54 protein-coding genes, 4 tRNA genes and 1 riboswitch (1 of these 59 only partly in view) are annotated in these 55,833 nt (G+C 62.0%); of the genes, 19 read left to right on the top strand and 39 right to left on the bottom strand.

Translation table 11 applies throughout. The features are described 5' to 3' along the window. From ACM6IP_RS10995 to ACM6IP_RS10975, 5 genes are all read right to left on the bottom strand, one after another. Positions 1-1,255: the 5' portion of a c-type cytochrome gene (locus tag ACM6IP_RS10995; protein ID WP_320332831.1), read on the bottom strand. 788 nt of this gene lie to the left of the window's left edge; 1,255 of the gene's 2,043 nt are visible here — the first part of the coding sequence; it begins with the start codon at positions 1,253-1,255; the stop codon falls past the left edge of the window. A gap of 309 nt (positions 1,256-1,564) precedes the next feature. After that, positions 1,565-1,641: transfer RNA gene (locus ACM6IP_RS10990), tRNA-Asp, on the bottom strand. A gap of 19 nt (positions 1,642-1,660) precedes the next feature. Next, positions 1,661-1,736, bottom strand: a tRNA-Val gene (locus ACM6IP_RS10985). A 187-nt stretch (positions 1,737-1,923) separates the two neighbouring features. After that, positions 1,924-2,000 (bottom strand) — tRNA-Asp (locus ACM6IP_RS10980). Positions 2,001-2,019: 19 nt separating this feature from the next. Then, a tRNA-Val gene (locus ACM6IP_RS10975) sits at positions 2,020-2,095 on the bottom strand. A gap of 159 nt (positions 2,096-2,254) precedes the next feature. Between ACM6IP_RS10975 and rdgC the strand changes: the two genes are divergently transcribed. The 3 genes from rdgC (at position 2,255) to sugE (ending at position 4,715) form a co-directional block, all read left to right on the top strand. Next, on the top strand, positions 2,255-3,175 hold the full coding sequence (gene rdgC, locus ACM6IP_RS10970) for a recombination-associated protein RdgC (RefSeq protein ID WP_095170314.1): 921 nt from the start codon (positions 2,255-2,257) through the stop codon (positions 3,173-3,175). 138 nt (positions 3,176-3,313) lie between these two features. Then, on the top strand, positions 3,314-4,279 hold the full coding sequence (locus ACM6IP_RS10965; RefSeq protein ID WP_414861480.1) for a bile acid:sodium symporter family protein: 966 nt from the start codon (positions 3,314-3,316) through the stop codon (positions 4,277-4,279). Positions 4,280-4,397: 118 nt separating this feature from the next. Next, the gene (gene sugE / locus ACM6IP_RS10960; protein ID WP_027620002.1) at positions 4,398-4,715 is read left to right on the top strand and encodes a quaternary ammonium compound efflux SMR transporter SugE; all 318 of its coding nucleotides are present in this window, start codon (positions 4,398-4,400) and stop codon (positions 4,713-4,715) included. Positions 4,716-4,769: 54 nt separating this feature from the next. On the opposite strand, the gene ACM6IP_RS10955 is transcribed toward sugE, so the two are convergent. The 3 genes from ACM6IP_RS10955 to ACM6IP_RS10945 all read right to left on the bottom strand — a co-directional run bounded on the left by ACM6IP_RS10955 (position 4,770) and on the right by ACM6IP_RS10945 (position 8,286). After that, a complete protein-coding gene (locus ACM6IP_RS10955; RefSeq protein WP_414861479.1) occupies positions 4,770-6,644 on the bottom strand; it encodes an MFS transporter in 1,875 nt (624 codons plus the stop codon). A 72-nt stretch (positions 6,645-6,716) separates the two neighbouring features. After that, complete coding sequence (locus tag ACM6IP_RS10950; RefSeq protein WP_401130042.1) at positions 6,717-7,868, bottom strand: TDT family transporter; 1,152 nt, start codon at positions 7,866-7,868, stop codon at positions 6,717-6,719. Positions 7,869-7,974: 106 nt separating this feature from the next. Further along, positions 7,975-8,286: a cupin domain-containing protein gene (locus ACM6IP_RS10945; protein ID WP_095170319.1), complete on the bottom strand. Its 312-nt coding sequence runs from the start codon at positions 8,284-8,286 to the stop codon at positions 7,975-7,977. Positions 8,287-8,485: 199 nt separating this feature from the next. Here ACM6IP_RS10945 and ACM6IP_RS10940 point away from each other — a divergent pair, with 199 nt between their 5' ends. Continuing rightward, a complete protein-coding gene (locus ACM6IP_RS10940) occupies positions 8,486-11,956 on the top strand; it encodes a PAS domain-containing hybrid sensor histidine kinase/response regulator (protein WP_095170320.1) in 3,471 nt (1,156 codons plus the stop codon). Between the two features lie 78 nt (positions 11,957-12,034). Here ACM6IP_RS10940 and rmuC read toward each other — a convergent pair whose 3' ends face one another. After that, positions 12,035-13,399 carry a DNA recombination protein RmuC gene (gene rmuC, locus ACM6IP_RS10935; protein WP_162530235.1) on the bottom strand — a complete coding sequence of 455 codons (1,365 nt, stop codon included), beginning with the start codon at positions 13,397-13,399 and terminating at the stop codon, positions 12,035-12,037. Between the two features lie 175 nt (positions 13,400-13,574). Continuing rightward, positions 13,575-13,898, bottom strand: coding sequence for a hypothetical protein (locus ACM6IP_RS10930; RefSeq protein WP_095170322.1), 324 nt, complete (start codon positions 13,896-13,898; stop codon positions 13,575-13,577). A gap of 870 nt (positions 13,899-14,768) precedes the next feature. Between ACM6IP_RS10930 and ACM6IP_RS10925 the strand changes: the two genes are divergently transcribed. The 3 genes from ACM6IP_RS10925 (at position 14,769) to ACM6IP_RS10915 (ending at position 17,171) form a co-directional block, all read left to right on the top strand. Beyond that, entirely contained in the window at positions 14,769-14,993 is a 225-nt protein-coding gene (locus ACM6IP_RS10925) for a hypothetical protein (protein WP_007898912.1), read from the top strand. A gap of 278 nt (positions 14,994-15,271) precedes the next feature. Beyond that, positions 15,272-15,754, top strand: a complete 483-nt coding sequence (locus tag ACM6IP_RS10920; RefSeq protein WP_095170323.1) for a hypothetical protein — start codon at positions 15,272-15,274, stop codon at positions 15,752-15,754. Positions 15,755-15,899: 145 nt separating this feature from the next. Beyond that, the gene (locus tag ACM6IP_RS10915) at positions 15,900-17,171 is read left to right on the top strand and encodes an OmpP1/FadL family transporter (protein WP_159997458.1); all 1,272 of its coding nucleotides are present in this window, start codon (positions 15,900-15,902) and stop codon (positions 17,169-17,171) included. 87 nt (positions 17,172-17,258) lie between these two features. On the opposite strand, the gene ACM6IP_RS10910 is transcribed toward ACM6IP_RS10915, so the two are convergent. From ACM6IP_RS10910 to cobO, 14 genes are all read right to left on the bottom strand, one after another. Further along, positions 17,259-17,810 carry a glutathione peroxidase gene (locus tag ACM6IP_RS10910; protein ID WP_414861478.1) on the bottom strand — a complete coding sequence of 184 codons (552 nt, stop codon included), beginning with the start codon at positions 17,808-17,810 and terminating at the stop codon, positions 17,259-17,261. Positions 17,811-17,880: 70 nt separating this feature from the next. Beyond that, a complete protein-coding gene (locus ACM6IP_RS10905) occupies positions 17,881-18,003 on the bottom strand; it encodes a hypothetical protein (RefSeq protein WP_256585528.1) in 123 nt (40 codons plus the stop codon). Further along, a complete protein-coding gene (locus ACM6IP_RS10900) occupies positions 18,000-19,199 on the bottom strand; it encodes an MFS transporter (RefSeq protein WP_414861488.1) in 1,200 nt (399 codons plus the stop codon). Before ACM6IP_RS10900 ends, ACM6IP_RS10905 begins: the two co-directional genes overlap by 4 nt. Positions 19,200-19,260: 61 nt before the next feature. Further along, entirely contained in the window at positions 19,261-19,665 is a 405-nt protein-coding gene (locus ACM6IP_RS10895) for a MarR family winged helix-turn-helix transcriptional regulator (protein ID WP_095170327.1), read from the bottom strand. 61 nt (positions 19,666-19,726) lie between these two features. Continuing rightward, positions 19,727-20,458, bottom strand: a complete 732-nt coding sequence (locus tag ACM6IP_RS10890; RefSeq protein WP_401130035.1) for an adenosylcobinamide-GDP ribazoletransferase — start codon at positions 20,456-20,458, stop codon at positions 19,727-19,729. A 2-nt stretch (positions 20,459-20,460) separates the two neighbouring features. Continuing rightward, positions 20,461-21,036, bottom strand: a complete 576-nt coding sequence (cobC, locus tag ACM6IP_RS10885) for an alpha-ribazole phosphatase family protein (protein WP_095170329.1) — start codon at positions 21,034-21,036, stop codon at positions 20,461-20,463. Further along, on the bottom strand, positions 21,033-22,088 hold the full coding sequence (cobT, locus tag ACM6IP_RS10880; RefSeq protein ID WP_414861477.1) for a nicotinate-nucleotide--dimethylbenzimidazole phosphoribosyltransferase: 1,056 nt from the start codon (positions 22,086-22,088) through the stop codon (positions 21,033-21,035). The genes cobC and cobT overlap by 4 nt, the downstream gene beginning before the upstream one ends. Next, positions 22,085-22,606 (bottom strand): bifunctional adenosylcobinamide kinase/adenosylcobinamide-phosphate guanylyltransferase, encoded by a 522-nt coding sequence (cobU, locus tag ACM6IP_RS10875; RefSeq protein ID WP_414861476.1) that lies wholly within the window; start codon positions 22,604-22,606, stop codon positions 22,085-22,087. The genes cobT and cobU overlap by 4 nt, the downstream gene beginning before the upstream one ends. Positions 22,607-22,690: 84 nt before the next feature. After that, a complete protein-coding gene (locus tag ACM6IP_RS10870; RefSeq protein WP_414861475.1) occupies positions 22,691-24,142 on the bottom strand; it encodes a cobyric acid synthase in 1,452 nt (483 codons plus the stop codon). Further along, positions 24,130-25,131, bottom strand: a complete 1,002-nt coding sequence (gene cobD, locus ACM6IP_RS10865; protein WP_320332841.1) for a threonine-phosphate decarboxylase CobD — start codon at positions 25,129-25,131, stop codon at positions 24,130-24,132. The genes ACM6IP_RS10870 and cobD overlap by 13 nt, the downstream gene beginning before the upstream one ends. Beyond that, entirely contained in the window at positions 25,124-26,032 is a 909-nt protein-coding gene (gene cbiB, locus ACM6IP_RS10860; RefSeq protein WP_095170334.1) for an adenosylcobinamide-phosphate synthase CbiB, read from the bottom strand. Before cbiB ends, cobD begins: the two co-directional genes overlap by 8 nt. Continuing rightward, positions 26,029-26,679: a 5,6-dimethylbenzimidazole synthase gene (gene bluB / locus ACM6IP_RS10855; RefSeq protein WP_414861474.1), complete on the bottom strand. Its 651-nt coding sequence runs from the start codon at positions 26,677-26,679 to the stop codon at positions 26,029-26,031. Before bluB ends, cbiB begins: the two co-directional genes overlap by 4 nt. Beyond that, positions 26,676-28,007, bottom strand: a complete 1,332-nt coding sequence (locus ACM6IP_RS10850) for a cobyrinate a,c-diamide synthase (protein ID WP_414861473.1) — start codon at positions 28,005-28,007, stop codon at positions 26,676-26,678. The genes bluB and ACM6IP_RS10850 overlap by 4 nt, the downstream gene beginning before the upstream one ends. A 10-nt stretch (positions 28,008-28,017) precedes the next feature. After that, the gene (cobO, locus tag ACM6IP_RS10845) at positions 28,018-28,629 is read right to left on the bottom strand and encodes a cob(I)yrinic acid a,c-diamide adenosyltransferase (RefSeq protein ID WP_414861472.1); all 612 of its coding nucleotides are present in this window, start codon (positions 28,627-28,629) and stop codon (positions 28,018-28,020) included. A gap of 80 nt (positions 28,630-28,709) precedes the next feature. After that, positions 28,710-28,947: riboswitch (cobalamin riboswitch) on the bottom strand. A 137-nt stretch (positions 28,948-29,084) separates the two neighbouring features. Between cobO and ACM6IP_RS10840 the strand changes: the two genes are divergently transcribed. Further along, entirely contained in the window at positions 29,085-30,398 is a 1,314-nt protein-coding gene (locus ACM6IP_RS10840; protein ID WP_414861471.1) for a PQQ-dependent sugar dehydrogenase, read from the top strand. A 9-nt stretch (positions 30,399-30,407) separates the two neighbouring features. Here the strand turns inward: ACM6IP_RS10840 and ACM6IP_RS10835 are convergent, their stop codons facing one another. The 6 genes from ACM6IP_RS10835 to ACM6IP_RS10810 all read right to left on the bottom strand — a co-directional run bounded on the left by ACM6IP_RS10835 (position 30,408) and on the right by ACM6IP_RS10810 (position 35,699). Continuing rightward, positions 30,408-31,070 carry a class I SAM-dependent methyltransferase gene (locus tag ACM6IP_RS10835; protein WP_414861470.1) on the bottom strand — a complete coding sequence of 221 codons (663 nt, stop codon included), beginning with the start codon at positions 31,068-31,070 and terminating at the stop codon, positions 30,408-30,410. Positions 31,071-31,096: 26 nt separating this feature from the next. Continuing rightward, complete coding sequence (locus tag ACM6IP_RS10830; RefSeq protein ID WP_095170340.1) at positions 31,097-31,630, bottom strand: C40 family peptidase; 534 nt, start codon at positions 31,628-31,630, stop codon at positions 31,097-31,099. A 232-nt stretch (positions 31,631-31,862) separates the two neighbouring features. Next, on the bottom strand, positions 31,863-32,486 hold the full coding sequence (locus tag ACM6IP_RS10825; protein ID WP_159997476.1) for a C40 family peptidase: 624 nt from the start codon (positions 32,484-32,486) through the stop codon (positions 31,863-31,865). A gap of 213 nt (positions 32,487-32,699) precedes the next feature. Next, a complete protein-coding gene (hda, locus tag ACM6IP_RS10820; RefSeq protein WP_008033543.1) occupies positions 32,700-33,404 on the bottom strand; it encodes a DnaA regulatory inactivator Hda in 705 nt (234 codons plus the stop codon). A gap of 146 nt (positions 33,405-33,550) precedes the next feature. Continuing rightward, positions 33,551-34,624, bottom strand: coding sequence for an AI-2E family transporter (locus tag ACM6IP_RS10815; RefSeq protein WP_095170342.1), 1,074 nt, complete (start codon positions 34,622-34,624; stop codon positions 33,551-33,553). 34 nt (positions 34,625-34,658) lie between these two features. Further along, positions 34,659-35,699 carry a DUF2066 domain-containing protein gene (locus tag ACM6IP_RS10810; protein ID WP_414861469.1) on the bottom strand — a complete coding sequence of 347 codons (1,041 nt, stop codon included), beginning with the start codon at positions 35,697-35,699 and terminating at the stop codon, positions 34,659-34,661. A gap of 386 nt (positions 35,700-36,085) precedes the next feature. On the opposite strand from ACM6IP_RS10810, the gene purM reads away from it, so the two are divergent. The 4 genes from purM (at position 36,086) to ACM6IP_RS10790 (ending at position 38,979) form a co-directional block, all read left to right on the top strand. Beyond that, positions 36,086-37,144, top strand: a complete 1,059-nt coding sequence (purM, locus tag ACM6IP_RS10805) for a phosphoribosylformylglycinamidine cyclo-ligase (protein WP_095170344.1) — start codon at positions 36,086-36,088, stop codon at positions 37,142-37,144. Beyond that, positions 37,144-37,794, top strand: coding sequence for a phosphoribosylglycinamide formyltransferase (gene purN, locus ACM6IP_RS10800; protein ID WP_095170345.1), 651 nt, complete (start codon positions 37,144-37,146; stop codon positions 37,792-37,794). The genes purM and purN overlap by 1 nt, the downstream gene beginning before the upstream one ends. Before the next feature lie 8 nt (positions 37,795-37,802). Then, positions 37,803-38,516 (top strand): DUF3108 domain-containing protein, encoded by a 714-nt coding sequence (locus ACM6IP_RS10795; protein ID WP_095170346.1) that lies wholly within the window; start codon positions 37,803-37,805, stop codon positions 38,514-38,516. Between the two features lie 274 nt (positions 38,517-38,790). Further along, complete coding sequence (locus tag ACM6IP_RS10790) at positions 38,791-38,979, top strand: hypothetical protein (RefSeq protein WP_095170347.1); 189 nt, start codon at positions 38,791-38,793, stop codon at positions 38,977-38,979. Between the two features lie 56 nt (positions 38,980-39,035). On the opposite strand, the gene ACM6IP_RS10785 is transcribed toward ACM6IP_RS10790, so the two are convergent. The 8 genes from ACM6IP_RS10785 to ACM6IP_RS10750 all read right to left on the bottom strand — a co-directional run bounded on the left by ACM6IP_RS10785 (position 39,036) and on the right by ACM6IP_RS10750 (position 48,585). Beyond that, a complete protein-coding gene (locus tag ACM6IP_RS10785) occupies positions 39,036-39,980 on the bottom strand; it encodes a hypothetical protein (RefSeq protein ID WP_414861468.1) in 945 nt (314 codons plus the stop codon). A gap of 237 nt (positions 39,981-40,217) precedes the next feature. After that, entirely contained in the window at positions 40,218-40,760 is a 543-nt protein-coding gene (locus ACM6IP_RS10780) for a DUF2058 domain-containing protein (RefSeq protein WP_095170349.1), read from the bottom strand. A gap of 24 nt (positions 40,761-40,784) precedes the next feature. Continuing rightward, positions 40,785-41,618 (bottom strand): nucleoside triphosphate pyrophosphohydrolase, encoded by an 834-nt coding sequence (gene mazG / locus ACM6IP_RS10775; RefSeq protein ID WP_095170366.1) that lies wholly within the window; start codon positions 41,616-41,618, stop codon positions 40,785-40,787. A 149-nt stretch (positions 41,619-41,767) separates the two neighbouring features. Continuing rightward, positions 41,768-44,011, bottom strand: a complete 2,244-nt coding sequence (gene relA / locus ACM6IP_RS10770; RefSeq protein WP_095170350.1) for a GTP diphosphokinase — start codon at positions 44,009-44,011, stop codon at positions 41,768-41,770. Between the two features lie 122 nt (positions 44,012-44,133). Further along, entirely contained in the window at positions 44,134-45,486 is a 1,353-nt protein-coding gene (gene rlmD / locus ACM6IP_RS10765) for a 23S rRNA (uracil(1939)-C(5))-methyltransferase RlmD (protein ID WP_095170351.1), read from the bottom strand. After that, positions 45,486-46,388: a cysteine synthase CysM gene (gene cysM / locus ACM6IP_RS10760; protein ID WP_095170352.1), complete on the bottom strand. Its 903-nt coding sequence runs from the start codon at positions 46,386-46,388 to the stop codon at positions 45,486-45,488. Before cysM ends, rlmD begins: the two co-directional genes overlap by 1 nt. 126 nt (positions 46,389-46,514) lie before the next feature. Next, positions 46,515-47,876, bottom strand: coding sequence for a histidine kinase sensor domain-containing protein (locus ACM6IP_RS10755; RefSeq protein ID WP_414861467.1), 1,362 nt, complete (start codon positions 47,874-47,876; stop codon positions 46,515-46,517). Beyond that, complete coding sequence (locus ACM6IP_RS10750) at positions 47,863-48,585, bottom strand: response regulator transcription factor (protein ID WP_095170354.1); 723 nt, start codon at positions 48,583-48,585, stop codon at positions 47,863-47,865. Before ACM6IP_RS10750 ends, ACM6IP_RS10755 begins: the two co-directional genes overlap by 14 nt. A 207-nt stretch (positions 48,586-48,792) precedes the next feature. Here ACM6IP_RS10750 and ACM6IP_RS10745 point away from each other — a divergent pair, with 207 nt between their 5' ends. From ACM6IP_RS10745 to ACM6IP_RS10730, 4 genes are all read left to right on the top strand, one after another. After that, entirely contained in the window at positions 48,793-51,543 is a 2,751-nt protein-coding gene (locus ACM6IP_RS10745; RefSeq protein ID WP_095170355.1) for a response regulator, read from the top strand. Positions 51,544-51,614: 71 nt separating this feature from the next. After that, positions 51,615-52,604, top strand: coding sequence for a 2-hydroxyacid dehydrogenase (locus ACM6IP_RS10740; RefSeq protein ID WP_159997490.1), 990 nt, complete (start codon positions 51,615-51,617; stop codon positions 52,602-52,604). An 81-nt stretch (positions 52,605-52,685) separates the two neighbouring features. After that, positions 52,686-53,120 (top strand): hypothetical protein, encoded by a 435-nt coding sequence (locus tag ACM6IP_RS10735; protein WP_159997492.1) that lies wholly within the window; start codon positions 52,686-52,688, stop codon positions 53,118-53,120. Next, positions 53,120-53,524, top strand: coding sequence for an META domain-containing protein (locus ACM6IP_RS10730; protein WP_095170358.1), 405 nt, complete (start codon positions 53,120-53,122; stop codon positions 53,522-53,524). Before ACM6IP_RS10735 ends, ACM6IP_RS10730 begins: the two co-directional genes overlap by 1 nt. 58 nt (positions 53,525-53,582) lie before the next feature. Here ACM6IP_RS10730 and ACM6IP_RS10725 read toward each other — a convergent pair whose 3' ends face one another. Beyond that, entirely contained in the window at positions 53,583-54,050 is a 468-nt protein-coding gene (locus tag ACM6IP_RS10725; protein ID WP_159997494.1) for a TlpA disulfide reductase family protein, read from the bottom strand. A gap of 116 nt (positions 54,051-54,166) precedes the next feature. On the opposite strand from ACM6IP_RS10725, the gene arsC reads away from it, so the two are divergent. The 3 genes from arsC to ACM6IP_RS10710 are packed head-to-tail and all read left to right on the top strand — an operon-like array spanning position 54,167 to position 55,558. Further along, positions 54,167-54,520 carry an arsenate reductase (glutaredoxin) gene (arsC, locus tag ACM6IP_RS10720; protein WP_159997496.1) on the top strand — a complete coding sequence of 118 codons (354 nt, stop codon included), beginning with the start codon at positions 54,167-54,169 and terminating at the stop codon, positions 54,518-54,520. Continuing rightward, on the top strand, positions 54,517-55,140 hold the full coding sequence (gene wrbA / locus ACM6IP_RS10715; protein WP_320332854.1) for an NAD(P)H:quinone oxidoreductase: 624 nt from the start codon (positions 54,517-54,519) through the stop codon (positions 55,138-55,140). The genes arsC and wrbA overlap by 4 nt, the downstream gene beginning before the upstream one ends. After that, entirely contained in the window at positions 55,133-55,558 is a 426-nt protein-coding gene (locus ACM6IP_RS10710) for a DUF2069 domain-containing protein (RefSeq protein ID WP_414861466.1), read from the top strand. The genes wrbA and ACM6IP_RS10710 overlap by 8 nt, the downstream gene beginning before the upstream one ends. Positions 55,559-55,833: the final 275 nt, after the last annotated feature.

Below are 55,833 nucleotides of genomic sequence, written 5' to 3'. Positions count from 1 at the left end.
CACGCAGCTGTTTGACCTGGGCAGCGCTGATCACTGAGCCGCTATTGCCCCAACTGGTGCGCACGAAGCTGAGGATTTCGGCGATCTCGTCATCGGCCAGCCGGGCGAATCCGGGCATGGTGTAGACCCGTGGGTGGGTCTGGGTCTCGGCGGTTTTCCAGCCCGTCAGGGTGATGTGCAGCAACGAAGTCGGATCGGCCGAGGCCACGCTCGGGTTGCCCGCCAGCGGCGGGAACATCGCCGGTACACCACCGCCATCCGCACGGTGGCAGTCGGCACAGAACTGCGTGTAGCCCAGGCCACCACGGCTGCTGAACAGCGTCGCCGGAGCCGCCGCCGGGGCCAGTGGCAAGGACGGTGGCGGCAGGTCATCCGGGCCGGCTGGCAGCGACTTGAGGTAGGTCGCGATGGCGTTCAGGTCATCATCGGTAAAATGCTGGGTGCTGTGATGGATCACCTCCGCCATGTTGCCGGACACCGTGGCAAATCGGTTCTGCCCGGTCTTGAGCAACTGCACGGTGTCTTCCACCGTCCACAGGTTGCGCAAGCTGAGTGCGCGCCAATGCTCGACGGTCTCCCCGGCCAGGTAATGCTTGCCACTGGCACCGGCATCACTCATGGCCTTTTCCTGGAAGGCGATACCCCGTGGGGTATGGCAAGCGCCGCAGTGACCCAAGCCCTGCACCAGGTAGGCGCCACGGTTCACCTGTGGGTCCTTGGCCGGGTCCGCAGCGAAGGGAGCGTCATCGACGAACACCTTGTTCCAGAACCACAGCCCCCAGCGCTGGTTGAACGGCCAGCTCATGTCTGCCTGCAGATTGGCCTGCTTGACCGGGCTGACCCCCTGCAGCAGGTAGGCATACAAGGCCCGCATATCTGTTTCGCTCATCTTGGCGTAGGACGGGTACGGCATCGCCGGGTACAGGTTGTCGCCCGCTGGCGTCACGCCCTGGCGCATGGCACGGTCAAACTGTTCGAAGGTGTAGCGGCCAATGCCCGTTTCTGGATCGGGGGTGATGTTGCTGGAATACAGGGTGCCCATGGGCGTTGTCAGTTCCAGGCCGCCGGCCATCACCGCACCGTCCTTGGCGGTGTGGCAGGCAATACAGTCGCCGAGCTGGGCCACGTACTTGCCTTGGGCGATCAACGGGTCAGCCTCGGTGGCCGCTGCCGACGGCGGCTCACTGGCGTTGAGGTGGTGCACAAACAATAACGACGAAACCAACACGGCCAGTCGCGGCAAATTCAGATCCATTGAAAACACCCCTTATGGCGCCTGCGTCGGGTTTTCCCGTTGGCCAGGCACCACTTCGTTTTTATAGGTTCAGCAAACGGCAACCGCGATGTGCAGGTCCCAGGTACTTTCTATAGGAATTGGCCGGTGTGGTCGTTGACATGTATCAGGCGCAGTCCGAATGGCTGGCGACAAAGAGGTTTGGCGCGGACGGCCAAGGTGTTGCGAGGAGGGGCGAAGGGAAGTTTGCCAAATCCCAGACAGCAAAAAGCCCGCACTAGGCGGGCTTTCTGTGGTGACCTGGCGTTCAGTGGTCCAGGTTACCGAATATGGCGCAGCGGACGGGACTCGAACCCGCGACCCCCGGCGTGACAGGCCGGTATTCTAACCGACTGAACTACCGCTGCGCTAAGCGTTGAAAGTAAATGGTGGGTGATGACGGGATCGAACCGCCGACATTCTGCTTGTAAGGCAGACGCTCTCCCAGCTGAGCTAATCACCCTTTACCTTCGTTGCGGGACACATTATGCCACAGGTTTTTATAAAGTGTTGATTTAATTGAAGTATTTTTCAAATAAATCTAAAAACCGGTGAAACATGCTTCCTGCAGGAACTTCGGACAGAAAAAAACCCGCCTAAGCGGGCTTTTCCGTGGTGACCTGGCGTTCAGCGATCCAGGTTACCGAATATGGCGCAGCGGACGGGACTCGAACCCGCGACCCCCGGCGTGACAGGCCGGTATTCTAACCGACTGAACTACCGCTGCGCATAACACTGAAAACGAATGGTGGGTGATGACGGGATCGAACCGCCGACATTCTGCTTGTAAGGCAGACGCTCTCCCAGCTGAGCTAATCACCCTTCGCTTCGGTGTGGCGCGCATTCTACGGAGCGACCCCACCTCTGGCAAGCACTTTTTTAAATAATTTTTTCAGGCCTTCCAAAGGCTTAGCGAAGGGTTGGCCTATTGAGCTGCGCGGAGAATAATGCCCCCCTTTGTATAAAGGAGAGACTCACCCCATGTGGTTCAAAAACCTGCTTATCTATCGCCTGACCCAAGATCTGCCTGTTGATGCCGAGGCGTTGGAAACTGCACTGGCCACCAAGCTGGCGCGTCCATGTGCAAGCCAGGAGTTGACCACCTACGGTTTCGTCGCGCCGTTCGGCAAAGGCGAAGATGCACCATTGGTGCATGTCAGCGGTGACTTCCTGCTGATCAGCGCACGCAAGGAAGAGCGCATCCTGCCAGGCAGCGTCGTGCGTGACGCGCTCAAGGAAAAGGTCGAAGAGATCGAAGCCGAGCAAATGCGCAAGGTCTATAAGAAGGAACGCGACCAGCTCAAGGATGAAATCATCCAGGCGTTCCTGCCGCGCGCCTTTATCCGCCGCTCGTCGACCTTCGCTGCCATCGCGCCGAAGCAGGGCCTGATCCTCGTCAACTCGGCCAGCCCGAAACGTGCCGAAGACCTGCTGTCGACCCTGCGTGAAGTGATCGGCACCCTGCCGGTGCGTCCGCTGACAGTGAAAATGTCGCCGACCGCAACCATGACCGAATGGGTCACTACCCAGAAAGCCGCGGACGACTTCTTTGTGCTGGACGAGTGCGAACTGCGCGACACCCACGAAGACGGCGGCATCGTGCGCTGCAAACGCCAGGACCTGACCAGCGAAGAAATCCAGCTGCACCTGAGCACCGGCAAAGTGGTGACCCAGCTGTCCCTGGCCTGGCAAGACAAACTGTCGTTTGTCCTCGACGACAAGATGGTGGTCAAGCGCCTGAAGTTCGAAGACCTGCTGCAAGACCAGGCTGAACAGGACGGTGGCGACGAAGCCCTGGGCCAACTGGACGCCAGCTTCACCCTGATGATGCTGACCTTCGGCGAATTCCTCCCGGCACTGGTGGAAGCGCTGGGCGGCGAAGAGATTCCGCAAGGCATCTAACGCCTGGCGATCTCTCTTGTAGGAGCGAGCTTGCTCGCGATGGTGTGTCAGGTAAATGAGTGATGTCTGATACACCATCGCGAGCAAGCTCGCTCCTACAAGTGTTTGTATGGTGTAACCAATAATAAGGAACAGGTCATGCGCGCATTGGCAGCACTGAGTCGTTTTGTCGGCAACACCTTTGCTTACTGGGTACTGATTTTTGCGGTCGCGGCATTCCTGCAACCGTCTTGGTTCATCGACCTGAAAAGCTTCATCGTGCCGCTGCTGGGGCTGGTGATGTTCGGCATGGGCCTGACCCTCAAACTCGAAGACTTCGCCGAAGTCGTACGTCATCCGTGGCGCGTGGCGTTGGGTGTGGTCGCACAGTTCGTGATCATGCCGGGAATGGCCTGGTTGCTCTGCCAGGTTTTCAGCCTGCCGCCGGAAATCGCCGTCGGGGTAATCCTGGTGGGTTGCTGCCCAAGTGGCACCTCCTCCAACGTCATGACCTGGTTGGCCCGGGGCGACCTCGCTCTCGCGGTAGCCATCTCCGCTATCACCACACTGCTTGCCCCACTGCTGACCCCGACGCTGATCTGGTTGCTGGCTTCGGCCTGGCTGCCTGTCTCGTTCATGGAGTTGTTCTGGTCGATCCTGCAAATCGTCCTGCTGCCTATCGTTCTTGGCGTGATCGCACAGCGCGTGCTGGGTGCACGGGCGCGTTATGCGGTCGAGGTCTTGCCCCTGATTTCGGTGGTGAGCATCGTCATCATCGTGGCCGCAGTGGTCGCCGCCAGCCAGGCGAAAATTGCCGAATCCGGCCTGCTGATCATGGCGGTCGTGATGCTGCATAACAGCTTCGGTTATTTGCTGGGCTACCTCACCGGCCACCTGTTCAAATTGCCGCTGGCGCAACGTAAAACCCTCGCCCTGGAAGTCGGCATGCAGAACTCGGGGCTCGGGGCGGCACTGGCCAGCGCACACTTCTCGCCCCTGGCGGCGGTACCCAGCGCCCTGTTTAGCGTCTGGCACAATATTTCAGGCGCCCTGCTCTCGACCTACTTCCGGCGCATGAGTGAGAAACAGGACCGGGAACTGGCGGCACAACAAGCGGCTGAGTGACGCGGGAGCTTGATCCCCGGACTAATGATGGGCACTATACTGCGCAACGCGAGGACGACCTCGCGGCTCGATCGAGTCATTAATCTGGGGACGGCCCCGTCAATCGATGGAGGTTTGCATGTCCTGGATCATTCTGTTTTTCGCCGGTCTGTTTGAAGTCGGCTGGGCCGTTGGCCTGAAATACACCGACGGCTTCAGCCGCCCCCTGCCCACCGCCCTGACAATCGTCGCCATGGCCATCAGTCTCGGCTTGCTCGGGCTGGCGATGAAGGAGTTGCCGCTGGGCACCGCCTACGCGATCTGGACTGGCGTTGGCGCAGTGGGCACGGTCATCGCCGGGATCATCCTGTTTGGTGAGTCCATGGCGCTGTTCCGCCTGGCCAGCGTTGCGCTGATCATTGCCGGACTGGTCGGGCTGAAAATCAGCGCGGCCTGATCAACTGGATAAAAAACGCCCGCATTACGCGGGCGTTTTTTTATCTGCGCATTTCTAGCGCACCGTCCCCCGCAACTCGCTGACCCGTGCCTGCAACTGCGCCGGCGCTGCCGCCTCGGCGGCTACCGGCGGGCCTGCCACCAGGGTCACCCGCGACCATAGCCGATGGAAAAAACCCTTGTTTGGGTCGCGGCTGAAAAAGCTGCCCCACAACCCTTGCAGGGCCAAGGGAATCACCGGCACCGGAGTCTGTTCGAGAATCCGCGTCAGCCCGCCCTTGAACTCATCGATCTCACCGTCAGCGGTCAGCTTGCCTTCCGGGAAGATGCACACCAGCTCGCCATCCTTCAGATACTGGGCGATGCGGCTGAAAGCCCTTTCGTAGATCTGGATGTCTTCCTGGCGCCCGGCGATGGGAATCGTCCCGGCAGTGCGGAAGATGAAGTTCAATACCGGCAGGTTGTAGATCTTGTAGTACATCACGAAGCGTATCGGCCGGCGCACCGCGCCGCCAATCAGCAAGGCGTCGACAAACGACACGTGATTGCACACCAAAAGCGCCGCACCCTCATCGGGAATCAGCTCCAGGTTCCGGTGCTGGACGCGGTACATGGAGTGGCTGAGTAGCCAGATCATGAAGCGCATGCTGAACTCGGGGACAATGCGGAAGATGTAGGTGTTGACCCCAATATTGAGCAGCGACACCACCAGGAACAACTGGGGAATCGTCAACTTGGCCAGGCTCAGCAAGACGATGCTGACAATCGCCGACACCACCATGAACAGCGCATTGAGGATGTTGTTGGCAGCTATCACCCGCGCCCGCTCGTGTTCGGCGGTGCGCGACTGGATCAATGCATACAGCGGCACGATGTAGAAACCACCAAACACCCCCAGCCCGAGGATGTCCAGGAGCACCAGCCAGGTATGGGCAAAGCCGAGCACTTCGAGCCAGCCATGGCCTTCGACGCTGTCCGGGATACCGCCCGAGTGCCACCACAGCAGCAGGCCGAACACCGTCAGGCCGAAGGAGCCAAAGGGCACCAGGCCGATCTCGACTTTACGCCCGGAGAGTTTCTCGCAGAGCATCGAGCCCAGGGCAATCCCCACCGAAAACACCGTGAGGATCAGGGTCACCACGGTTTCGTCGCCGTGCATCCACTCCTTGGCGTATGCCGGGATCTGCGTCAGGTAAATCGCTCCGACGAACCAGAACCATGAGTTGCCGACAATCGAGCGCGACACCGCTGGTGTCTGCCCCAGGCCCAGGCGCAAGGTGGCCCAGGACTCACTGACGATATTCCAGTTCAGCCGCAGCCCAGGCGTGGAGGCGGCTGCGCGGGGAATGCCACGACTGGCCAGGTAACCGAGCACTGCGATGGCGATGATCGCCGTGGAGACAATGGGCGCGTAGTGACTGGAGGACATCATGATCCCGGCACCGATGGTCCCGGCGAGGATCGCCAGGAAGGTGCCCATTTCCACCAGGCCATTACCGCCGACCAATTCTTCTTCGCGCAGCGCCTGGGGCAAAATCGAATACTTCACCGGACCGAACAACGCCGAGTGAGTGCCCATGGCAAACAACGCCAGCAGCATCAGCCATAGGTGATTGAACATGAAGCCGACCGCGCCTACCGCCATAATGGCGATTTCCCCCAGCTTGATCAGACGGATCAACGCGTCCTTGGCGAACTTTTCCCCGAACTGTCCGGCCAGCGCCGAAAACAGAAAGAACGGCAGGATAAACAGCAACGCGCACAGGTTGACCCAGATCGAGCGGTCGCCCTCAATGGCCAGCTTGTACAGAATGGCGAGGATCAACGACTGCTTGAAGATGTTGTCGTTGAACGCCCCGAGCGATTGCGTAAGAAAAAACGGTAGGAAGCGCCGCTTGCGAAGCAAGGTGAACTGCGAAGGTTGACTCATCTTCCATGTCCCTGAGTGGCTTGGATGCTCTTATTGGAATGTCGCTCAGCGATCCAGGCCACAACCTTAAGACTATTTCTTCAATCCGGCGATGCACGGCGAGACAAACAACTCACCGCGCCATGCTCCCTGCACCGTACGTTTGGCGACGATCAGCCACAGGCTCGCCAGCAGCACCACCAGCACCGAACCGAACAGGCTGAAGAAGGCCAGGCCCAGGGTGCTGGCCAGCTTCAAGGTGGCCAGCGAATAAACGCCCAGCGGGAAGGTAAAGCCCCACCAACCGAGGTTGAAGGGAATGCCGTCGCGCAAGTAGCGCAGGGTAATCAGCACCGCCATCAGCATCCACCACAGGCCAAAACCCCACAGGGTGATGCCGCCGATCAGCCCCAGCCCCGCCGCCACTTCACCGACTCCCGGCAGGCCATTAGCCGCGAAGATCGCCGGTCCGTCACCGCCCAGCAGCAACATGCCCAGCGCTCCGGTGCCAATCGGCCCCAGCGCCAGCCAACTCGACGCCGCCATGTTCTCGTGGGGCAACTTGTGCAAGGCCATACGCAACAACAGGATGGTCAGGATGCTGAACGCCACTGGCAACGAGAACGCCCACAGCACGTAGCTGGTGCAGAGCATCACCAGTTGACCATGGGCGTCCGCCAGGTGCGGGGCCAGCAGGCCCCCGCTGGCTGCAGCCACTTCCGCCGCCACCACCGGCAACAACCACACCGCGGTCATCTGGTCGATGCTGTGCTCCTGCCGCGTGAACATCATGTACGGGATCAGCACGCCGCAGGCCAGCGACATGGCGACGTCCAGCCACCACAGGACCTCGGCCACCGGGACCAAATCCTGCCCCCACCGCGGCACGCCAAACACCAAGAAACCATTAATGATGGTGGCCAGGCCCATGGGAATGGTGCCGAAAAACATCGACACCGTGGAGTGGGCGAAAATCCTCCGCGCCTCATCGAAGAACAACACCCAGCGCGCGGCATACAGCACGCTGAACAACAGAAACAGACCAATATTGAACAGCCACAGGCCTTCGGCGAACACCCGCAGTCCGGGGATTGCCAGCGGCAACTGGGCCAAGGCCAATGCCAGCACCCCGGTGCCCATGGTGGCGGCGAACCAGTTGGGCGTGAACTGGCGAATCACTTCGCGCGGGTGCTGTAACTGGCTCAAGGGCCGGTTGAGAATTTTGCTGCTATTGGCGCATTGCATGCTGAGCTCCTGTCCCCTGATGAGGTAGAGCCCATGATAGAAGCAGATCGAATATCTATATAACGGGTAATATCTCTAACTGTTATCTATTTTGCAGATATGCGCTCTACACACTGCCCTCGGATTCGATCACCAGCACCCGCGCCGGGCCCTGTGGATGCGCCACGTGCTCGGTCCCCACCGCGGCGTAGAAAATGTCCCCGACCTCCAGCACAACGGCTTGCTCGACACCGTTCTCGCGGTAGCGCATCTGCACCTGTCCATCGAGCACTACAAACACTTCCTGACCATCGTTGACGTGCCATTTGTATGGCTGATCCGTCCAGTGCAGGCGGGTGGTGATGCCATTCATGTTGGCGATATCCAGCGCCGCCCAGGCACGCTCGCCGGTAAACGCTTTGCTGCGGATGATCTTCATGGGTGGGGGGCAATCCTTGGGGTCAGTACTGATTGATGGCCTAGGCTAACGCAAATGCCCTGCTCAGGCTCGGCTCGCTCAAGATCGCCCTGCGACACCCCGCCACGCTGAGACCTTGGTCGACACTGACGCCGCCTGAACATCGTGCGAGACTGTTCGACCGGACTGCAGTCCCGGGGGTCTTTTGCCAGGAGTTTCCATGTCGTTGTCCAGCGGGCTGATCGCCGCCGTCGCCCTGGCCTATATGGCCATCATGTTCGCCATCGCCTTTTATGGCGATCGCCGCAGCACGCCGCTGCCGCCGCGCATGCGCGCCTGGGTGTACAGCCTGTCGCTGGCCGTCTATTGCACCAGCTGGACCTTCTTTGGTGCGGTAGGCCAGGCCGCCGAACAGCTCTGGTCGTTCCTGCCGATTTACCTGGGGCCGATCCTGTTGCTGGTGTTCGCGCCTTGGGTCCTGCAAAAGATGGTGATGATCAGCAAGCAGGAGAACATCACCTCGATTGCCGACTTCATCGCCGCCCGCTACGGCAAATCCCAGTCGCTGGCGGTGGTGGTGGCGCTGATCTGCCTGGTCGGTGTGTTGCCTTACATTGCCTTGCAGCTCAAAGGTATCGTCCTGGGGGTCAACCTGCTGATCGGCGCCGGTGCCGACGCCATGGGTACCCGCGCCCAGGACACGGCGCTGATCGTGTCGTTGATCCTGGCGCTGTTCACCATCGTCTTTGGCACCCGCAACCTGGATGCCACCGAGCACCACCGGGGCATGGTGCTGGCGATTGCCTTTGAGTCGCTGGTCAAGCTGTTCGCTTTTCTTGCCGTCGGCGCATTTGTCACCTACGGCCTGTACGACGGTTTCGATGACCTGTTCGACCAGGCCATGCTCGCCCCGCGCCTGGAGCAATACTGGAAGGAAACCATCAACTGGCCGTCGATGGTGGTGCAGACCGGTGTGGCGATGATGGCGATCATCTGCCTGCCCCGGCAGTTTCACGTCACGGTGGTGGAGAACATCGAACCCCAGGACCTGCGCCTGGCGAAATGGGTATTCCCCGCCTACCTGGCGCTGGCCGCGTTGTTCGTGGTGCCGATTGCCCTGGCCGGGCAAATGCTGCTGCCCAGTTCCGTGCTGCCAGACTCTTTCGTCATCAGCCTGCCATTGGCCCAGGCCCATCCGGCCCTGGCGCTGCTGGCATTCATCGGCGGTGCCTCGGCCGCCACCGGCATGGTGATCGTCGCCAGTGTCGCGCTGTCGACCATGGTTTCCAACGACATGCTGCTGCCGTGGCTGCTGCGGCGCAAAAACGCCGAGCGCCCGTTCGAAGTGTTCCGCCACTGGATGCTCTCGGTCCGCCGCGTGAGCATCGTGGTGATTCTGCTGCTGGCCTATGTCGCCTATCGCCTGCTTGGCTCGACCGCTAGCCTGGCCACCATCGGCCAGATCGCCTTTGCCGCGGTCACCCAACTGGCCCCCGCGATGCTTGGCGCGCTGTACTGGAAACAGGCCAACCGCCGCGGCGTATTCGCCGGCCTCGCCGCGGGCACCTTCCTGTGGTTCTACACGCTGATCCTGCCGATTGCCGCCCACAGCATGGGCTGGTCGCTGAGCACCTTCCCCGGTCTCGGCTGGCTGCACAGCAACCCGCTGAACCTGCCGATCACCCCGCTGACCCAGGGTGTGGTGCTGTCACTGGCGGGTAACTTCACCCTGTTTGCCTGGGTCTCGGTGCTGTCCCGCACCCGGGTCTCGGAACACTGGCAAGCCGGGCGCTTCATCGGCCAGGAGATCAGCGCGCGGCCCAGTGGTCGCTCGCTGCTCGCGGTGCAGATCGACGACCTGCTGCAACTGGCGGCCCGCTTCGTCGGCGAAGAGCGGGCGCGGCAGAGCTTCATCCGCTTCGCCTATCGCCAGGGCAAAGGCTTCAACCCGAACCAGAATGCCGACGGTGAATGGATCGCCCACACCGAGCGGTTGCTCGCCGGTGTCCTGGGGGCTTCATCGACCCGCGCCGTGGTGAAAGCCGCGATTGAAGGCCGGGAAATGCAGCTCGAAGACGTGGTACGCATCGCCGACGAAGCCTCGGAAGTGCTGCAGTTCAACCGCGCACTGCTGCAAGGCGCGATCGAAAACATCACCCAGGGCATCAGCGTGGTCGACCAGTCGCTCAAGCTGGTGGCCTGGAACCGCCGCTACCTGGAACTGTTCAACTATCCCGACGGCTTGATCAGCGTCGGCCGGCCGATTGCCGACATCATTCGCCACAATGCCGAGCGCGGCCTGTGTGGCCCCGGCGAAGCGGAAGTGCACGTGGCCCGCCGCCTGCACTGGATGCGCCAGGGTCGCGCCCACACCTCCGAGCGACTGTTCCCCAACGGGCGGGTGATCGAGTTGATCGGCAACCCGATGCCGGGCGGTGGTTTTGTCATGAGTTTCACCGACATCACCGCATTCCGCGAAGCCGAACAGGCGCTGACCGAGGCCAACGAAGGCCTGGAGCGCCGCGTCACCGAGCGGACCCACGAACTGTCGCAACTGAACGTCGCCCTGACCGAAGCCAAGGGCACGGCCGAGTCAGCCAACCAGTCGAAGACCCGTTTCCTCGCGGCGGTCAGCCATGACTTGATGCAGCCTTTGAATGCCGCGCGCCTGTTCTCCGCCGCCCTGTCCCACCGCGACGAAGACCTGAGCCCGGAAACCCAGCAACTGGTGCATCACCTGGACAGTTCGCTGCGCTCGGCCGAAGACCTGATCAGCGATCTGCTGGACATCTCGCGCCTGGAAAACGGCAAGATCAACCCGGATCGCCAACCCTTCGTGCTCAACGAACTGTTCGACACCCTGGGCGCTGAATTCAAGGCCCTGGCCCGCGAGCAAGGCTTGAAATTCCGCTTGCGCGGCAGCCGCCTGCGGGTCGACAGCGACAGCAAACTGCTGCGCCGGGTGCTGCAGAATTTCCTCACCAATGCCTTCCGCTACGCCAAGGGCCCGGTGCTGCTGGGGGTGCGCCGCAAGGGCGACCAACTGTGCCTGGAAGTCTGGGACCGTGGCCCGGGGATCCCGGAAGACAAGCGCCAGGTGATCTTCGAAGAGTTCAAGCGCCTGGACAGCCACCAGACCCGCGCCGAGAAAGGCCTGGGCCTGGGCCTGGCGATTGCCGACGGCTTGTGCCGGGTACTCGGCCATCAACTGCAAGTACGCTCATGGCCGGGCAAAGGCAGCGTGTTCAGCGTCAGCGTGCCGCTGGCCCGCGCCCAGGCCAGCGCGCCCGGCAAAGTCGCCGAGCTCAACGGCCGCCTGCCCACGGGCGCGCAGGTGCTGTGCGTGGATAACGAAGACAGCATCCTGATCGGCATGAATAGCCTGCTCACGCGCTGGGGGTGCCAGGTGTACACCGCGCGTAACCGCGAGGAATGCGCGAACCTGCTCAACGACGGCATGCGCCCGCAACTGGCGCTGGTGGACTACCACCTCGATGACGGCGAAACCGGGACTCAATTGATGGCCTGGCTGCGCACCCGCCTGGGTGAGCCGGTGCCAGGCGTGGTGATCAGCGCCGACGGCCGCCCCGAGATGGTCGCCCAAGTGCATGCCGCGGGGCTGGATTACCTGGCCAAACCAGTGAAACCGGCGGCCTTGCGCGCCTTGTTGAGTCGGCATTTGCCGCTTTGACCATCACCCGGGCGACGAACCCGTAGCAGCTGTCGAGCAACGCGAGGCTGCGACCGACAGCGCCGGGGACGACTAGGGTTATTCGGGCAATTCAGCCAAGCCATCAACATCGGTCATCGCCCGCTCCAGCAAGTCTGCTGGCAGGCTCTTGCTGGCCCGTGCGCCGAGCAGCTTGAGCTGCTCGCTGCGGCTGACCAGGTTGCCACGGCCCTCGGTCAGCTTGTTACGGGCTGCGCTGTAGGCTTTATCCAACTGCTGCAGGCGATTGCCGACTTCATCCAGGTCCTGGATGAACAATACGAACTTGTCGTACAGCCAACCCGCACGCTCGGCGATTTCCCGGGCGTTCTGGCTCTGGCGCTCCTGCTTCCACAGGCTGTCGATCACCCGCAGGGTCGCCAGCAGGGTGGTCGGGCTGACGATCACGATGTGCCGATCGAAGGCCTCTTGAAACAGGTTCGGCTCCGCCTGCAGCGCTGCCGAAAATGCCGCTTCGATGGGCACGAACAACAACACGAAGTCGAGGCTGTGCAGGCCTTCCAGGCGTTTGTAATCCTTGTCGGACAAGCCTTTGACGTGGTTGCGCAAGGATTGCACATGCTGCTTGAGAGCCGCCTGGCCCAGCGCCGCATCCTCGGCAGCCACGTACTGTTGATAGGCCGTGAGGCTGACCTTGGAGTCGACCACCACTTGCCTGTCGCCCGGCAGGTAGATCAACACGTCCGGCTGGAAACGCTCGCCATCCGGGCCCTTGAGATTGACCTGGGTCTGGTACTCGCGACCCTTCTCCAGGCCCGCATGCTCCAGCACCCGCTCCAGAATCAACTCGCCCCAGTTGCCCTGGGTTTTCTGGCCCTTGAGGGCTCGGGTGAGATTGGTGGCCTCGTCACTCAGGCGCAGGTTCAGTTGTTGCAGGCGCTCCAGCTCCTTGCCCAGGGAGAAACGCTCGCGCGCCTCGGCCTGATAACTTTCCTCGACGCGTTTTTCGAAGGATTGAATGCGCTCCTTCAGCGGGTCGAGCAACTGGCCCAGGCGCTGCTGGCTGGTCTCGGCAAAGCGCTGCTCGCGCTCATCGAAGATCTTCCCCGCCAACTCGGCGAACTGCGCGCGCAGCTCATCGCGCGAACCTTGCAGGTCGTTGAGGCGTTGCTGATGGCTGTCCTGTTGCTCACGCAATTCAGCATTCAGCGAAGCGGCCTGGGCGTCCAGGCGCCGCAGCTCGGTCTCTTTGCTGTTGCGCTCGAGGTTCCAGGCATGGGCCGCGTCACGGGCGTTGTCGCGCTCTATCTGCAGCAGTTCGACTTCCCGGCGCACAGCCGCCAGTTCGGCTTGCTTGCTGGCGTTGGCTTGTCCCAGGTCGCTGATTTCATCGCGGCAGGCGTCCAGTTGCGCGCTCAGGCCGTCCTGGGCCAACTGGGCGGTACCCAGGCGCTCTTCCAGCAGCGCCCGGTCGGCCTGTGCCAGGCTCAAGCGCCGCTGCAGTTGCCACGCCAGAAACAACAACGGCAACCCAGCGCCCGCCAGACCGAGCAACACACTGGTCAAGTCCATAGCCATGACGACTCCTGCCGAAGAATTAAAGCCCGAAGGTTAACCAAGCCGCCCGGGCTTGGACAGCTCAGTCTTCGATCTGCCCGAGCTCGCGCAGGGCCCGCCGGTCACCGGCACGTGCAGCCTGGCGCAGCAGGTCCTGGCCAATGCGGCGGTCGCGGGCATTGCCACATTCGCGGCACATCAATTGACCCAGGCGACTTTGCGCGGCCACCACCCCTTCACGGGCAGGTGCCTTGAGCAAACGCCCGGCAAAATGTTTGACGTTGGGGTTATCGCCCAGGCGGGGACTGTCAAGCAGCCACTCGGCTACTCGCATTGACATGCGCTTGGGGGCGGTAACACCTGAGGGTGGGGAGGTAACAGAAGTTGATACTGAGCGAAACTTCATAAAGCACTGTGGGACAGATCGGAAGGCGCGCCACTTTACTCCTTTTTTCGTACGGGTAAAGCCGAAAAAAACCCAGCACGCCCGTCCTAGAGCAAGCGCTCGGGACAATCCACAGAAGCTGTGGATAACTCAGTGGACAACCCGCCCCGAACTCGCCAGAAGCCCTGTGGAATGGGGCTCCCGCTCAAACTGACGATTTTTTCACCAGTAAAAAAAAGCGATGTTTTTCATTGACTTAAATTTTCACTACAGGCACCCACTGTACCCAGTGGGGAAATGTCGGCGGGGTGACACCCTGCCCGGCTATTGTGCACAAGTACCTGTGCACTGGTTATATCACCGCACTTTTTGCGTGCGTTTTGCCAAGCAGAGGTAACAACCCAGCAAACGTAAGCAAATGTTTTTTGCCTAACACACTTCCCTTAAGCATTTCAATCCGTTAGTATCCGCAGCGTTAGTACCAAGCTGAAAGTCAATTCTGGTCGAACACCTCCCGCGGTATACCTTCCCTAAAGAGAAGCTTCTACCGACATCACGGGATCGACCACCTCGATGGTTTCCAGGTAACGCTTGCGACAACACAGCCTTTGAATCGAATGCAAAGGGTGTTGCGAAGCTCACTTACTCTGACCGAACCAACCTGCAAATTGATCAGGATCTTCACCCCGGGCCCAGAACCTTTGCCCTTGATGTGTTGCCTGCCCTCCTAAGTACCTACCTGCCGGCCCAAGCGCGCACATTTAATAGCGCTTCAACTGGCTGCTTTGTTCCAGTCGGGTTCTTCGTTCGATCAATGGTGATCGACGTTACTGGAACGTTTTAACGCTGCACGGATCAGATTCCGTGTCATTTGCAGGAACACCAATAATTATGTCGACTCAAATCCATACTCAGGATGCCATTCGCACCCTAACCAACGCTTTTGCCCCAATGAACTGCCTGATCATGGCCGCTCGCAAAGGCTGCTTCAGCTTCACGCTGGTCAACGAACACGGGATCGCTCGTCACAGCGAACGCCTGTATCCCGACCAGTACTCCAGCGCCGAGCCGCTGCAGGCCGTGATCGAGCGTACTCGCCAGGCACTGGTTGCCTGAGACGCGAGAAAGGCTGAACACCACAAGAGCCCCGCTGAAAATGCGGGGCTTTTTATTGCCTGATATTTCCCATCGCCCCACCCTGGCTTAAGCACCAACCGATATAACGGTTATAACTGCGAGCTGGAAATATTTTAAAAACAGTCCTTTACAGCAAGAATATGACACTACACTTCAACTCAAGCGGCATGATCCGCTTCCGGCGAGCCTGAGTCGACCTACCGCTGCCAAGCCCCCCCATTCAGGTATCGCCGCTCACTTAACGTTTCGAGGGCCTTATGGGTATCGCTGCCAGCGAACTGTGCCGTTTTGTGATCCGTCCTACCCTGATTTACCTGGGACGACATAGCACGACTGCCGAATCCCTGCTGCTGGGTGTCGCCGCCAGCCAGTCAGCCCTCGGCTCCGCCCTGCATGACCGCCGTGGCCACGGCCTGTACCGGATTGCCGAGCTTCGCCACCAGGCCCTGTGGGATGACTACCTGGCCCTGGATCCGGAACGTGCCAGCCTGGTGCGCGGCCTCGCCAGCCAGCATGCCTTTCTCAGTGGTCCGCACCTGGAACTGACGGTCAATCTGCGTTATGCCACGGCCATTGCCTGGCTGCTGATCGAAGAGCAAAACACCCCGCTGCCCGAACCCGACGACCTGTTGGGAATGGCCCGAATCTGGCGCCAGACCTTCCAACCCCAAGGACGCCTGCGCGACTTCACTTGTGCATGGCGCGACTGTGTTTCACCGATGAATCAGGTCGCCTGCTGACCGGGCAATTTGCAAGATCGGGGAAAATCCCGCGATTATGGTCGGATTGTCCTACAAAACCGCTCTATCTCAAGCATTACCGGCTATAGCGCTGAGTCGAAAATGTTGGTAATTTTCGCCCCGGTGATCACCCGGAGTTCTAATAATGAAAAAAGTCATGCTCAAAACCACCCTTAGCCTCGCCGTTACCTTGGCATCCACCCAGATCTTCGCAGCTGGCTTTGCCATCAACGAACAAAGCATCAGTGGGATGGGTACTGGTTTCGCCGGGCGTTCTTCTGTCGCCGATGATGCAAGCACAGTTTTCGGTAACCCTGCCGGCATGGCGCGCCTCAAGCGCGAACAAGTCACTGGCGGGGTCGCCATGCTCGATGCCCACACTGACATCAGCAATGCCACCTCCAGCCCTAACAATGGCACCAACCAGGGCGACATGGTTCCGTTCATTGCCGTTCCCATGGGCTACTACGTCAAGCCGATCGATGACCAATGGGCCGTCGGCGTTGGCATGTACGCGCCATTTGGCCTGGTCACCGACTACGAGAACGGTTTTGCCGGCAAATACTTCGGCAGCAAGAGCGACGTTAAAGTCGTGACCCTGCAGCCAACTGTTTCCTACGCATTCAATGACAAGGTCTCCATCGGTTTTGGTCCGACCATCAACCGTATCCAAGGCAAGCTGGAATCCGACCTGTCGATTACCCAGGCTGCTCCCGATGGCCACGTGCGCATCAAGGGCGACGATACCGCCCTGGGCTACAACATCGGGATCCTGGCCCAGTTGACCGACAGCACCCGCGTCGGCCTGACCTACCACTCGAAAGTGAAGTACAAGCTCGAAGGCAACACCAAGGTCAACTACGGCCTGCTGCCGCTGGCTGGCCAGAGCAAGGACCAGAAGTACGACGCGTCCCTGGACCTGACCACCCCTGAGTCCGTGGACTTCTCGGTGACCCACGCTCTGGACGACCAGTGGACCCTGTACGCAGGCAGCACCTGGACCCGCTGGAGCCGCCTGAAAGAAATCACCGTAGAGAACAAGGGTGTACCTGGCGTGCTGGGCTCGCAGTTCGGTGAAATCACCGAAGAGCAGAACTGGCATGACACCTGGGCGCACGCCGTCGGTGCTTCGTACAAGCTGAACAAACAGTGGGTACTGCGTACCGGCCTGTCGTTTGACCAGGCCCCGACCAACAACGTCGATCGCTCCCCACGCATCCCGACTGGCGACCGTACCATCTTCAGCCTGGGCGCCGGCTGGAGCCCAACTGAAGACCTGACCATCGACATGGCCTACTCCTACCTCAAGGAAGAAGCCGTCAAGGTCAACAATCAGAACGATCGTGGCCAGAGCTACAACGCCAAGTATGAAAACTGGGCAAACGGCTTTGGTGTGGGCGCGACCTACCGCTTCTGATTCACGGCGCGCCTGAATGGCGCGCTTGCTGAACAGCAAAAAGCCCCGCTCTCTGGTTCAGAGGCGGGGCTTTTTAATGGCTGGCATTCAGGGTTTCGAGGCCAGGGCCTGCTCCACCGCCGCGATGAATTCCGGGCTTTCGGGTTTGGTCAGGCTGGAGAAGTTGGCAATCACCTTGCCCTGGCGGTCCACCACGTACTTGTAGAAATTCCACTTCGGCGAACTGCTTTGCTCGGCAAGCACCTTGAACAGATGGATGGCGCTGGCACCGCGAACTTTCTGCGGCTCGGTCATGGTGAAGGTCACGCCATAGTTGACGTAGCAGACCTTGGCCGTCTCCGCGCCATCCCCGGACTCCTGCTTGAAATCATTGGACGGCACGCCAAGCACTTCCAGCCCCTGCTCCTTGTAGCGCTGGTACAACGCCTCAAGGCCTTTGAACTGCGGAGCGAAACCACAGAAGCTGGCGGTATTGACCACCACCAGCGGTTTGCCGGCAAAACGCTGGCACAGTTCAATGGATTCGTTGGCATGCAGCTTGGGCAATGAGCCCGACAGCAGTGCCGGGCACTCAGCGGCCAACGTCGGACCTGCGACCAGCAACAGCAGGGCGGGAACAGCTAGCCAGCGCATCAGCATATCGGGTGTCCTCGAGAAATCGTCAGAGGGCGACGTTACTCGCCCTGCACGAATGATGGCAAGTGGCTATTTAGCAAGCTCCCAGTCCCAGCTGCATCATGGCCAGGCCGCCCTGATGCCAGCCCCACCAGGCCAGCGCCAGCAGCAGCGCGACAACCGCCGTCGCCACCAGCCTCAAGGCGATCCACCTCATGCCGCGCTCGCCTGGGCTTGCAGGCGCGCCACCGGACGCTCACGCACAGGCCAGTTCAAGGCAGCCGCCAACAAGCTGAGGAGAATCGCCACTTGCCAGATCAAGTCGTAGTTTCCTGTTCGGTCATACACCACCCCGCCCAACCAGCCACCGAGGAACGAGCCCAATTGGTGAAAGAGGAAGACGATACCTCCCAGCATAGAGAGATTTCGCACACCGAACAGGGTCGCCACCGTACCGTTGGTCAAAGGCACCGTCGACAGCCAGAGGAAGCCCATGGCCATGCCGAACAGGTAGGCGCTGGTCTGGGTGACGGGCATCCACAGAAACAGCCCGATCACCACCGCGCGCAGCAGGTACAGGCCGGTCAGCAGGCGCGGCTTGGACATCCGCCCGCCGAGCCAACCGGCGGTGTAGGTGCCGAAGATATTGAACAGGCCAATCAAGGCCAGCACCGTGGTGCCGACGGTGGCCGGAAGATGCTGATCCACCAGGTAGGCCGGCAAGTGCACACCGATGAACACCACCTGGAAACCACAGACAAAAAAGCCGAACGCCAGCAGCCAGAAGCCGGAGTGCGAACAGGCCTCGCGCAGGGCCTCCTTCAGCGTCTGCTCATGGCCCAGCACCGGCAGCGGCTTGTCCTTGAGCATGCTCACCAGCGGCACAATCAGCGCCACCAGCACGCCCAGCACCAGCAGCGCGCTGGACCAGCCGAGCCAGCCGATCAGGCCCAGGGTGCCGGGCAACATAGCGAACTGGCCGAAGGAGCCGGCAGCACTGGCGACCCCCATGCCCATACTGCGTTTCTCCGCCGGCAAGGCCCGCCCAACCACGCCGAGAATCACCGAAAATGACGTCCCGGACAGGCCGATACCAATCAACAGGCCGGCGCTCAGCGACAGTGACAGGGGCGAGTCGGACAGCCCCATGAACACCAGGCCCACCGCATACAAGACACCTCCCACCAGCACCACTTTCGCGGCGCCGAAGCGATCGGCCAGCGCGCCGGTAAAGGGCTGCGCCAGGCCCCAGATCAGATTCTGCAAGGCGATGGCGAAGGCGAACACTTCGCGCCCCCAGCCGAACTGCTCACTCATCGGCGGCAGGAACAGGCCGAAGCCATGCCGCACGCCGAGGGACAACGCCAGAATCAGCGCACCCCCAAGTAAAATCCAACCGCTGGTACGCCACATCGATGTCATTGTCATTCTCCAATCGCGGGTATATACCCGCTTAAACTCGAAAAAACCCGCTTCATGCGAGTTCGTCCAGCAAGGCCAGCAATGTTGCGCGCTTCTCGGCGCCCAACCGATCGATCAAACGTTGTTGCGCCGCCTCCCAGGCCGGCAAAGCCGCCGCCAGGCGCTCACGCCCGGCCTCGGTCAATTGCACGATGCGGTTGCGCTGGTCTTCACCCTCGACCATCCGCACCAGCCCCTCACCTTCCAGCACCCGCAGGTTACGCCCCAGAGTACTGCGATCCAGGCCCATGGCCTCGGCCAGGGTGGAAATACTCGGCTGATCCAGGCGCTGCAGATTGCACAGCAAAGAATACTGGGCAACGTTGATCCCGAAGCCGTCGAGGGCGCCGTCGTAATGCCTGCTGACGCCACGGGCGGCGCGACGCAGGTTGGTGCATAAACACTGAGAGGCTAGCATGGTGCGTGTATATACCCGCGTTTAACTTTATGCAAGCTTTGCTTACGATTTCCGCCTCCCCTCAAGCCAGCGCCAAAGCCATCAGCACCGCCACTTCCAGCAATTCCAGCAACGCCCCCGCCGTATCCCCGGTTGTCCCGCCAAGGCGGCGCATCATCAAATGACGCACGCCGGCGAACACCCCTACCGCCACCACCAGCGCAATCACGCCACCCCAGCCCGCGATCAGTACACAGGCCAGCGCACTGAGCAGCAGCACCCGCCGGCCGGTCTGGCGTGGCAAGTGGTCAGCCAATGCCTGCCCCAGCCCCCCCGCCCGCACATAAGGCGTCGTCAGGAACAAGCCGAGCAAGGCCGTGCGCCCGAGCAGTGGCGCGAGGATCAGCGCGACCGTGGCCTGCTGTTCGATCAGTGCCAGCAAGGCGGCGAACTTGAGTAGCAGCACCAGCACCAGGGTGACCACGGCAATCGGTCCGCTGCGCGGGTCTTTCATGATGGTCAGAGTGCGTTCGCGGTCACCAAAACCACCGAGCCAGGCATCGGCACTGTCGGCCAGGCCGTCCAGGTGCAAGCCGCCACTGAGCACCACCCAGACCGTCAGCAGGATGGCCGCGTGCAACAGCGCCGGCGCGCCCCCCAATAGTCCGTTCAGGCCCCACAACAGCCCACCAAACAACAGGCCCACCAGCGGATAAAACAGCAATGAGCGCCCCAGCTCCTGGGGTGACGGCATGCCCGGCAGGCGAATCGGCAGGCTGCTGAGAAATTGCAGGGCGATCCACATTGGCAACATGTCTACGCCTCTTCCCGAAGCATGGCGTCAGCCTCGACCCGCAGGAAAAACAGCCCGCCGTGGCCGACTTCGACGTTCAGCAACTGCTCGCGAGGCAGCCCGCGCGCGCGCGCCAATAGCAGGCGCATGACACCGCCATGACTGACCAGCAACACCCGCTCACCGGCATAGGCCTGGTGCAAGCGCTGCACCGCCGCCAACACCCGCGCCGAAAAGTCGCTGACTGGCTCGCCCTCGGGCGGGGTAAAACCATAAGGGTCCGACCAGAAACGGCCAAGGGCATCAGCGTCAGTCTCCATCAACGCCGCCGCGCTGCGCCCTTCCCAGGCGCCAAAATGCAGCTCTTGCAGGTCCTGCTCCAGGCTTACCGGCAGGCCCAGTTGCGCGCCCAGTTCCTCGGCAAACCGCGCACAGCGTTGCAGGGGCGAACTCACCAGGCGGTCCCAGGGGCCAGCGCCTACGACGGCGTCGCGCATCTGCTGCCAACCCAGCGGCGTCAGCGCGTCATCCAGACTGCCGCGCAGGCCACCGCCCAGTTCGGTTTCACCGTGGCGTAGCAGGTCCAGATGCAAGGTCATGCCGGGCGATCGGCAACCGCCGCCTCGGCAAAAGTCGCCATCTGCCCGTGCAGGTCGCAGGCCAGGCGCAACAAGGGTACCGCCAGCGCCGCACCACTGCCCTCGCCCAGGCGCAAGCCGAGTTCGAGCAGCGGTTGCGCGTTCAACGTTTGCAGGACATGCCGGTGACCCGGCTCCGCCCCGCGATGGCCGAACAGCAGCCACTCGCGACACGCAGGATTGAGGCGCACGGCAATCAGGGCCGCAACGCTGCAGATAAAGCCGTCCACCAGCACCGCCAGCCCCTCTTGGGCACAGGCCAGGTAAGCGCCGACCAGCGCGGCGATTTCAAAGCCGCCGAGGTTGAACAGGGTTTGCAACGGATCACCTCGCTGCGCCGCGTGCAAGGCCAGGGCGCGTTCGATGACCTGGGTCTTGTGGCTGACGCCCGCCGTGTCCAAGCCGGTACCCGGGCCGGTGAGGTGGGCCACAGGGCAATCCAGCAAGGCACAGGCCAAGGCACTGGCCGCAGTGGTATTGCCAATGCCCATCTCGCCGCCGATGAACAGCTCCGCGCCTTCGGCCAGGGCTCGCAACACCGTGTCGCGCCCGGCTTGCAAGGCTTGTGCGCCTTGGGCCGGAGTCATCGCCGGGCCACGGGCGAAGTTGGCGGTGCCAGGGCCCAGGTGCAGGTGGCGCACCCCCGGCAGACTCAGCGAGGGGGTCACGGTGCCGAGGTCGACCACCTCCAGCCGGGCTTGCAGTTGGCGCGCCAGCACGCTGATGGCCGCGCCGCCGTTGACGAAGTTGCGCAACATCTGCCCGGTGACTTCCTGGGGAAAGGCCGAGACACCTTCGGCCACCACCCCGTGGTCACCGGCAAAAATCCCGATCCACAACTGGTTCACGCTCGGCTTGAGCCGGCCTTGCAACCCCGCCAACTGCACCGCCAGCGTTTCCAGCTGCCCCAGCGAACCGGCCGGCTTGGTCAGTTGCTGCTGCAACTGCTCTGCATCTTGCAGGGCTTGGCGATCAACCGCCTTGCACGGGTTCAGCCACCAGGATTGAGTCATAACGCAGTACCTTTCAAAGTCAGGGGCAGGCCGGCGACGGTCAATACGACACGCTGACAGCGCTCAGCCAGGGCTTGATGCAACCAACCGGCTTCATCGACATAACGGCGAGTCAATTCGCCCAGTGGCACGACCCCCATTCCGGTTTCGTTGCTGACCAGAATCACCTCTCCCGGCAACGACGCCAGGCAGTCCAGCAGGGCTTCACGCTCCTGGGCCAGACGCTCGGGGTTGTCGAGCATCAGCAGGTTGGTCAGCCACAGGGTCAGGCAATCCACCAACAGGCAACGCTCGGCACTGGCGGTTTCGCGCAGTACCCGAGCCAGCGCCAGGGGTTCCTCGATCAAGCTCCACTCGGCCGGGCGGCGTGCCCGGTGATGGGCGACCCGGGCATTCATTTCGCCGTCCAGCGGCTGGCTGGTGGCAATGTAGGTCACCGCCAGGGAGCTGTCGGCGGCGAGCTTTTCAGCCAGGCGGCTTTTGCCGGAACGGGCACCGCCGAGGATCAATTGCAGCATGGTCTTAACCTTCTATGAGCGGTATCAGGGTCGGCGGCTCTGTGTAGGAGCGGGCTTGCCCGCGAAGAGGCCAGGCCGGTCACCCTACAAACCACAGAGCTCACGCAACAACCCGGTATCCAGATGCTTCTCCACCAGGTCCGCCAGGCGCTCGATATCGCGCTCGCGCAAGCCGTGATAATCGACTGCCTGCACATCCGCAAGCCCGGCCCAGCGCAACAGTGCACTGCACGCCGCCGCAGATTCGAACAAGCCATGCAGGTAAGTCCCGAGGACTTGTCCATCGGCACTCTGGGCGCCATCGCTGCGGCCATCGTCGAGCAACACAGCAGGCTGCTCCAGGGCCTCGCCGCGGGTGACCCCGGCATGAATTTCATAACCACTGACCTCGGCGTTTTCCAGGAGCAGCCGGCCACGCACATTGCGCAGCTGCTTCTCGGCCTCAAGCACCGTGTCGAAGGCCAGCAAGCCAAGCCCGGCACTGGAGCCCGCGGCCCCTTCCAAGCCCAGCGGATCATGCAACTGCGCGCCGAGCATTTGCAGGCCACCGCAGATGCCCAGCAGCTTGCCACCGTAGCGCAGGTGACGGGCGATGGCGGTGTCCCAGCCATTGGCGCGCAGGTACGTAAGGTCGCTGCGCACGCTCTTGGAGCCCGGCAGGATGATCAGGTCAGCAGGCGGTATCGCCTGGCCCGGCCCGACGAATTGCAGGTCGACCTGGGGGTGCAGGCGCAGCGGATCGAAGTCGGTGTGGTTGCTGATGCGCGGCAATACCGGCACCACCACCTTGAGTACCTGTTCGGCCTTGTCGGCCTGGCGCTGGTCGATGCCGTCCTCGGCCTCCAGGTGCAGGTCCATGACATACGGCAAGACTCCGATCACCGGCTTGCCGGTCCGCGCCTCCAGCCAGTCCAGGCCCGGTTGCAGCAAGGCGATGTCACCGCGAAAACGGTTGATGATGAAGCCCTTGACTCGCGCCTGCTCACTGGCCGAGAGCAACTCCAGGGTGCCCACCAGATGGGCGAAGACGCCACCACGATTAATGTCGGCAATCAATACCACCGGGCAATCGACAGCCTCGGCAAACCCCATGTTGGCGATGTCGCCGGCCCGCAGGTTGATCTCGGCCGGCGAGCCCGCCCCTTCCACCATCACCAGCGGATAGGCCGCGCTCAGGCGTTGGTGCGAGGCGAGCACCGCCTGCATGGCGATGGCCTTGTAGTCGTGGTAGGCGACGGCATTCATGCTGGTCACCGCGCGCCCGTGAATGATCACCTGGGCACCGGTATCGCTGTTGGGCTTGAGCAGCACCGGGTTCATGTCGGTGTGGGGTTCGAGATTCGCGGCCTGGGCCTGTACCGCCTGGGCCCGACCGATTTCGCCACCGTCGGCGGTGACAGCGCTGTTGAGTGCCATGTTCTGCGGCTTGAACGGCACCACCGGCACTCCCTGGCGTGTCGCCCAACGACAGAGCGCCGTGACCAGGGTGCTTTTACCGGCATCGGAGGTGGTGCCTTGAACCATCAACGTTGGCATGGGGTTTCCTTGGCGTAGGCGACAAAGGCTCGCTCCAGGCGCAACCAGTCGGTTTCGTCGGCTGGCAGGCCAAAGCGCAGGCTGCTGTTGTGGCTGAACAGGCGCAGCAAAATGCCCTGGCGCGCCATGAATTCATACAAGTGCTCGGCCCGTTCGGTGCTCAACCACTGGAACAGCGCGCAGCCGCCCTGAGGCTTGAAACCATGGCGCTCCAGCAGTTCGACCAGGCGTTCGCTCGCCTCTTCGCTACGCTGGCGTTGTCGGCGATGACCTTCGCTGTCGAGCAGGCAGGCCTGCCCCAGCACCCGCGTCGGCCCGGCAACCGCCCAGGGGCCCACCTGCTCGGCGAGCAGATTGAGCAGCCGCCGTTCGGCCAGGACAAAGCCCAAGCGCACCCCGGCCAGGCCGAAGAACTTGCCGAAGGAGCGCAACACGATCAGCCCGACCTGATGGGCGAAAGACGCCAGGCTCAGGTGCGGGGTGTTGTCCATGAACGCTTCGTCCACCACCAGCCAGCCGCCTCTCTGCGCCAAGCGGGCATGCCAGTCGAGCAGGCGCTCCGGGGTCAGGCTAAGGCCCGTGGGATTGTTGGGATTGACCACCACCAGCACGTCGAGGTTGTCGATGAAAAATTCCACCTCCTGCTCCAGCACCTCGCGCACGATGTAACCGTTACGCCGCCAGGCTTCGGCGTGTTCGGCGTAACAAGGCGACAGTACGCCGACCTTGCCGGCCCGCCGCAAACGCGGCAGCAACTGGATGGCCATCTGCGAACCGGCGACCGGCAGCAACTGAGTCGCGCCATAGTATTGCCGGGCGGCCTGCTCCAGGCCGTCCTCGGTTTCCGGCAAGCGGGCCCAGGCCCTGGCGGGAATCGGCGGGATGTCCCACGGCCAGGGCGCCAGCCCGCTGGAGAGGTCGAGCCAGTCGGCTTCGGCAATCCCATAGTGCAACGCCGCCTTGCGCAGGCGGCCACCGTGTTCAAGCATAAAACTCAGCCCCCACACAGAGGATCAACAGCCATAACCATACCCCGCGCTGGACCAACTGCCAGCCACGGTCGATGGAGCTGGCGTCCGCCGGCACGCCTTCGCCCAAGGGTGGACGCTGGTGCAGCTCGCCATGATAGATCGCCGCCCCGCCCAGCTCGACGCCCAGCGCCCCAGCCCCGGCAGCCATCACCGGGCCGGCATTCGGGCTGTCCCAGGTCGGTCCCTGGGTGCGCCAGCACTTGAGGGCCAGCCGGGTCTTGCCGAGCACAGCGTAGGTCAGGGCCACCAGGCGTGCGGGAATGTAGTTGAGCACGTCGTCGATTTTCGCCGCCGCCCAGCCGAAGCGCTCGAAACGTTCGTTGCGATAGCCCCACATGGCATCCAGGGTATTGCTCAGGCGATACAGCACCACCCCGGGCGCCCCGGCCACGGCAAACCAGAACAGCGCGGCAAACACCGCGTCGCTGCCATTTTCCAGGACCGACTCGGTGGCCGCGCGAGCCACTTCAGTGGCGTCCAGCTCACTGGTCTGGCGGCTGACCAGGTAACTGACACGGGTGCGCGCTTCGTCCAGGTCATCGCTGCGCAGCGCCTGGGCCACCGGCTCGACGTGTTCGCCCAGGCTGCGCAAGCCCAGGGCGCAATACAGGGCCAGGATCTCGACGATCCAGCCGAGGTAAGGTAGCCAGGACAACGCCGTGGCCAGCAGGGTCAGCGGCACCACGGCCAGCACCCACGCGGTGACTCCATGACTGCGCCAGCCACGCCCGGCAGAATTGAAACGCTGCTCGATGCGCCCGGCAAATCGACCGAACGCCACCAGCGGATGCCAGCGCTTGGGTTCGCCCAGCAGCGCATCCAGCGCAACGGCAGCGACACTCAACAACGCCACACTCATTGATTCACTCCCCAGACATTTTCGTACAGCAGTTCATGCAGCGGACGCACGCGCGCCCAGCCTTCAAGGGCCAGCATCGGCGCCGGGTAAAAGGCCTTGACCGGGCCCAGGCAGAGAATCGCCACGGGCTTGGCTCCGGCCGGCAGTTGCAACAGATCGGCCAGTGCCTGGGGCTCGAACAGCGAAACCCAGCCCATGCCCAGGCCTTCGGCACGGGAGGCCAGCCAGAGGTTCTGGATTGCACAGGACAACGACGCCATGTCCATTTCCGGCAAGGTACGGCGGCCGAAAATATGCCGTTCGCGATCGTCCATCAACGCGGCAACCAGCACTTCGGCGCAGTCATTGATGCCTTCGACCTTGAGTTTCATGAACTCATCGCTGCGCTCGCCGAGGGCTTCGGCGGTGCGGATGCGCTCCTCCTCCACCAGCGCCTGGAGCTGCCCGCGCAAGGTCCGGTCGCTGATGCGAATGAAGCGCCATGGCTGCATCAGGCCAACACTGGGCGCCTGATGCGCAGCTTCAAGCAAACGACGCAGCAGTTCAGGCTCCACCGTGCCACCGCTGAAGTGGCGCATGTCACGGCGCTCGGCGATGGCGCGGTAAACCGCTGCGCGTTCGGCTTCGCAGAATGCGTTATTGCTCATGGCCTCTTCGCGAGCAAGCTCGCTCCCACAGGGGCTGGCGCAAACAACGCGGCTACAGCGCTGGGATTGGACGGAAAATAAAAGTGCACATAAGAAGCCGTCATCCGCCCCTCACGATAAACCGCCTCCGCTCCTCGCCCGCCGTTCGGGCTCAGTCCACGCGCAATCGGCTCAAGCTCGGTGCTGGTCAGGGAATGGTGATAGGTGTGCCCACGCAACGCGCCTTCCGGCAGCTCGACCGCCTGCAGCGCCAGCGCCGCCAGACGTTTTTGCATCGTCGCATCGCCTTTGAGCAAACCCACCAGTTCGGCCCGCGTGCCTTGCACGTCGGTCAGGGAATCCAGCAGATACAGCATGCCGCCGCATTCGGCGAGCAGCGGCTTGCCGGCGGCGTGATGGCCACGAATGGCATCGAGCATCGCGGTGTTGCCTGACAAGGCCACATGGTGCAATTCCGGGTAGCCACCAGGCAGGTACAGGCTATCTGCCTCTGGCAACTGGCTGTCGCGGATCGGCGAGAAGAACCGCAGCTCGGCGCCCATCGCACGCAATAAGTCCAGGCTCGCGCCATAGGTGAAAGCAAAGGCTTCATCCCGGGCCACGGCGATCCGCACACCGGCCAGCAAAGGCTCGACTGGGATCACGTCGGGCGCGGCAAATTCCACTGCGGGCGGCAAGGCCACCTGGCAACTGCTACCCAAGGCCTCGGCGGCTGCATCGAGGCGCAGGTCGAGGTCGTTCAGCTCACTGGCTTGTACCAGGCCCAAGTGCCGGCTCGGCAATTCAATCCCGGTCTCCCGGGACAATGCGCCATACCAACGCAAGCCTTCGGTAAGGCTGCCTTCGAGTAACTGAGCGTGGCGCAGGGTGCCCACCCGATTGGCCAGCACGCCGGCAAATGGCAGGTCCGGCTGATAACGCGCCAGGCCCAACGCCAGCGCACCAAAGGTCTGGGCCATGGCGGTGCCGTCGATCACCCCCAGCACCGGTACGCCGAAGTGGCGCGCCAGGTCGGCACTGGACGGGGTACCGTCGAACAAGCCCATGACCCCTTCGATCAGGATCAGGTCAGCCTCGGCGGCGGCTTCCCACAACAGGCGGCGACTTTCCTGCTCGCCGACCATCCACATGTCCAACTGATACACCGGCTGGCCACTGGCACGTTCGAGAATCATCGGGTCGAGAAAATCCGGGCCGCACTTGAACACCCGGACCTTGCGCCCCTGATTGCGGTGCAAACGGGCCAGGGCCGCGGTGACGGTGGTCTTACCCTGCCCGGAGGCTGGCGCGGCGATCAGTACCGCCGGGCAAAAACGACTGCTGGTCATGAAAAGAGGCTCACAGCTCGACGCCTTTTTGCGCCTTGATCCCGGCCTGGAACGCATGCTTGATCATGCCCATTTCGGTGACGGTGTCAGCCAGTTCAATCATTTGCTCTTTGGCCGCGCGGCCGGTAACCACCACGTGTTGCATCGGCGGGCGGGCTTGCAGGTCGCTGAGCACCTGATCGAGATCGAGGTAGCCATGCTTGAGGGCGATGTTCAGCTCATCAAGCACCACCAGGCCGATGGCCGGGTCGCGCAGCAGTTCGCGGGACACCTGCCAGGCGGCCTCGGCAGCGGCGATATCGCGCTGGCGGTCCTGGGTTTCCCAGGTGAACCCTTCGCCCATCACATGAAACCGCACCTGCTCCGGGAAGCGCCGGAAGAACAGCTCCTCGCCCGTGCTGTTGCGGCCCTTGATGAACTGCACCACACCGCACTGCATGCCATGGCCCATGGCGCGGGCGAGCATGCCGAACGCCGAACTGCTCTTGCCTTTGCCGTTGCCGGTCAGCACCAGCAGCAGGCCACATTCGTTGGGTGAGTTGGCAATACGCTCATCGATCACGGCTTTTTTGCGCTGCATGCGCGCCAGATGGCGTTCGTCACGATCAGGGGAATCAGTCATGGGGGAGCTCTCCGTTGAGGCTGGATAACGGCGGGCAGGCATAGAAATAGACGGCAAGAAGCCTGGCATCGCCCACCGTGATGCCGCTGGATGGATCAGGCCGGTCTCCGGGCTCATGAGTGGCGCGCTGGCCGGACGACGCGCCTTCCCATATCGGACACCGATACAGTGGCTCAAAGCGTCGTTTTCACTCATTTACCGTTGCGGGGGCAGCGCCGGGATCGTCACCCGTTCTGTCATAGAACGCGCGCTCACCGGCTTCCCTGTTTCACTCGATCGACCCTGGGGTCACCGAGCACCTGAAACAAGTCGCGAAGGTTAGTGGGTTGGGGGTGGAGCGTCAATTAAAGCCGGGCTAATCGGCAGCAAGAATGCAAAGCGCCACCTGACGAATTGAACCTAAGGTCATGCTGACGCCTCTATGGCTTAAGCAGTGCATTCAAAGGGAGAGCCGCATGTCCACGTCCCGCCTCGTTGGTGTCATCGCCCTGGCCGCAGGCCTGGTCGCCTGTGGAGAATCCTCGAGCCTCAGGGTCGAGGATGGCACCGGGCCTTCGCCCAAGCTGCCTGAACCCAACAAAACCCTGATACCGACGGTCAACATCGCACCCGCTGTCGGCTGGGCCAATGGCGCCAAGCCGACCGCAGCGCCCGGCACCCAGGTAGTCGCCTTTGCCGAAGGATTGGAGCATCCGCGCTGGCTCTACGTGCTGCCCAACGGCGATGTACTGGTCGCAGAAACCAATGCGCCAGCCAAGCCTGAAGATGGCAAGGGCATCCGTGGCTGGGTCATGGGCAAGGTCATGGACCGCGCTGGGGCCGCGGTGCCCAGCGCCAACCGCATCACCCTGCTGCGCGACAGCAACCACGATGGCGTGGCCGAAACCCGCAGCAGTTTTATCGAAAACCTCAATTCGCCGTTTGGCATGACCTTGGTCGGCAACGACCTGTACGTCGCCGACACCGATCGTTTGCTGCGCTTCAACTATGTCGAGGGGCAAACCTCGATCACCACCAAACCCATGAAAGTCATCGACCTGCCCGGTGGCACGCTGAATCATCACTGGACCAAAAACGTCATTGCCAGCCAGGACGGCAGCAAGTTGTATGTCACGGTGGGCTCCAACAGCAATGTCGGGGAAAACGGCCTGGAGCAGGAACAGGGCCGCGCCGCTATCTGGGAGGTGGATCGTGCCACCGGCAATCAGCGAATTTTCGCCTCCGGCCTGCGTAATCCCAATGGCATGGCCTGGGAGCCGAACTCGGGCAAACTGTGGACGGCGGTCAATGAGCGAGACGAGATCGGCAGCGACCTGGTGCCGGACTACATTACTTCGGTCAAGGATGGCGGCTTCTATGGCTGGCCGTTCAGCTACTACGGCCAGCATGTCGATGTCCGCGTCAGCCCGCAAGATCCGGATCAGGTGGCCAAGGCCATCGCCCCGGACTACGCAGTGGGCCCACACACCGCCTCCCTGGGCCTGGCCTTCGCCGAAGGCAGCACGTTGCCAGCCCCGTTCACCGAAGGCGCGTTTATCGGCCAGCATGGCTCGTGGAACCGCAAACCGCACAGCGGTTATAAAGTGATCTTCGTACCCTTCAGTGCCGGCAAGCCAAGCGGGCAACCGGTGGATGTGCTCAGCGGCTTCCTCAACCAGGACGAAGAGGCCATGGGGCGGCCGGTGGGAGTGGTGATCGATCGGCAGGGTAACTTGCTGGTGGCCGACGATGTGGGCAACAAGGTGTGGCGGGTATCCGCCCGCCAATGACCGCAGCGCCTAGCGTTTGCGGCACAGCGTCAGGCCATCCCCCAAGGGCAGTAACGACAGGTCGACCCGCGGATCATCCTTCAAGGCCAGGTTGAGTGCCTGGATGGCGCAGGTATCGGCACTCTCGGGTTGGCGCTCCAGGACCCGGCCACTCCACAGGGTGTTGTCGAATACCGCCAGGCCGCCGCTGCGCAACAAACGCAGGGCGCTTTCCAGGTAGGCCGGATAGTTGGCCTTGTCGGCATCGATGAAAATCAAGTCGAAATCGCCGCCCTGCCCTTGCTGCTCGATCTGCTCAAGGGTCTGCAACGCCGGCGCCAGGCGCAGTTCGATGCGCTCGCTGAGGCCGGCTTCCTGCCAGTACCGCCGCGCTGTGGCGTTGTAGTCACCAATGATGTCGCAGCAGATCAGTTGCCCGTCGTCCGGTAGGGCTGCGGCCATGCACAGGGCGCTGTAACCGGTGAACGTCCCCACTTCAATCACCCGGCGCGCACCGCTGAGCTTGACCAGCAACGCGAGGAACTGGCCCTGCTCCGGCGCTACTTGCCAACGCGCCATGGGCAGCGCCTGGGTTTCGTCACGCAGACGACGTTGCAGCGGCGTTTCGCGCAGCGAGACGTCGAGCAGGTACTGATAGAGGGCATCGTCGAGATTGAGCGTACGCGCGGTCATTACCACCTCTGCCAACCCGTTGTGAACTAGGGATTGTGCGCCAGGTGCTCGGGTTGCAATACGCGCTTGGCGCTCAGGTAGGCTTTTTGCCAATAGGCTTTGGACAAGCTGTCGAGCTTGACCGTACCACCGGTGGCCGGCGCGTGCACGAAGCGCCCTTCGCCGACGTAGATGCCGGCGTGACTGACCCGTGAGCCGCCGTTGGTGGCGAAGAAGATCACATCGCCAGTCTGCAGGGCCTCTTTGCCGACGCTCGGGGCCTGCATGCCGATCATTTCACCGGTGGTGCGCGGCAGGGAAATACCCGCTGCATCCCGGTAGACATAGCCAATCAAGCCACTGCAATCAAATCCCGAATCCGGAGTATTGCCGCCCCAGCGATAGGGAGTGCCCACCAGGCCCAGGGCGCGAAACAGCACGTCTTCGGCAGCCGGGGAGAAATTCTGGGTAGGGGCAAAAATCGGTGCGCGGACCACCTTGGCCGGTGGCGGCGTACGGCTGGCACAGGCGCTGAGCAGCGCGACGCAGAACATGAGTGCAAGGCGGGCCGACATCGTCATTACCGAACATCCTGATCTGGCTGCGGCTGTCACTGCCGGGAGGCTGAAAACAAAACCGCGTAAGCAGGGCTTACGCGGTTAGTTGATCAACAATAGATCAGGATTCTAGCGGCTACGCGCCAAACTTCAAGTAAGACTTTAAGTTTGCACTACAAAAAGAAGGGGTATTGCCGGGAAGATGGTCTTTGCGCTGGCCGGCGCTCGCCTGGAGCGCCGTTGCCAGCCTGCCCGCTTACTTGCGGGCAGTGACCGTGGTCGGAGCCATGGCGAGGGCGCGCTTGGCTTCGATGAAGGTCTTGCTCCAGTAGCTGTCGCCCAGGCTATCGACCCGGACACCGCCGCTGCGGCTGCTGCTGGAGTGGATGAACTGGTTGTCACCGAGGTAGATCCCGGCGTGGCTGACACGCCCGCGACGACCATTGGTGGCGAAGAACAGCAGGTCGCCCGGTTCCAGCTTGCTGCGCGAAACCAGTGGCGCATCAACGTTGATCATTTCGCGGGTGGAGCGTGGCAGGTTCATGCCCGCTTCTTCGCGAAACAGGTAGCCGATGAAGCCGCTGCAATCGAAACCGGCTTCAGAGGTACCACCGAAACGGTAACGGGTACCGATCAGGGACATGCCACGTTCGAGGATGCTGTCGGCCAGGACCGGCATCTGGTAAGGCTTGCGGCCCGCAAACGCGGCCAGCTCTTTTTCGGTTGCCAGTTCTTCCTGATAAACAGCGGAAGACTGCGCGGTAACAGAGTTCTTGACCTGTTGCTGGGGCTCTTGCTGGGACACTGGGGAGTGTGCAGAGCAACCAAACAACAGGGTGACGAGTGCGAGAGGCACGAGGGGTGCGAAGCGCTTTAGCATGGGCACGACCGTGGCTGAATTGTGTAAAGAAGCCGAGACTATGCCTTCAATCACCCTCATTTGCAAATTCAATCGATTTAAATGTGACTTTGCAGTTTCGCCCCGCCATCTAAGCGCTTAAGCCCATTTTAAATCTGCACGCATGACGAACGCCGTTCGCCTGCGGTTTTTCTGACGCCTGAAATTTGCCGAAACGCGCTACAGGCCGCGGTTTTACCAGCCCAGGGTTTCTTTGAGGAAGGGAATGGTCAGCTTGCGCTGAGCCTGCAGGGACGCCTGATCGAGGCGCTCAAGCAGCTCGAACAGGGCACTCATACTGCGGGTACCGCGAGTCAGGATAAAATGCCCGACTTCGTCGGTCAGGTGCAGACCGCGGCGCGAGGCACGCAGTTGCAGGGCGCGCAATTTGTCCTCATCGGACAGCGGACGCATCTGGAAAATCAACGCCAGGGTCAAACGGGATTTGAGGTCGGCCAGCTTGACTGGCAACTCCCGCGGCGAAGTCGACGCTGCGATCAGCAAGCGCCGACCACTGTCGCGCAGCCGATTGAACAGGTGGAACAGCGCCTCTTCCCAGTCTGCTCGCCCGGCAACCGCCTGCAGGTCATCCAGGCACACCAGCTCGTACTGCTCGAGGTTGTCGAGGATCTCGATACCCCGGTCCAGCAATTCGGCCAACGGCAGGTACACCGCCGGCTCGCCCAACTGCTCGAAGCGCAGGCACGCCGCCTGCAACAAGTGCGTACGCCCCACGCCGTCCTTGCCCCACAGATAGATCAGGCTTTCGGTCCAGCCGGCGTCGGCTTCGCACAGGCGTTCGACATAGCCGAGTGCAGCGGCGTTGGCGCCAGGGTAGTAATTGATAAAGGTGGCGTCATCACGCAGACGCACACCTAGGGGCAGCTGAATCGGTTTCATGCTGACTGAACAGTTCCAAAGGAACCGTTAGTGGCCTCTGTGTAAAGTTTGCAAAGTTTATACCCGTGAAGCCAGCCGCACAATGCAACAGACCATAAGCAAAATCAAAGGTTTGCGTTAACTTGCCAGTATCGGGCCAGACGCGCTCACGCCTCGGGCCCCTGGGCCCCACTATACATTCCCGAATCCTTGTACAAATCTTGCACGTGACGCACCAGCACCATGATCACCGCCGCCACCGGTAACGCCAGCAGGATCCCGGTAAAGCCGAACAACTCGCCGCCGGCCAGGATCGCGAAGATCACCGCCACCGGATGCAGGCCAATCCGGTCACCCACCAGCAATGGCGTCAGCACCATGCCTTCCAGGGCCTGGCCGACCATGAACACCGCGACAATCCCGATCATCGGGTACGGGTCGCCACCAAACTGGAACAGTCCGGCAATCAACGCCGCGCCAATCCCGATCACAAAGCCCATGTAGGGCACGATGGCCGCCAGACCGGCAATCAGGCCGATCAACAACCCCAGTTGCAGGCCGACCAGCATCAGGCCCGCCGCGTAGATCACCCCCAACGCCAGCATCACTAGCAACTGCCCGCGCACGAAGGCGCCCAGCACCTCATGGCATTCGCCGGCCAGCGACACCAGCCGCGCCTCACGATCACGCGGCAGCAGGCTGCGGATCTTGGCCATCATCACATCCCAATCACGCAGCAGGTAAAAGCTCACCACCGGGATCAACACCAGGTTGGCCAGCAATCCGATCAGCGCCAGGCTGGACGCCGTGGCCTGGCTCAGCACCACCCCGACGATGTCGGTGGTCTGCCCCATGTGCTCACTGATGGCAGCCTTGACCTTGTCGAACTTCCAGAACCCGTCCGCCAGCCCCAACTTGGCCTGCACCCATGGCATCGCGGTGTGCTGCAGCCAGTCGAGCATCTGCGGAGCCAGTTCGTACAGGCTGAACAACTGCTTGGCCAGCATCGGCACCAGCACCAGCAACAAGGCCATGACGATCAAGGTGAACACGGCAAACACCGCCACCACGCCCCAGGTCCGCGACAGACCGTACTTTTCCAGACGGTCGACCATCGGATCGAACAGGTACGCCAGCCCCAGCGCCACCAGGAAAGGCGTGAGGATCGGGTGCAACAGATAAATGAACAGACACAGCAGGACGACCCCACCCAGCCAAACCCAACGCCGCGAATCGGCCATGTACCACTCCTGCTTCTATATAGGAAAAGAAAAACTACCAGCGAAAACTCAATTGAGCCTTGGGTGCTGCCGCCACTGCCGCAGGCGTACCCTCGGCGCCCGGGGCCAGTGGTGCAGGCGCCGCTACGGGCACCTCCTGCAACTTGGCCAGGCTCAACTGCGCACGCAGTTGCTCGCTGCTGCCATTGACCCGATACACGATCCGGTCACCCTCCACCCGCTGCAAACGGGCACCAAAGGGCTCCAGCAAGCGCCCCAGCGCAGCATAACGTTCAAGGTTCATGCCCTGCACTTCAAGCACCTGCTCGCCGGACGCCCCCGGCTTGGAGGCAAAGCGCGGCGCCAGGCGCTCACTCACTGCCAGCAACACCGCGTCGGCAACCGCCGCGCTGTCCGCCCCCTGCACGCTGCCCTGCTCACGCTGGTCTCCCAGCCACAGATGCCATTTGGCCTGCCATGCACCGCCATCCTCACGCGCATGTACCGCCAGCAGGCCATCGGCACCATAACGCTCGGAGGCGCTGCGCAGCGCAGTGGCATCGTTACCTTGCAGATTGGGTGCGGTGGCGACCAGTTGCTCGCTCAGGTCGGCCAGCGGCAGGCGCAAGGGTAACCCACGATGCTGGGCCGCACGGCGCAAGGGCTCGGCACTGGACTGGCCGTCGCCCACCAGGCTCGAGCCTTCACTGGATTCGTTGAGCCACCAACCGAGGATCGACGGCCGATTGGCGCCCCACACCGCCAACCCGGCCTGGCGCAACGCGCGATCGGTACTCGCCGGATCGAATTCGACCTGCAGGCTTTCCGGCGGCCCGGCATCGTAGCCGTACTGGCTGATGATTTGTTGCGGGTCCTTGCGCAAGGCGGCCAGGCCGGGGCTCTGCAAGGCCTTGGCATCTCCGGTAAGGCGCAACACCAGGGTGTCGAGCGCACGCTGGGTGGCCTGGTCGCGCTCTTGCGGGGTCTGGTTGCTGACCGGTTCGCGTACCTGATAGAGACCTTTGACTGTTTGGGCCTGGCTGGCCAGGCTGAGCACTGACAACACACCGGCAAACAACAATTTACACAGACGCATGGAAGATTCCCGACGACAGAAAGCGGCTGGAACGCACCGCATGAATCAATTTGAACAGGGCTGTGACCACGCGCCCCAGCAAAACATTCACGCGATCGCTGGAAGTTTTTACTCCGTCATAACCATAGACGGTAAACAGCTCTACCTTATACAGCGACACACGAGATCACCAACGCCGGCATTTTTTGCTTTTTTTTGCCGATATGCCCCTGCCCGTCGGCCCGAGGATGGCCGCTGCCCCTCAAGCCTGATAAAATCGCGCGCCTTCGCAGACCGGCAATGGCCGGGTGATCTGAAATGTTTTGCGCGGCACTCCCGCCAGGACGCTTTCAGCCTTCCCGCCAGACTCGGTCGTTACCCCTGAATCCCCCCTAAAGGCCTGGATCATGAGCAAGCAACCCTCCCTGAGCTACAAGGACGCCGGTGTAGACATCGACGCCGGTGAAGCATTGGTCGAACGCATCAAGAGCGTCGCCAAGCGCACTGCGCGCCCGGAAGTCATGGGCGGCCTGGGCGGTTTCGGCGCCCTCTGCGAAATCCCGGCCGGCTACAAGCAGCCTGTACTGGTTTCCGGCACCGACGGTGTTGGCACCAAGCTGCGCCTGGCACTGAACCTGAACAAGCACGACAGCATCGGCATCGACCTGGTGGCCATGTGCGTTAACGACCTGGTGGTGTGCGGCGCCGAACCGCTGTTCTTCCTGGACTACTACGCCACCGGCAAGCTCAACGTCGAAACCGCCACCCAGGTGGTCACTGGCATCGGCGCTGGCTGCGAACTGTCCGGCTGCTCCCTGGTTGGCGGCGAAACCGCTGAAATGCCTGGCATGTACGAAGGCGAAGACTACGACCTGGCCGGCTTCTGCGTCGGTGTGGTCGAGAAAGCCGAGATCATCGACGGCTCGAAAGTGGCCGCCGGCGATGCCCTGCTCGCCCTGCCTTCGTCCGGCCCGCACTCCAACGGCTACTCGCTGATCCGCAAGATCATCGAAGTATCCGGTGCCGACATCGAGAACATCGAACTCGATGGCAAGCCGCTGACCGACCTGCTGATGGCGCCGACCCGTATCTACGTCAAGCCGTTGCTCAAGCTGATCAAGGACACCGGCGCCGTAAAAGCCATGGCCCACATCACCGGTGGTGGCCTGCTGGACAACATCCCGCGCGTCCTGCCAAAAGGCGCACAAGCCGTGGTTGACGTTGCGAGCTGGACCCGTCCTGCCGTGTTCGACTGGCTGCAAGAGCAAGGCAACGTCGACGAAAACGAAATGCACCGCGTGCTGAACTGCGGCGTGGGCATGGTCATCTGCGTCGCTCAAGAGCACGTTGAAACCGCGCTGAACGTACTGCGTGAAGCCGGCGAGCAGCCTTGGGTCATCGGTCAGATTTCCACCGCTGCCGAAGGCGCGGCTCAGGTTGAACTGAAGAACCTCAAGGCTCATTGATGTCCAAGACCTGTGATGTGGTGGTGCTGTTGTCCGGCACCGGCAGTAACTTGCAGGCCTTGATCGACGACGCACAGCATGCGGACAACCCTGTCCGCATCCGCGCCGTGATCTCGAACCGCGCCGATGCCTACGGCCTTCAGCGCGCCAGGGACGCGGGTATCGACACCCGCGCCCTGGATCACAAGGCTTTCGAAGGCCGCGAGGCCTTCGATGCCGCCTTGATCGAACTGATCGATGAATTCCAGCCCAAGCTGGTGGTACTGGCCGGTTTCATGCGCATTCTCAGCGCTGATTTCGTGCGTCACTATCAGGGCCGCCTGCTCAATATCCACCCTTCGCTGCTACCCAAATACAAAGGGTTACACACTCATCAGCGAGCGTTGGAGGCCGGCGACACTGAACACGGATGCAGCGTGCACTTCGTTACCGAGGAACTCGACGGCGGCCCACTGGTCGTACAGGCAGTAATACCGGTAGAGTTGCATGATTCGCCGCAAAGTCTGGCGCAACGCGTACACGTACGCGAACACCAGATTTATCCGTTGGCTGTTCGCTGGTTTGCCGAGGGCCGCCTGAGCCTTGGCGAAGAAGGTGCTTTACTGGATGGCCAGTTGCTCGAGGCCAGCGGTCACTTGATTCGTAACTAGGAGATTTTATGCGTCGCGCCCTGCTCTTCGCTTGCGCTCTGTTCGCCCTGCCACTCGCGCAGGCTGCAGACCTTCAACCGTTCTCCGCCAGCTACACCGCCGACTGGAAACAGCTGCCGATGAGCGGCACTGCCGAACGCAGCCTGGCCAAACAAGCCAATGGTGTCTGGAAGCTCAGCTTCAAGGCCTCCATGATGATTGCCAGCCTGACCGAAGAAAGCACCCTGACACTCGACAAGGACACCCTGCTGCCGCAGTCGTATCACTTCGAGCGTGGCGGCCTGGGCAAGGCCAAGAAGGCTGATCTGGATTTCGACTGGACCACCAAGATGGTCACCGGCACTGATCGCGGTGACGCGGTCAAGATCCCGCTGAACCGCGGCATGGTCGACAAATCCACCTATCAGTTGGCCCTGCAGCACGATGTCGCCGCCGGCAAGAAAAGCATGAGCTACCAAGTGGTCGATGACGGCGAAGTCGATACCTACGACTTCCGCGTCCTGGGCTCCGAGAAAGTCGACACCAAGGCCGGCCAGATCGACGCGATCAAGGTGGAGCGCGTACGCGACCCGACACAAAGCAAACGCATCACCGTGATGTGGTTCGCCAAGGACTGGGACTACCTGCTGGTTCGCCTGCAACAGGTCGAAACCGACGGCAAGGAGTACAACATCATGCTCCTGGACGGCACCGTCAACGGCAAGTCGGTCAAAGGCAGCTAAGCCTGGAAACACCCAAAAGCCTCGCGAAAGCGGGGCTTTTTTTCGCCTGTAGATTCGCCGTCACCGGCCCGCGAAGCCCTTCGGCTCATGAAACTTCTGTCATGAAACTTTCCAGCCTGCGACCGAATGTCACGCCCTGCGCGGGCTGCAGGATTTTCTCAATTCCTGCAACAGACCGTTACCGATTCTGCTGATTTACTTAGCAAGCTATCAAAACATATAACAAAGGCCTGCACACGCCTTGCTGCAGATCAATCAGGATTGGAGCTAGCAGATGACAGTTAAAGTGACAGAACGCGACGATTCACACATGTCCCACGAAGGGGTAGCCGCCGGTATCCGCATCTGGGATGTGCATCAACAAGACTTGCTGGTGGGAATGTTTCATTCCGAAAGCGACGCCCACAGCTATCGCATCGAATTGGAAACCCTGGAGCAGCAACGCGAAACCGCTACGCGCTGACCTTTGAAAACTGCAGCCGCCAACCCAGCCAAGCGCCGAGGCTGGCGGCTGCAGACTCAGCTCAGTTCCAGTTGCACAAAGTGCAACGTCTCCTCGACTTTCATAGCCTGCAGTTCGTGGCTGATCCGGCCGGAACTGACTTTAGCGAACTGACAACGCCCCTCGCCCATGCCATCGTTCCTGACCGCAAACTGCACACTCGGCGGGTACGGCCGGTCTTGATCAAACGGCATGCCACAGGCGATCAGGAAATCAACTTTCGCCTCGATCTGCTCCGTCTCTTCATCTCGCTCGCGCTCTTCGAGTTGCGCGTAGTCCAGGCACACATTGATACTAAAAGGGCACTGTTCGACCATCGAGTTAAAAAATATCGGACCATAACCCTGCGCCGTATTGTGCTCGGACAGCGCCGAACTGAGTTTGCGCACTTTGACTTTCAAGTTATCGGAAAGCTGAAAGTACCAATAACACTCATCACTGCCGACATTCCTGCCAAAGTCGATACCGGAAACATGGCGCTTTGGCCACATCGATAGCTCCGGGAAGCCGTCGCCCAGAAACTTGAAGTTACTCGCCAGCAACACTGAGTTGACCACTTCAAAATACTCACCTTGAGGATCCTCGACCTTGATCAAGCTGGCACAGGTGCCGGCCATCAGGACGACCCTGCCATAGTCGTTGAGCGGCAGCCACTTGATGAGCTGCGCGATACTCCCCGGCAGTTGCTCCAGGTAACAACTGCTCAGCTGCAGCAGCTCCTCCTCGGTGCCCGCACTGGCCCAGGGTACGTTCCAGAAGAACTCGGGCAAGGTGAAGAACAGGCACTGACTGTCGACGTAATCATTGATGGTCAGTTCGGCACTCAGGTTCAGCCTGTCACTGACGAATTGAACTCGCCGATCGAGTTCCTGGGTGACATAACTGACGATGCTCTGGCCCGGTTTACGCGCCCAGGAGAATTCCGAATGAAAGGTGGGTTGTTGCAAAGACGCAATAGTCACAAACATTAAGCACCTCAGAATCATTAATAGATCAAATACTCTCCTTGCCGCTGGGCCATTAAAAGATCAACCGCAGGATCGGTACTACACCGACCTGAAGCCAGACATAAATAAATATTAACCGCCGTATAACAGAAGAGCCCGAAAGAGCGTAGCGATACACTCTTTCGGGCTCAACATGTTTGACCGCCTGAAGTACTAACGCATGTGTAGTTGTCGCCAACTACCCATGTCGTATTACCACATCAGATCATCAGGAATCTGATAGGCCGCATACGGATCGTCCTCGGCATCGACCTCTTCGGTCTGCACGTTCATCTGCACGATGCGCTGTGGATCGCGCTCCTGGATCTTCAGCGCAGCCTCACGTGGGATCACTTCGTAGCCGCCGCCATGGTGCACGATGGCCAGCGAGCCGCTGCTGAGTTTGTTGCGCATCAGGGTGTTGACCGACAGGCGCTTGACCTTCTTGTCGTCAACGAAGTTGTAGTAGTCCTCGGTGGTGAGCTTGGGCAGGCGCGAGACTTCGATCAGTTGCTTGATCTGTGCGGCACGGGCCTTCTGCTCGGCTTTCTCCTGCTGCTGGCGGTTGAGCTCCTGGTCGCGCTTGACCTTCTCGGCCATGGCTTCCTGGGCCAGGCGTTGCTGGCTGTCGTCGAGCTCGATCTGGCCTTTGTGGGCCAGACGTTGTTGCTTCTGCTTTTCTTTACCGACCTGCTTGGCCTGCTTTTGATTGACCAGCCCTGCTTTGAGCAACTGGTCGCGAAGGGAAATGCTCATGTGCTTACTCACTTAGGCAACTGCTCAACCGCAGCTGGGCAAATTCTTTTCCTGACGTTTGGCTTCGCCCCACAAGGCGTCCAACTCTTCGAGGGTGCAATTTTCTATGGGTTGGTGCGTGTCGCGCAATGCCTGTTCGATAAATCGGAAACGTCGCTCAAACTTGGCATTGGCCCCGCGCAGCGCGGTTTCCGGGTCGACCTTGAGGTGCCGCGCCAGATTGACCACGGAAAACAACAGGTCGCCGACCTCGTCACTGATCGCCGCCTTGTCGTTATCGGCCATGGCCTCAAGCACTTCATCGAGCTCTTCACGCACCTTGTCGAGCACCGGCAACGCATGCGGCCAATCGAACCCTACCTGCCCGGCACGCTTTTGCAACTTGGCCGAACGCGACAGCGCCGGCAGCGCACTGGGCACATCGTCGAGCAAGGACAACTGCTCGGGTGCCTGGGACTTCTCGGCCCGTTCTTGCGCCTTGATCTGCTCCCAGCGCTGCTTGACCTGCTCCTCGTCGAGGCGCGGGACATCCAGCGGCGCGTACAGCTCGCCAGTGGGAAACACATGGGGATGACGGCGGATCAGCTTGCGGGTGATGCTGTCGATGACGCCGGCAAACTCGAAACGCCCTTCCTCTCGGGCCAACTGGCTGTAGTACACCACCTGGAACAGCAAGTCGCCCAACTCACCCTGCAAGTGATCGAAGTCACCGCGCTCGATGGCGTCAGCCACTTCGTAGGCTTCCTCCAGGGTGTGCGGGACGATGCTCTTGTACGTTTGCTTGATGTCCCATGGGCAGCCGTACTGCGGGTCGCGCAGACGGGCCATGAGGTGCAGCAGGTCTTCAAGTGAATACATTTATCAAACTCTACTGGACCCTGTGGGAGCGAGCTTGCTCGCGATGAGGGAGTATCAGGCAACACAGATGTCGACTGACACGCCGCTTTCGCGAGCAAACGGAGCCCCGTCCGGCTCGCTCCCACAGTGGATCGGCGCTAAACATGCCATCACGGCGTACGATTACGCCGGGTCTCAATGATGTTCGGCAACTGGGAAATTCGCCCCAGCAGCCGCCCCAAAGCGTCCAGCCCCGGAATCTCGATGGTCAGGGACATCAACGCAGTGTTGTCCTCCTTGTTCGAGCGGGTGTTGACCGCCAGCACGTTGATCCGCTCGTTGAGCAGCACTTGCGAGACGTCACGCAGCAGACCGGAGCGGTCGTAGGCACGGATGATGATGTCCACCGGATAGGTGAGCACCGGCACCGGGCCCCAACTGACCTGGATGATCCGCTCGGGTTCGCGCCCGCCCAGTTGCAACACCGAGGCACAGTCCTGGCGGTGAATGCTGACACCGCGGCCCTGGGTGATGTAGCCGACGATCGCGTCGCCTGGCAGCGGCTGGCAGCAGCCGGCCATCTGCGTCATCAGGTTGCCCACGCCCTGGATCTGGATGTCGCCGCGCTTGCCGGGCTTGTAGCCGGTGGCCTTGCGCGGGATCAGCTCCAACTGTTCGTTGCCGCGTTCCGGCTCCACCAGTTGCTGCGCCAGGTTGACCAGTTGGGCCAGGCGCAGATCGCCCGCGCCCAGGGCTGCGAACATGTCCTCGGCGGTTTTCATGTTGGCCTTGTCGGCCAGCTTCTCGAAATCCACCTGCGGCAGGCCGAGGCGATTGAGCTCGCGTTCGAGCAAGGTCTTGCCCGCCGCGACGTTCTGATCGCGCGCCTGCAACTTGAACCAGTGGACAATCTTGGCCCGGGCCCGCGAGGTGGTGATGTAGCCCAGGTTCGGGTTCAGCCAGTCACGGCTCGGGGTGCCGTGCTTGCTGGTGATGATCTCGACCTGTTCACCGGTTTGCAGGCTGTAGTTGAGCGGCACGATACGCCCGTTGATCTTTGCGCCACGGCAGTTGTGGCCGATCTCGGTGTGCACGCGATAGGCAAAATCCAGCGGCGTCGCGCCCTTGGGCAGGTCGATGGCATGGCCGTCGGGGGTGAAGATGTACACCCGGTCCGGCTCGATATCGACCCGCAACTGTTCGGCCAGGCCACCGATGTCCCCCAGCTCCTCGTGCCACTCGAGCACCTGGCGCAACCAGGAGATTTTCTCTTCGTAGTGGTTGGAGCCGGACTTGACGTCGGTGCCTTTGTACTTCCAGTGCGCACAGACCCCCAGTTCGGCCTCTTCGTGCATGGCGTGGGTGCGGATCTGCACTTCCAGCACCTTGCCCTCGGGACCGATCACCGCCGTGTGCAACGAGCGGTAGCCGTTCTCCTTGGGGTTGGCGATGTAGTCGTCGAATTCCTTGGGAATGTGCCGCCACAGCGTGTGGACGATACCCAGCGCGGTATAGCAGTCGCGCATTTCCGGCACCAGCACGCGCACCGCGCGCACGTCGTAGATCTGGCTGAACTCCAGACCCTTGCGCTGCATTTTGCGCCAGATCGAATAGATGTGCTTGGCTCGGCCGCTGATGTCGGCATCGACACCGGTGGCCTGCAACTCGCTCTGCAACTGGTTCATCACGTCGCTGATGAAACGCTCGCGGTCGAGGCGCCGCTCATGCAGCAACTTGGCAATCTGCTTGTACTGGTCCGGCTCCAGGTAACGGAAGGACAAGTCCTCCAGCTCCCACTTGATATGACCGATCCCCAGGCGATGGGCCAGCGGCGCGTAGATATCAAAAACTTCCCGGGCGACCCGGTTGCGCTTTTCGTCGTCGGCGGTTTTCACCGCGCGGATCGCGCAGGTGCGCTCGGCGAGCTTGATCAGGGCCACACGGACGTCGTCGACCATGGCCACCAGCATCTTGCGCAGGTTTTCCACCTGGCCCTGGGTGCCCAGCACCATGGACTGGCGCGGGCTCAGGCTGGCGCTGATGGCCGCCATGCGCAGCACGCCGTCGATCAGCTTGCCGACCACCGGGCCAAAGCGCTGGCTGACGTTGGGCAGTTGGATCTGGCCTTCGCGCACGCCACGGTAAAGGATCGCCGCGACCAGGGAGTCCTGGTCAAGCTTGAGGTCGGCGAGAATTTCCGCGATCTCAAGCCCGGTGCGAAAACTCGAGGTGCCTTCGGACCACAGGTTCTTCGCTGCATTGTCTTGCTGTTCGGCCTGTCGAGCGAACTCGCAGGCTTCCTTCAAGGCTTCGCGATCCAGTGCCGGATCGACACTGACCGCATGATCGAGCCAAGCCTCGAGATTGATACTGCCGTCGGTGTTGATCGGCTGGTGTGCTCTCACCTGTACCATCTTGCTTACCTTCCCTACGACGCAGATTCAATGCGTCAAATCGCTGACCTTCGTTGCCCATGCGCCCTCGCTGGGCTGCTGCGAGTGCCGCATGGGCGGCCCAGTCGGACCAGACGAGCATCCTAGCTCGCTTCAAATAACGCCATGGCCTCGACATGTGCCGTCTGAGGAAACATATCGAGGATCCCGGCACGTTTTAACCGGTAGCCCTGCTTGATCAATTCGACCGTGTCGCGCGCCAGCGTTGCCGGGTTGCACGACACGTATACCAGGCGCTTGGCGCCGAGCGAGGCGAGTGTGCGCACCACCTCGAAAGCACCATCACGCGGTGGGTCCAAGAGTACCGCACAAAAGCGTTCCTCGGCCCATTTGGCATCAGCCAAAGGCTGGGATAAATCGGCCTGAAAAAACCTGGCGTTATGCAGATTGTTGCTAGCGGCATTGGCAGCAGCGCGCTCGACCATGGTCTGCACGCCTTCCACGGCTACCACTTCGCGCACCTGCTGGGCCAGCGGCAAGGCAAAGTTGCCCAGGCCGCAGAACAGATCCAGCACGCGTTCCTCAGCCGTCGGTTGCAGCCAGTCCAGGGCCTGGGCCACCATCGCCTCGTTGACCGCGGCATTGACCTGGACAAAGTCCCCCGGCCGATACGCCAGCTCCAGGTTCCAGCGTTCCAGTCGATAGCCCAGCGCCTGGCCGGCATCCACCGGTTGTGGTTCACCTTCGCCATGCAGCCACAACTGGGCTTGATGGAAGGCGCAGAATTCCTTGAGGATGTTCAGGTCGGCGTCGGACAGCGGTGCCATGTGCCGCAACAACACGGCCAGCGAAGAACCGGCGAACAACTCGACATGCCCCAGGGACTGCGGTTTGCTCAAGCGCCGAAGCATCTCGGGCAAACGGCTCATGATCGGTTGCAAGGGCTGTACCAGCACCGGGCAATCATCGATGCCGACGATGTCCTGGCTACCCGCGGCACGGAATCCGACTTCCAGCTTCTTCGCCTTGATGTCCCAGCGCACTGCCACTCGGGCGCGACGTCGATAGGCAAATTCCGCCCCGCTCAGCGGCGCAGCCCACTCTTCGGGCTCGACCCCGGCCACCTTCGACAACTGCTCGGCGAGCATGCGCTGTTTCAGGGCCAGTTGTTCGTTATGGGGCAGATGCTGCACGCTGCAGCCACCGCAGCGCCCGGCATGGACACAGGGGGCAGGACGGCGCAGGTCATTGGCGACAAACACTCGTTCGGTACGGGCCTCGACGACTTTGCCGTGGGCGCCAAGGACCCGCGCCTCGACCTCCTCGCCCGCCAGGGCGCCGATGACGAACCAGGTGCGCCCTTCGAAAAACGCGATGCCACGACCGTCATTGGCCAGGCGCTCGATGCTCAAGCGCTGCTTTTTACCGGTCGGGATTTGCGGGGCCTTGCTGCCGCCCGTGGGCTGGAAACGCAGGCCTCTCGGTTGCTTGGCCATCAGTTGGGCGCATCGAAAATGCCGGTCGACAAGTAACGGTCGCCCCGGTCGCAGATGATCGCGACGATCACCGCGTTTTCAACTTCCCGGGACAGCCGCAGCATCGCCGCCACCGCGCCACCCGAGGAAACGCCACAGAAGATGCCTTCCTCGCGGGCCAGTCGACGGGTCACGTCTTCGGCTTCGCTCTGGGCCATGTCGACGATCCGGTCGACACGCTCGGCCTGGTAGATCTTCGGCAGGTATTCCTCGGGCCAGCGGCGGATGCCCGGGATCGCCGAGCCTTCCATCGGCTGCAGGCCGACAATCTGCACGCTGGCGCTCTGCTCTTTCAAGTAGCGCGAAACGCCCATGATGGTCCCGGTAGTGCCCATGGAACTGACAAAGTGGGTAATGGTGCCCTGTGTCTGGCGCCAGATCTCCGGGCCGGTGGTGGTGTAGTGCGCCTCGGGGTTGTCACCGTTGGCGAACTGGTCCAGCACCTTGCCACGGCCTTCGGCCTCCATGCGCTGGGCCAGGTCGCGGGCGCCTTCCATGCCCTCCTCCTGGCTGACCAGGATCAACTCGGCACCGTAGGCCGTCATGGCGGCCTTGCGCTCGGCGCTGGAGTTGTCGGGCATGATCAGAATCATCTTGTAGCCCTTGATCGCCGCCGCCATGGCCAGGGCGATCCCGGTGTTGCCGGAGGTCGCCTCGATCAGGGTGTCGCCGGCATGGATCTGCCCACGCAACTCGGCACGGGTGATCATCGACAGCGCCGGACGGTCCTTGACCGAACCCGCCGGGTTATTGCCCTCAAGCTTGAGCAGCAGGGTGTTGCTGGTCTCGCCAGGCAGGCGCTGCAAACGGACCAGCGGGGTGTTGCCGACGCAATCGGCGATAGTTGGGTACTGCAAGGTCATGGCGTATTCGCAATCCAGACTGCGGGGGCGCCCATCATACCGGCAAACGTGCGCGGGCCATATCACGCAAAGTACGGTGCTTATGGCTGATAGCTATAAGCAGCTACTGCGCTGCCGCGCGCCCGATCAGACGGCAGAGGGATGAGCCAGCAGGCGCAGGTGCAGGCACAATCCCCCGCCGGTGTTCTGCGCCCACAACTGCCCGCCCTGGCGTTGCACGGCATTCCTGGCAATGCTCAAGCCCAACCCGAAACCGCCATTGCCCGGGCGCGAGCCGTCGAGGCGGGTGAAGGGCAGGAAGATCCGTTCCAGGTCGGCCTCCGCCACCCCACCGCCCAGATCCTCAAGCCAAAGGTGCCAGAACTCGCCGTCACGGCGACCGTCGAGGCGAACGCAGGCGCCCTCGGGGGAATGCCGGATGGCGTTGCGCAGAATGTTTTCCAGGGCCTGGGCCAAGGTGTTGAGGTTGCCGCGCACCCAACACTCAGCGTCGACCGCGCATTGCAGTTGGGTACTGGGCCAGGCACTTTCGTAGCAGGCGTTTTCCGTGAGCATTTCCCACAGCGCCTGCACCTGGATTGCCTCGTCCGGCAGGGGCGCACGCTCGGTATCGAGCCAGGCCAGTTGCAGAGTGTCTTCGACCAGGCGCTGCATGCCATCGACTTCACGGCCGATGCGGTCCCGCAGTTGCGCCAGGTCCTGTTCGCTTTCGCTGGCCACCCGCAGGCGACTCAGCGGGGTGCGCAGTTCGTGGGACAGGTCACGCAGCAACTGCTGTTGCAGCGCCACCGTGCTTTGCAGCCGTTCGGACATGTGATCGAAGGCGCGCCCCAGTTCACCCAGCTCATCCTTGCGATTGGTGGTCTGGCTCGACAGGCGCACGCTCAACTGGTCCGCCCGCCAGGCGTTGGCCTGCTCGCGCAGATTGTTCAGCGGTACCACCAGCAAGCGGTACAGCCCCACGCACAGGAGCAGGGTGAACAGCCCGGGAATCACCCCGTTGGTGATCACCCGCCAGAATACTTGGTAGCGCCCAGGCATGAAGCGCTTGGGCAATTCGAGCACCAGGCTGCCGACGCTCGAGTCCTGGGGAAAGGGAATACGCAGCCCGGGCAGGCGCTTGGCGTGTATCGGCCATTCCATGTCACGCAAAAACATCAAACGCTGGATTTCCGGAGCGGTGAGTTCATGGCTGCTCAAGGATTGCAGCTCATTACTGATGACCCCCACCCAGCCTTTCTCACGCTGAGCCATGCCCTGCAGCCAGGCATCAACGCCGGCGCGCTGGCCCTGTTGCCAGGCTTGCTCGGCCTCGGCGGCGTAGCCCAAGAGGGTAGCCCGGGCCTCGTGGGACAGAAACTGGTTCTGCTTTTCCATGTAGCGGCCCCAGGACCAGCTCAGCCAGATCATCAGCAGGCAGAAGGCAACCAGCAGGCACGCCAGTTTCCAGAACAGCGAATGCTTGCCGGGGAGGTCAGACCACTTCATCGACGGCGCTCAAGACGTAACCTTTGCCCCACACGGTGCGCACTTCGCGCTCGCTGTAGCCGATGGCCTTGAGCTTGCGCCGGATCTGGCTGATGTGCATGTCCAGGCTGCGGTCGTGGGGTGCGTAGCCGCGTTGCAATACATGCTGGTAAAGGAAGGCCTTGCTCAGGACTTCGTCGCCATTGCGGTTCAGTGTTTCCAGCAGCCGGTACTCACTGCGGGTCAGGCCAGCCCACTGCTGGCCAAAATGCACATCGCACAGTTCGTCGTCGAACCGCAGGCTGTGGGCTTCCGTGTTGAGAGTGGGTGGCACGTGGCGGCGGTCCAGGGCCACCCGTCGCAGGATGGCTTCAATGCGCACGCGCAATTCGGCCATGCTGAACGGCTTGGGCAGGTAGTCGTCGGCGCCCAGGCGAAAACCGCTGATGCGATCCGCTTCCGCGCCCAGCGCGGACATCAGCAGCACGGGCGTCGAGTCACTGGTACGCAGGTCGGTCAGTACCGCCAGGCCGTCCATGCCCGGCAACAGGATGTCCATCAACACCACGTCGAAGGCCTGGGCACGGGCCAGCGCCAGCCCTTCCTTGCCGTTCTGGCACCAGGTGACCTGGAAACCACAACGTCCCAGGTGCTCATGCACATAAGCGCCGAGCACAAGGTCGTCTTCAATCGCCAGGATCCGGGGAGAGCCAACAGGTACGGGAGTCATTAGCTTCTGCAAGTAATTCTCAATCAGTGATTATTCAAGATTGCCCGGCCATGAGCAACCCGCGCGGCTGCCCGACGTCACGCAGCTGTCGGCGGTGCCGGGCAATTTGCCGAGATTGCCTGCCTGCAAATCGCTACACTGCGCAGGTATTGCGTGCCAGATAGGCGCATCGATGATCGATGAACGACGTAAGAGCAGGAGAGTGGCGTGCTGAAGAAAATGGGGATCAAAGGTCGCGTGCTCCTGCTGACCTTGCTGCCGACCAGCCTGATGGCCCTGGTCCTGGGTGGTTATTTCACCTGGATGCAGCAGTCCGACCTGCAGACCCAACTGCTCAAGCGCGGAGAAATGATCGCCGAACAACTGGCGCCCCTGGTGGCGCCAGCAATGGGCCATCAGAACGAAGAGTTGCTGGAACGCATCGCCACCCAGTCGCTGGAACAACAGGACGTGCGCGCTGTGTCGTTCCTCGCCCCTGACCGCAGCCCTGTGGCGCACGCCGGCCCCTTGATGCTCAACCCGGCACCGACCGGCGACAACTCGCACCTGCTGCGCCGCTCCGGCAGCGATGCCACCCGCTACCTGCTGCCGGTGTTCGGCAAGCACCGCAACCTGGCCGGCGAAGTGATCCCCGATGAAGCCGATCGCCTGCTGGGCTGGGTCGAACTGGAGCTGTCCCACAACGGTATGTTGCTGCGCGGTTATCGCAGCCTGTTCGCCAGCCTGCTGCTGATCGTCGGCGGGCTGATCTGCACCGCCCTGCTCGCCCTGCGCATGGGCCGCACCATCAACAACCCGCTCAACAGCATCAAGCAGGCCGTGGCCCAGCTCAAGGACGGCCACCTGGAAACCCGCCTGCCCCCGCTGGGCAGCCAGGAACTGGATGAACTGGCCTCGGGCATCAACCGCATGGCCAGCACCCTGCAAAATGCCCAGGAAGAATTGCAGCACAGCATCGACCAGGCCACCGAAGACGTGCGCCAGAACCTGGAGACCATCGAGATCCAGAACATCGAGCTGGACCTGGCGCGCAAGGAAGCCCTGGAAGCGAGCCGGATCAAATCCGAATTCCTCGCCAACATGAGCCACGAGATCCGCACCCCGCTCAACGGCATCCTCGGCTTTACCCACCTGTTGCAAAAGAGCGAACTTACGCCGCGCCAGCTGGATTACCTGGGGACCATCGAAAAGTCCGCCGACAGCCTGTTGGGGATCATCAACGAGATTCTCGACTTCTCGAAAATCGAGGCCGGCAAGCTGGTGCTCGACAGTATTCCGTTCAACCTGCGCGACCTGCTGCAGGACACCCTGACCATCCTCGCCCCCGCCGCTCACGCCAAGCAGCTGGAACTGGTGAGCCTGGTATACCGCGACACGCCGCTGTCGCTGGTGGGGGATCCGCTGCGCCTCAAGCAGATCCTGACCAACCTGGTGAGCAACGCCATCAAGTTCACCCGCGAAGGCACCATCGTCGCCCGCGCCATGCTGGAAGACGAGTTCGAAGACAGCGTGCAACTGCGCATCAGCATTCAGGACACCGGCATCGGCCTGTCCAACCAGGATGTCCGAGCCCTGTTCCAGGCCTTCAGCCAGGCCGACAACTCCTTGTCCCGGCAGCCCGGCGGCACGGGGCTGGGGCTGGTGATCTCGAAGCGGCTGATCGAACAGATGGGTGGCGAGATTGGGGTCGACAGCACCCCGGGCGAAGGCTCGGAATTCTGGATCAGCCTGAGCCTGCCCAAGACTCGCGACGACATCGAGGACCTACCGGCCCCGCCACTGTTGGGACGTCGCGTCGCAGTCCTGGAAAACCACGAACTGGCGCGCCAGGCCTTGCAGCACCAATTGCAGGACTGCGGCCTGGAAGTCACCCCGTTCAACACCCTGGAAAGCCTGGCCAACGGCGTCACCATTGCTCATCAGACCGAGCAGGCGATCGACCTGGCGGTCCTGGGCATCACCTCCAACGACATGCCTCCGGAGCGGCTCAACCAGCACATCTGGGACCTCGAGCACCTGGGCTGCAAGGTGCTGGTGCTGTGCCCGACCACCGAACAGACGCTGTTCCACCTCTCGGTGCCCAACCCCCATAGCCAGTTGCAGGCCAAGCCGGCCTGCACCCGCAAGTTGCGCCGGGCTTTGTCCGACCTGGTCACCCCACGCCAGGTGCGCAGTGAACCTGGCGAGCCGCTGTCCAGCCGTCCACCCAAAGTGCTCTGTGTGGACGACAACCCGGCCAACCTGTTGCTGGTGCAAACCCTGCTCGAAGACATGGGGGCCAAGGTCCTGGCGGTGGAAAGTGGTTACGCGGCGATCAAGGCCGTGCAGACCGAAACCTTCGACCTGGTGCTGATGGATGTACAGATGCCCGGCATGGACGGGCGCCAGAGCACCGAAACCATTCGCCAGTGGGAAAGTGAACGGCATTGCACGCCGCTGCCGATCGTCGCCCTCACGGCGCACGCCATGGCCAACGAAAAACGCGCGCTGCTGCAAAGCGGCATGGACGATTACCTGACCAAGCCCATCAGTGAGCGCCAACTGGCGCAGGTGGTATTGAAGTGGACGGGACTGGCGCTGCGCAATCATGCGCCGGAGCGCGCCGACACCTATGGCAGCACCAGCGACCTGCTGGTACTCGACCCGGATGAAGGCCTGCGCCTGGCCGCCGGCAAGGCCGACCTGGCCGCCGACATGCTGGCAATGCTGCTGGCGTCTTTGGAGGCTGACCGCGAGGCGATTCGCGTGGCCCGCCAGAGCCATGACCACAATGCCTTGATCGAGCGGGTCCACCGCTTGCACGGCGCCACGCGTTATTGCGGGGTACCGCAGTTGCGCGCGGCCTGCCAACGCAGTGAAACCCTGCTCAAACAGCAAGACCCCAAGGCCCATGCCGCGCTGGAAGAACTGGAACGCGCGATCAACCGCCTGGCCCTGCAAGCCCGGATCAGCGCCTGATCCAGGGCAATGGCGCCGGGCGCTCGAGGGATTAAACTCAACCTTTTGCCCGTCGATTCCAGGAGGACCGCATGCGCACCATTCTCTTCAGCAGCCAGACCTACGACCGCGACAGCTTTCTCGCCGCACCGGCCAACGCCAGTATCGAGCTGCACTTCCAGGCGGCACGCCTAAGCCTGGACACCGTGGCCCTGGCCGAGCGGTTCGAGGTGGTCTGCGCCTTTATCAATGACGACCTCAGCGCGCCGGTGCTGGAGCACCTGGCGGCTGGCGGCACCCGCTTGATCGCCCTGCGCTCGGCCGGCTACAACCACGTCGACCTGGCGGCCGCCAAGCGCCTGGGCCTGAGCGTGGTCCGCGTGCCAGCCTACTCGCCCCATGCGGTGGCCGAACATGCGGTGGCGCTGATCCTGGCGCTCAACCGGCGCCTGCACCGCGCCTACAACCGCACTCGCGAAGGCGACTTCACCCTGCACGGGTTGACCGGCTTTGACCTGTACGGCAAGACAGTGGGAGTCGTCGGCACCGGGCAGATTGGCGCTACGTTCGCCAAAATCATGGCTGGCTTCGGCTGCCAGTTGCTGGCCTACGACCCCTACCCCAACCCTGAAGTGCAAGCTCTCGGCGCACGCTACCTGCCCCTGGCTGAATTGCTCGCCGAGGCGCAAATCATCAGCCTGCACTGCCCGCTGACCGCCGACAGCAAGCACCTGATCAACAGCCAGTCACTGGCGCACCTGCAACCCGGGGCCATGTTGATCAACACCGGACGCGGCGCCCTGGTGGACACCCCGGCGCTGATCGAAGCCCTGAAAAGCGGACAGTTGGGCTACCTGGGGCTGGACGTGTATGAAGAAGAAGCCCAACTGTTCTTCGAGGACCGCTCCGACTTGCCCTTGCAGGACGACGTCCTGGCGCGATTGCTGACCTTTCCCAATGTGATCATCACCGCCCACCAGGCGTTCCTCACCCGCGAGGCCCTGGCGGCCATTGCCGCGACTACGTTGCAGAACATTACCGAGTGGGCCGCAGGTACCCCGCAAAACCGCGTCGAAGGCTGAGATTGGCTGATCGAAGGTCACATCCACGGGCCATGGGCGAGGGTTTCGCGTGCTAGCATATCGGCCATATTTGGAGGACCCATGGTCGAACACGATTTCCGCTATAGCCTGATGAACCCGCAACACACCCTGATCGAATGCCGCACCCTCGCGCCGGGGCGTTATCAAGTCACCGGCAACGGTGGCTCGATTCGCGCCGACGACGTGTTGCTGGTCACCCTCAAGGGCAGCAAGGACTTGTCCATGCGCCTGACCGTCGAGAATGTGCGTCACCTGCTCAAGCCGATGGGCCAGTGGGTTGCCATGGCCAGCGGTCCGGTGTTCGGGGAGTTGGCGATCCACAGCTGGCAGGTCAACTGCGACAGCTGCGCCAAGGAGCTCAAGTTCGAGTTCGCGGTCGACACCTCACACGGTATCAAGGCCGAAAAACCGGCCGCCACCGCGCGGATCGCCGAACTGGGCTGGACCACCGCTGGCGAGAAGCACCTGTGCCCGAAATGCCAGGAGCCCGCGTGATGAAACACCTAGTGCTGGCCGGGATGGCGGCTGTGGGCTTGTTGGGGTGCGCGGCCGAGCCGATGAAACTGCAACAGGAGCGCAGCTACATCCTGGAATGGATTGGTGAGCGTCCGCTGATCGACAGCAGCCACCTGACCATCACCCTGGGTGAAGACGGCCGGGCCTACGGCAACGGTGGCTGCAACCATTGGTTCGCTCCCTACACCCTGGACGGCAACCAACTGAGCTTCGGCAAAGTCGGCAGCACCCGCAAGCTGTGTGCACCGGCCTTGATGGAGCAGGAAAGACGCTTCCTGCAGGCGCTGGAAACCGTGCAACGCTGGGACATCTCGCCCATCGAGCAAGTACGCTTCTGGCCCGCCACCGGCAAACCCCTGCGCTGGTGGCCGGAAGAAGGCTGACCGGCCGATGATCGTTCCCACGCCCCGTGGGAACGATCAAGTGACACCAAGCGCCGCTTCAGTTCTTCGCTTGCAACGCTTGCAACTTGGCGATCACCCCCGCCGCCGTCTGCTCGCCCATCAACTGCTCACGCACCTTGCCCTTGTCGTCGATGATGTAGGTCACCGGCAGCGCTTCGCTGCGCGGTAATTCAAAACGTTCGGCCGGATCCTGGGCCAGGACGGTAAAGTCGATGCCCAGTTTGTTGCTGGCGCTCTTGAGTTCCTCGCCCTGCACGTTGTCGAAGTTGACCCCGAAGACATTGATCTTCTGACTCTTGAGCTGTTCGGCCAGGGCGTTGAGCTCAGGGATCTCGGTCCGGCAGGGGCCACACCACTCAGCCCAGTAGTTGAGCACCAACCATTTACCGTCCAGGCGCTCCGAGGCCACCTTCTGGCCCAACTGATCGGTGCCGTAGTCGTAACCACAGCCTGCCAGCAGTAGGGTGGTGAAAAGTGCCAATGCCGCGCTCAATCGCCTTGTCATGGGGCTGATCCTTACTCGATAAATAAATTGCGCTGCGACCCATTGCCCCTGAAGGTTCTGGACTGCTCGCCGCACAGGTAGAATAGCCGCCACCTTACGCAAGATGCGACCCGCTCATGACCGATCTGACGCTTTATCACAACCCGCGCTGCTCGAAATCCCGCGGTGCGCTGGAACTGCTGGAGGCCCGCGGCCTGACGCCGACCGTGGTGCGCTACCTGGAAACCCCGCTCAATGCCGAGCAGTTGCACGGCCTGCTGGGCAAACTGGGCATCAGCGCCCGGCAATTGCTGCGCACCGGTGAAGACGAATACAAGAGCCTGAACCTGGCCGATGGGAACCTCAGCGAAGCACAACTGATCGCCGCCATCGCCGCCCACCCCAAGCTGATGGAACGCCCGATCCTCGAAGTCGGCGACCAGGCCGTGATCGGCCGGCCGCCAGAAAAAGTACTGGAGATCCTGCCGTGAGCGCGCCGTACATCCTGGTCCTGTATTACAGCCGCAATGGCTCGACCAATGAAATGGCCCGGCAGATTGCCCGCGGCGTTGAGCAGTCCGGCATGGAAGCGCGCCTGCGCACCGTGCCAGCGATTTCCAGCGAATGCGAAGCCGTGTCGCCGGATATCCCCGACGAAGGCCCGCTGTATGCCAGCCTCGACGACCTGAAACACTGCTCGGGCCTGGCCCTCGGCAGCCCGACCCGCTTCGGCAACATGGCGGCACCGCTCAAGTACTTTCTTGACGGTACCAGTAACCTGTGGCTGACCGGCGCCCTGGTGGGCAAGCCAGCCGGGGTGTTCACCTCGACTGCCAGCCTGCATGGCGGCCAGGAAACCACCCTGTTGTCGATGATGTTGCCCTTGCTGCATCACGGCATGCTGATCACCGGCCTGCCCTACAGCGAGTCGGCCCTGCTGGAAACCCGTGGCGGCGGCACGCCCTATGGCGCCAGCCATCACGCCGGGGCCGACGGCAAGAGCGGCTTGAACGAACATGAAGTGGCGCTGTGCCGGGCCCTGGGCCTGCGCCTGGCGAAAACTGCACAGCAACTTGCCAGCGCCCAGCCAATGGAGAACCACCGTGGCTAAAAAGCCCAAGATCCTGCCGGCCATCGAGTGGCTGGAGCCACGCGTGAGGGTCAGCCGCGCCGCCAGCCTGCTGTGCTTCTTCGCCCTGGTCGGCCTGCTCTGCGCCTACTACCTGGTGTTTGCCGACCTGCACGGCGCACGACCCTGGGTGATCCTGCTGATCGAGCTGGTGCCCTTGCTGTTGCTGGCGCCGGGGATGATCAGCGGCAGTGCGCGCGGACACTCATGGATGTGCTTTGTGGTGAACCTGTACTTCATCAAGGGCGCGATTGCCGCCTTCGACCCCAATCGCCAGGTGTTCGGCCTGCTGGAAATGGGCGCCAGCCTGGCGCTGTTCTGCTCGGCTTTGCTGTATGTGCGCTGGCGCTTCCAACTCAACCGCAAGTTGGCGGGTGAAGGCGAAACCTGCGCCGCCTGACAGGACCCTATCGCGGCATAGGTATCTACACAACTGTGGTGCGACGTTGCACCTGCTTGCGTAGTGACCTCTGGGCCGACCGGGATGTGGGATTAGACCGAGTGCATATCCATTTTTGCGGTAACGGCCTCCTATGGTTCCGCCTGACGGCGGCTCACTTTTGAGAAGCGCAAAAGTAAGCAAAACGCTCATACCCCACCACTCGGTGCCTCGCTTAGGCTCGGCATGCCCGTACTCCGACATTGATTTGGGGGGCCGCCGCAATGGGCCATCCT

Source organism: Pseudomonas sp. IT-P176, assembly GCF_949767245.1.
In the GTDB taxonomy this organism is placed as follows: domain Bacteria; phylum Pseudomonadota; class Gammaproteobacteria; order Pseudomonadales; family Pseudomonadaceae; genus Aquipseudomonas.
The sequence above is the reverse complement of the archived record's forward strand: the minus strand, read 5'-3'. Positions and strand labels throughout refer to the sequence as shown.

What these genes read in the sequence shown, in the direction of transcription:
- ACM6IP_RS10730 (WP_095170358.1), top strand. Translation starts at nt 53,120, where the DNA reads ATGAAACACCTAGTGCTGGCCGGGATGGCGGCTGTGGGCTTGTTGGGG.
- cobD (WP_320332841.1), bottom strand. Translation starts at nt 25,131, where the DNA reads ATGCTTGAACACGGTGGCCGCCTGCGCAAGGCGGCGTTGCACTATGGG.
- mazG (WP_095170366.1), bottom strand. Translation starts at nt 41,618, where the DNA reads ATGTATTCACTTGAAGACCTGCTGCACCTCATGGCCCGTCTGCGCGAC.
- ACM6IP_RS10755 (WP_414861467.1), bottom strand. Translation starts at nt 47,876, where the DNA reads ATGAAGTGGTCTGACCTCCCCGGCAAGCATTCGCTGTTCTGGAAACTG.
- cobO (WP_414861472.1), bottom strand. Translation starts at nt 28,629, where the DNA reads ATGACTGATTCCCCTGATCGTGACGAACGCCATCTGGCGCGCATGCAG.
- ACM6IP_RS10925 (WP_007898912.1), top strand. Translation starts at nt 14,769, where the DNA reads ATGTCGACTCAAATCCATACTCAGGATGCCATTCGCACCCTAACCAAC.
- hda (WP_008033543.1), bottom strand. Translation starts at nt 33,404, where the DNA reads ATGAAACCGATTCAGCTGCCCCTAGGTGTGCGTCTGCGTGATGACGCC.
- ACM6IP_RS10740 (WP_159997490.1), top strand. Translation starts at nt 51,615, where the DNA reads ATGCGCACCATTCTCTTCAGCAGCCAGACCTACGACCGCGACAGCTTT.
- ACM6IP_RS10840 (WP_414861471.1), top strand. Translation starts at nt 29,085, where the DNA reads ATGTCCACGTCCCGCCTCGTTGGTGTCATCGCCCTGGCCGCAGGCCTG.
- cobT (WP_414861477.1), bottom strand. Translation starts at nt 22,088, where the DNA reads ATGACTCAATCCTGGTGGCTGAACCCGTGCAAGGCGGTTGATCGCCAA.
- ACM6IP_RS10830 (WP_095170340.1), bottom strand. Translation starts at nt 31,630, where the DNA reads ATGACGATGTCGGCCCGCCTTGCACTCATGTTCTGCGTCGCGCTGCTC.
- ACM6IP_RS10900 (WP_414861488.1), bottom strand. Translation starts at nt 19,199, where the DNA reads ATGTGGCGTACCAGCGGTTGGATTTTACTTGGGGGTGCGCTGATTCTG.
- ACM6IP_RS10940 (WP_095170320.1), top strand. Translation starts at nt 8,486, where the DNA reads ATGTCGTTGTCCAGCGGGCTGATCGCCGCCGTCGCCCTGGCCTATATG.
- ACM6IP_RS10905 (WP_256585528.1), bottom strand. Translation starts at nt 18,003, where the DNA reads ATGAGGTGGATCGCCTTGAGGCTGGTGGCGACGGCGGTTGTCGCGCTG.
- ACM6IP_RS10870 (WP_414861475.1), bottom strand. Translation starts at nt 24,142, where the DNA reads ATGCCAACGTTGATGGTTCAAGGCACCACCTCCGATGCCGGTAAAAGC.
- ACM6IP_RS10795 (WP_095170346.1), top strand. Translation starts at nt 37,803, where the DNA reads ATGCGTCGCGCCCTGCTCTTCGCTTGCGCTCTGTTCGCCCTGCCACTC.
- relA (WP_095170350.1), bottom strand. Translation starts at nt 44,011, where the DNA reads ATGGTACAGGTGAGAGCACACCAGCCGATCAACACCGACGGCAGTATC.
- ACM6IP_RS10725 (WP_159997494.1), bottom strand. Translation starts at nt 54,050, where the DNA reads ATGACAAGGCGATTGAGCGCGGCATTGGCACTTTTCACCACCCTACTG.
- ACM6IP_RS10835 (WP_414861470.1), bottom strand. Translation starts at nt 31,070, where the DNA reads ATGACCGCGCGTACGCTCAATCTCGACGATGCCCTCTATCAGTACCTG.
- ACM6IP_RS10810 (WP_414861469.1), bottom strand. Translation starts at nt 35,699, where the DNA reads ATGCGTCTGTGTAAATTGTTGTTTGCCGGTGTGTTGTCAGTGCTCAGC.
- bluB (WP_414861474.1), bottom strand. Translation starts at nt 26,679, where the DNA reads ATGAGCAATAACGCATTCTGCGAAGCCGAACGCGCAGCGGTTTACCGC.
- ACM6IP_RS10895 (WP_095170327.1), bottom strand. Translation starts at nt 19,665, where the DNA reads ATGCTAGCCTCTCAGTGTTTATGCACCAACCTGCGTCGCGCCGCCCGT.
- ACM6IP_RS10825 (WP_159997476.1), bottom strand. Translation starts at nt 32,486, where the DNA reads ATGCTAAAGCGCTTCGCACCCCTCGTGCCTCTCGCACTCGTCACCCTG.
- ACM6IP_RS10910 (WP_414861478.1), bottom strand. Translation starts at nt 17,810, where the DNA reads ATGCTGATGCGCTGGCTAGCTGTTCCCGCCCTGCTGTTGCTGGTCGCA.
- sugE (WP_027620002.1), top strand. Translation starts at nt 4,398, where the DNA reads ATGTCCTGGATCATTCTGTTTTTCGCCGGTCTGTTTGAAGTCGGCTGG.
- ACM6IP_RS10955 (WP_414861479.1), bottom strand. Translation starts at nt 6,644, where the DNA reads ATGAGTCAACCTTCGCAGTTCACCTTGCTTCGCAAGCGGCGCTTCCTA.
- purN (WP_095170345.1), top strand. Translation starts at nt 37,144, where the DNA reads ATGTCCAAGACCTGTGATGTGGTGGTGCTGTTGTCCGGCACCGGCAGT.
- ACM6IP_RS10780 (WP_095170349.1), bottom strand. Translation starts at nt 40,760, where the DNA reads ATGAGCATTTCCCTTCGCGACCAGTTGCTCAAAGCAGGGCTGGTCAAT.
- cysM (WP_095170352.1), bottom strand. Translation starts at nt 46,388, where the DNA reads ATGACCTTGCAGTACCCAACTATCGCCGATTGCGTCGGCAACACCCCG.
- ACM6IP_RS10930 (WP_095170322.1), bottom strand. Translation starts at nt 13,898, where the DNA reads ATGAAGTTTCGCTCAGTATCAACTTCTGTTACCTCCCCACCCTCAGGT.
- ACM6IP_RS10920 (WP_095170323.1), top strand. Translation starts at nt 15,272, where the DNA reads ATGGGTATCGCTGCCAGCGAACTGTGCCGTTTTGTGATCCGTCCTACC.
- ACM6IP_RS10945 (WP_095170319.1), bottom strand. Translation starts at nt 8,286, where the DNA reads ATGAAGATCATCCGCAGCAAAGCGTTTACCGGCGAGCGTGCCTGGGCG.
- ACM6IP_RS10790 (WP_095170347.1), top strand. Translation starts at nt 38,791, where the DNA reads ATGACAGTTAAAGTGACAGAACGCGACGATTCACACATGTCCCACGAA.
- cobC (WP_095170329.1), bottom strand. Translation starts at nt 21,036, where the DNA reads ATGACCTTGCATCTGGACCTGCTACGCCACGGTGAAACCGAACTGGGC.
- rlmD (WP_095170351.1), bottom strand. Translation starts at nt 45,486, where the DNA reads ATGGCCAAGCAACCGAGAGGCCTGCGTTTCCAGCCCACGGGCGGCAGC.
- cobU (WP_414861476.1), bottom strand. Translation starts at nt 22,606, where the DNA reads ATGCTGCAATTGATCCTCGGCGGTGCCCGTTCCGGCAAAAGCCGCCTG.
- ACM6IP_RS10850 (WP_414861473.1), bottom strand. Translation starts at nt 28,007, where the DNA reads ATGACCAGCAGTCGTTTTTGCCCGGCGGTACTGATCGCCGCGCCAGCC.
- cbiB (WP_095170334.1), bottom strand. Translation starts at nt 26,032, where the DNA reads ATGAGTGTGGCGTTGTTGAGTGTCGCTGCCGTTGCGCTGGATGCGCTG.
- arsC (WP_159997496.1), top strand. Translation starts at nt 54,167, where the DNA reads ATGACCGATCTGACGCTTTATCACAACCCGCGCTGCTCGAAATCCCGC.
- ACM6IP_RS10950 (WP_401130042.1), bottom strand. Translation starts at nt 7,868, where the DNA reads ATGCAATGCGCCAATAGCAGCAAAATTCTCAACCGGCCCTTGAGCCAG.
- ACM6IP_RS10735 (WP_159997492.1), top strand. Translation starts at nt 52,686, where the DNA reads ATGGTCGAACACGATTTCCGCTATAGCCTGATGAACCCGCAACACACC.
- rdgC (WP_095170314.1), top strand. Translation starts at nt 2,255, where the DNA reads ATGTGGTTCAAAAACCTGCTTATCTATCGCCTGACCCAAGATCTGCCT.
- ACM6IP_RS10915 (WP_159997458.1), top strand. Translation starts at nt 15,900, where the DNA reads ATGAAAAAAGTCATGCTCAAAACCACCCTTAGCCTCGCCGTTACCTTG.
- ACM6IP_RS10890 (WP_401130035.1), bottom strand. Translation starts at nt 20,458, where the DNA reads ATGTTGCCAATGTGGATCGCCCTGCAATTTCTCAGCAGCCTGCCGATT.
- ACM6IP_RS10965 (WP_414861480.1), top strand. Translation starts at nt 3,314, where the DNA reads ATGCGCGCATTGGCAGCACTGAGTCGTTTTGTCGGCAACACCTTTGCT.
- ACM6IP_RS10815 (WP_095170342.1), bottom strand. Translation starts at nt 34,624, where the DNA reads ATGGCCGATTCGCGGCGTTGGGTTTGGCTGGGTGGGGTCGTCCTGCTG.
- purM (WP_095170344.1), top strand. Translation starts at nt 36,086, where the DNA reads ATGAGCAAGCAACCCTCCCTGAGCTACAAGGACGCCGGTGTAGACATC.
- ACM6IP_RS10750 (WP_095170354.1), bottom strand. Translation starts at nt 48,585, where the DNA reads ATGACTCCCGTACCTGTTGGCTCTCCCCGGATCCTGGCGATTGAAGAC.